This is a genomic window from Azospirillum thiophilum (genome assembly GCF_001305595.1).
Classification (GTDB): Bacteria; Pseudomonadota; Alphaproteobacteria; order Azospirillales; family Azospirillaceae; genus Azospirillum; species Azospirillum thiophilum.
Genome location: NZ_CP012402.1, coordinates 37,501 through 94,239, shown reverse-complemented (window position 1 = coordinate 94,239; position 56,739 = coordinate 37,501). Strand labels below are relative to the sequence as shown.

Below are 56,739 nucleotides of genomic sequence, written 5' to 3'. Positions count from 1 at the left end.
ACCACCCGGCTCGCTGGTGCCGGCTGGCTGCTGGAGGACGGGGCGGCGGTGATCCTCGACGAGCCCGACGCGCATGCGGCGCTGGTGCGGGCGCTGGGTCGGCTGGCTGCGGATCCGTCGCTCCGCCGCCGGATGGGGGAGGCCGGCCGCCGCATCGCCGAACGCCACGACTGGTCGGTGACGGCAGGGCTGTATGCCGATCTGGTGGAGGCGGCGGGGATGGTTGGCGGGACTGTCGCTCCGTACCCCCACCCTAACCCTCCCCCGCTGGGCGGGGGAGGGGACTGCCGCCGCCCAGCGGGGGAGGGTTAGGGTGGGGGCCGGCCCGGCTCCCCCGGCCCCTTCCTCAGCGCAACTCCAGCCGCAACTCCACCGTCACGCTGTCGCTGCCGGCGGGCGCGTCCACGGTGGCGACCCCGACCGGCGCTCCCGGACCGGGGGAGGGGTCCACCCGCATCGACGCGGCCCCGCCGGGACGCAGCACCGCGCCCATGCGGATGGCGGCGCGGGTCTTGCCGACCGGGGCGATGCCGGCGGTCGCGACCGGGACGATGCCGCCGGCCGGGGATGACGTCAGGGCGACGCCGTCGGCCGGGCGGTCGGGCTCCAGCCGGCGGACCCGGTCATAGTCGCGCTGCACCAGATTGCCGGCATCGACGCCGCCGGTGCCAACCTTGCGGAATTCCCCCGAACACTCAACCGCCTCGAAGCGGTTGGCGCGGCAGGTGCCGGCGACCGCCAGGGCGGGGGCCAGGCCGTCGCGCCCCAGGCGGATCAGCCGCTCGGCATCCTCGAACCGGTTGCCGACGGCGTTGCCGGCGACGATGGCCGCGGTCCCGATGTCGGCGGCGCGGTCGTTGGTGCCGTCGCCGAAGCTGGCGGTGCCGCCGGTGAATTGGTTGCGCTCCAGCGTCCGCACCACGATCAGCCCGGCGACCGGCCGTTTGGCCAGCCGGTAGTCCGGCAGCAGCGAGCCGCTGCAGCCGATCAGGCTGTTGCCGAACATCTCCGCCATCGGCCCCTGGATCCAGCCGTTGCCGCAGGCCTCGAAGGCGCAGTCGAGGAACTTGTTGTTGGACAGGAAGGTGCGCTGCGCCGGCCCGTCCTCCGCCAGGATGCCGTAGGGGGAGAAGCCGAAATGGCAGGAGATGAAGCTGGAATGGTCGATGCCGTTCTCCGGCGCCACCGCGATGGAGGCCAGCGTGTTGCCGGCAAGGTCGGTGTCGAGGAACAGATGGTCGCCGAAGCTCTCGGTTCCCGCCGACCAGTAGGCGCCGATGTGGTTCTTGGTCAGCTGGCAGGAGATCAGCGAGGAATGGTCGCGCCAGACGTCGACCCCGGCGCGGAAGCCGAACACCCCGACCCGTTCCAGCAGGAAGCGCGAGGTCAGCGCCACCCCGCCCATGCCCGGCGGCGCATCGCCCGGCCGGTTGCCGGGCTTCGGGCCGCGCAGGCCGAGATGGGCGATGCGGCTGCGCTGGTAGCCGTCGCGGTCGCCCGTACCCTCCCCCTTCCCCTGCCGGCTGCCGGCCCGGATGGCGAAACGGCCCGGCCCGAGATCGTCCGGCCAGGACAGCAGCGAGGCGCGCATGCCGGCGCCGACGATTTCCACCTCGTTGAAGGCATCGTCGTAGCGGTCGAGGTTGGGCAGGACGAGTTCGCCATCCAGCCGGTAATGGCCGGGCGGCACCAGCACCGTGCCGCCATGGCCGGACCGCGACAGCTCCAGGATCGCGCCCTGCGCGGCCGCCCAGTCGCATTCCTGGTCCAGCGAGCGGACGTGCGGATGGACGCGGCGCGCCGCCTCCAGGCTCTTGTAGCGTTCCGACAGCGGATGGCTGCGCCCGTCGCCGATCGCGCCGCGGTCGCGGATCGACAGGGTTGGGCCGGATGGGGCCGGGCCGGGTTTGGGCGGCGGTACGGGGGCGGGGGAGTCCGGCGGGCCGCGGCGCTGCGCTGCGCCGGTCGCCGCCGGCAGCGCCAGGGCGGCGGCCAGCAGGAGAAGCCGGCGGCTGAGGGGGCGGCTGATGGGAGGGCTCATGGAGCGCAGGCCCGCGCCGGGCCGTCGAGATGGGCGAGTGCGCGCAGGCCGCCGCAGAGCGCCGCGCGGTAGATCTCCTCCAGCCGGTCGAGGTGGCGGTCCAGCGTGAAGGGATGGCGCCAATAGCCGTCATGGGCCTGGCGGCCGAGCCGTGCCGCCTCCTCGCCATGGGCGAGCAGGCGCAGGCAGCGCGCGAGGTCGGCGGCGTCGCCGCTGCGGAACAGGAAGCCGTTCCCGCCCGGCCGCACCGCTTCGGCCGCAGCGCAATTGTCGCTGACGACCACGGGGACGCCGTTGGCCAGCGCCTCGTAGGCGGCGAGGCCGAAGGTCTCGTACCACAGCGACGGCACCGCCAGCGCCCGCGCCCGCCAAATTTCCTCCTGCACCGCGTCGGGCGGCAGCCAGCCGGCCAGCTCGGCGTCCGGGTTGAGGCGGCGGACCGTCTCGGCCTCCTCGCCGTCGCCGACGAAGCGGACCGGGCAGCCGGCCAGCGCCGCCGCCTCCGCCAGCAGGGCGGCCCCCTTCTCGCGCGACAGCCGGCCGACGAACAGGATGCGACTGTTGGCGGCGACGGGGGCGGGGCCGCGATCCTCCACCTCCACCGGATTGGGAACCGGCAGGGTGACGGTGCCGGGGGCGAGATGGGGGGCGATGACCGCGCGCTGGCGGTCGCTGAGCGTCAGCAGCGCCATGCCGCCGGTGAAGCCGCCCGACAGTGCACCCGCGGCGTGGCGGGCCGCCCGCCACCATTTGTGATGCCGGGCGCGGGCGTCGCAGTCGGTGGCGAGGCAGCCGGCCGACAGCGCCCGGTGCGGGCAGTTGGTGCCGTCGGGAAAGATGAAGAAGGCGCCGTTCGGGCAGAGCGGGAAATAGTCGTGCAGGGTCAGCAGCACCGGCAGGCCGGACCGCCGGCACAGCGGGAAGACGCTGGGCGACAGCGCCTTGGCCCAGCCATGGATGTGGATCACCGTGTCGTTGGCCGGGCAGGCGGCCAGCAGCGTCTCCAGCGCGCGGGCCGCCTCGCGGTTCCACAGGCCGCGCAGCGCCGCCTGGACGCGGTCGGCATTGCCCTTCAGGTCGGGCTGCCCCAGGCAATGGACGGTAATGCCCTCGGTCAGCAGGGCCGGGTCGATCGGCGGCACCGCGGTGAAGAACCGCACCCGGTGGCCGCGCCGCGCCAGCCCGACCGCCCCGGCGATGGCGACCTTGGCCAGCCCGCCGCCGGGGTGGGCGTGGTCGCAGAGGATGACGATGGTGCTCATGGCGAAGGACTCACGACAGGGCGCCGCGGTAGACGGCGGCGGTGCGGGCGGCGATGACCGGCCAGTCGAAGCGGGTCCGCACCAGCGACCGGCAGGCGTCGGCGCAAGGCAGGCGGCGGATGCCGGTCAGCGCTTCCGCCACGCCGAGGCCGATGGCGCGGGCGTCGGTCCCGGCAAGCACGAGGTCGCCGTCCAGCCCCTCCACCACCTCGGGCAGGCCGCCGATGGGCGTGACCAGGACCGGGGTGCCGGCCGCCAGCGATTCCAGCGCGGTCAGGCCGAAGCCCTCCAGCGCCTGCGACGGCATCACGCACAGGTCGGCGGCGCGGTAGGCCAGCGGCAGATGCGTGTCGGGCACGAATCCCAGCAGCCGCACATGCTCCTCCAACCCCAGCGCGCCGATGCGGTCCTGGAGCGCCGCCGCCTCCGGCCCGCGGCCGGCGACGACCAGCAGCACGTCGGGCACGCGGCGGCGCAGCTCCGCCATGGAGTCCACCAGCGCGGCCAGCCCCATCCGCTTCACCAGCCGGCGAACGGTCAGCAGGATGGGCCGTCCCTGCGGCCAGCCCAGCCGGGCGCGGGCGTCGCGCCGGCTGTCGGGCAGGTCGTAGCGGTCGGCCTCGACCCCGCCCGGCACCCGGTCGATGCGCTCCGGCGGCACGCCGTACCGCTCGGCCAGGATGGCGGCGAAGGCGTGGGACAGCACGATGAAGCGGCATGCCCGGTCGTAGACCAGCCGCTCGACCAGGAATTTCAGCCGAACCGACAGGGCGCCGGCTCCCTCCGCCGCGCTTTCCAGCGCCCAGGGGCCATGGAAATGGACGACCAGCGGCCGGTTGCGCAGGGCCGGCAGCGCGGCCACCGCGGTCAGCGCGAAATGCGAGGCGACGAGGTCCGGCGACTGCCGGTGCAGCGCCCCGGCGATGGCCGTCCGCGCCGCCGCCAGACGCCGCGGCAGCGAGGCGGTCGGCGGGGCGAAGCTGTCGATGCGCGCGCCGCTGTCCAGCGTCGCCCGGATGCTGCCCAGCACCAGCCCGTCCACCGCGATGCCCTGCCGCGGCAGATGGCGGGCGAGGTTGTAGAAGACGTTCTCGGCCCCGCCATGGGTTTCGGGGAACCAGCCCAGCCCGAGCTGGAGCACGCTGGCCTCCCGCATCTCTTCCGGCAGGAATCCGGGGAGGATCAGGCTTCCGTCCATTGCTTGTCCCCTTGATGCAGATCGTTGGGACGCGGATCGTTGGGGCTGGGGTCGCCGGGGAGCGGGGCCGCCAGCCGGCTGGCGAGGCCATGGTTCTTCGCCGCCATGCCCATGCCCAGGAAGAACCAGAAGCCGACGCCCGTGACCTTGACCAGCGTGTGCTCGAACACCATGCAGGCGAGGATCGTCAGCGCCGCCGCCTCGGCGCAGCGGGCGAAGGGGTCGGGCGGAGCGCCGCCGCGGCGCAGCAGCCCGACCATCAGCGCGACGATCCCGACGACATAGCCCAGCGTGCCGGGCCAGCCCAGCTCGTAGGGCACGCGCAGGATGCCGCTGTCGAAATAGGCCATGACGCCCAGCTGGCCGTCCTCGTTGGTCAGCTTGGTCGCGGTGTCGACGGTGCCGAGACCGGCGCCGCGCACCTCGGTCAGCGCCTGGATCAGGAAACGGCCGTAGAACTCCTGCCGCTCCTGGTAGCTGCGGTCGTTCTCCATCGAGTTCAGCGTGTCGAAGCGCGAGACGATGGCCTGGTTGACCCGCGGCACGCTGAGCAGCGGCAGGGAGCACAGCACCAGCCCGATCCCGACCGCGACCAGCCGGACCCGGTGGCGTCCCGGCATGGTCAGCAGCAGCCAGACGAAGACGAACAGCCCGGCGAGCCAGGCCGCGCGCACCAGGCTGAGCATCAGCGAGCCGAGCGCCAGCGCCCCGGCGACCGGCACCAGGATGCCGCGGGCCGCCGGCAGCACCGCGAGCCCGGTCACCAGCAGGAAGGCCAGCGGACCGGAGGAGTTCAGGGTGCTGAACACGCGGACCTGCATCGGCAGCGGCAGGCCCTGGTTGGTCATGCCGACATTGATCAGCCAGCGCGCGTCCCAGGGCGGCATGACGAAATACTGGATCAGCCCGTAGCCGCCGACCAGCGTCAGCCCCAGCACGAAGGCGCGCAGCACGGCGTCGCGGATCTGCGGGTAGATCGGCCAGTGCAGGGCGACATAGAGGCCGAGCGTGACGGGGACCAGCCAGTTCAGCAGCGCGAAGGTCGCCGCCGCCATGCCGGCCTGGGAGATGCCGTTGACATAGGCGTAGAACAGCCCGGCCATCACCGGGACGAAGCCGAAATAGGCCCGGTAGCGCAGCATCGGCAGGTACTGGGCGACCACGAGCCACGTCATGGCGCCGACGGCGAAGGGCGTCACCATGACCGGGCTGATGACGCTCCAACCGGCCTGGTAGTCGACCAGCCGCCGCACCTCCGGTGTCAGGAACCACAGCCACCAGGTGAAGGCGGCGAAGCGGGCGGGATCGCGCGTCACCAGCAACGCGCCGGTGGCGAGCGCGCCCACCGGGAAGATGATCTCCAGCAGCCCCGCCTTGCCCATCAGGACCGGCATCGCCACCAGGACCCAGAACAGCGTCGGCGCCAGCTTGGCGACGGACGGCAGTCCGGCAGTGCCATGTCCGCTTGCGCCGTCATGGCCGGCGCCGCCGAACGCGGATGTCGCGGTGGCGAGGCTCATGCCGGCGCCCCCCGCCACTCGCGCATCCCGGCCAGCCGGCCGCGCAGGGTGGCGCGCAGCTTCGCCCCGGCATGGCGGTCGCCGCGCAGGGCCAGCCGCGCCCATTGCGCCGCGCCCGGGAACTCGCAGGTGCCGACCGACAGCGCCCAGGCGGCGAAGACCACGCGGTTGGCCGGGCCGAAATGGGCCATCAGCGCCAGCGTGTCGTTGAAGGTGGCGTTCTCCTGGGCCAGCGGGTGGAAATGGCCGGCGCCGCGCTGGTCGATGTCGAAGCGGACGGCCGGGAAATGGTCGACCGCCACCAGCGGGTCGTAGACCAGCCGCCAGCCCCGGCGTGACAGCCGCAGGCAGAAATCCACCTCGTTGCGGACCTGGGCGCCGCTGCCGCGCAGCCGCGTGTTGAGCCGCTGGCCGTCGATGGCGGCGCGGCGGAAGCTCCAGTTGGCGCCCTTCAGAACGTCGACGTCCTGTGCGGCGCCGACGCCCAGATGATGGTTGCCGATGACCCGGCCGAACCATTGCAGCCGGCCGACCACCGTCGCGGCCCCCGTCTCGGGTACGCCGTCGTGGTAGACATGATCGCGGCCGCCGACGCCGCCGATCCGCGGATCGCTGCGATACCACGCCTCGATCCGCTCCACCCAGTCGGGATGAGGGACGGCGTCGTCGTCGGTGATGGCGACGATGTCGCCGCGGGCATGGTCCATGCCGCGGTTGATGGCGGCGACCTGCCCGGGCACCCCGATGTCGACGACCTGCATCGGCAGCGCCCCGGCATAGCGCCGGGCGACCTCCGCCGAGGCGGGGTCGCTGTCGCGCACCGTGACGATCACCTGGACCGGCGCCAGCGTCTGCCGGACCAGGCCGTCGAGGCAGCCGGCCAGCTGGTCCGGCCTGCGGTAGGTCGGCACGATCACGGTGACGCTCAGGAGCGGGGAGTTGGCGGGGTGTGTCATGGCCGTGCGCGCGCTCATGCCGGGGCCAGCTCCCGCCCGCGGGCGTCGGTGACGGTGGCCCTGGCGGGCGCCAGCGACGGCTCCTCGCCATGCATCCAGCTGTCGATGGTCTCGCGCAGCCGCGTCTTGAACACCGTCCGGTCGAAGCGGGCGGCATGGGCCTGGATCGCCGCGGGGTCGAAGCGGTGCTCCTGCGCCTCGAAGCGTTCGACCGCCTCGATCAGCGCCTCGGGCGTCTGCTGGTCGAAGAACAGGCCGGAAAGCCCGTCCTTCACCGTCTCGGTGGCGCCGCCGCGGTTCAGCGCCAGCACCGGCCGGCCGGCGGCCATCGCCTCCACCGGAACGATGCCGAAATCCTCGTTGGCGGTGAAGACCAGGGCGCGGCAGGCGGCATACTGCCGGTCCAGCTCGTCGGCGGAGCAATGGCCGAGCAGTTCGACCGTCGGGCCGGCCATCTGCTTCAGCCGGCGGTACTCCTCGCCTTCGCCGACCACCACCAGCCTGCGGCCCATGCGGTTGAAGGCCTCGATCGCCACGTCGGCGCGCTTGTAGGCGACCAGCTGGCTGACGAACAGGTAATGGCCGTCCCCGTCCACCGTCGGGGGCGGCTCGGCGGCGGCGAAGCGCAGCGTCTCCACCGGCGGATGGATGACGGTCGCGTCGCGGCGGTAGACCCGCCAGATGCGTTGCGCCACCGTCGCCGAATTGGCGATGAAGCGGTCGACCCGCGCCGCCGTCGCCAGATCCCATTGCCGCAGCCGGTGGATGGCGTAGGGCATCAGCGGGCGCACCAGCGGCCCGGCCGAGGACAGGTAGTCGTGATAGCCGCTCCACACATAGCGCATCGGCGTGTGACAGTAGCAGACATGCAGCGCGTCGGGCCGGGTCAGCACGCCCTTGGCCGGGCCGGATTCGCTGCTGATCACGAGGTCGTAGGCGCTGAGGTCGAGCTGCTCCAGCGCCAGCGGCATCAGCGGCAGGTATTTCTGGTACATGCGGTGCGCCATCGGCAGCCGGTCGATGAAGGTCGTGGTGACCCGGTGGCGGCGGATGATCGGGGAGATGCGCTCCGGCCGGTAGACATGGGTGAAGACGTCGGCCTCCGGATACAGCTCGCACAGGGCTTCCAGAACCTTTTCTCCCCCGCGCATCCCGACGAGCCAGTAATGGACGATCGCGACTTTCATGGTGGGTCCTCCGGGAAGGGACAGCCTTCGCATGGTTCAGGGGCCGCCGTTCAGGCGATGCGGCGCAGGCGGTAGGAGCGGCCGCCGGGCGGGCGGGCGCCATATTCCAGGCTGGCATGCTCGCGGGCGCTGACCATCGACAGGATCGCCCCGCCGATCCGGCCGCCGACCTGCCGCACCTGCTTGATGCCGGCGCCGGCGAGGCTGGAGGCGGTGCGCGCCCAGCGCACGACGTAGAGGACGCGGTCGGCCAGCGGCGCCAGGATCAGGGCGTCCGACACCGACAGCACCGGCGGGGTATCGAGGATCACCACGTCGTAGCGTTCCGACAGCTCCACCAGCAGCGACAGCATCGCCTTGGAGCCGAGCAGGGTCTGCGGCCGGTCGACCGGGCTGCCGGCGGCGACCACCGCCACCCGCCGCCGGTCATCGAGGTGCAGCACCTGGTCCAGCGTGGCGTCGCCGGCCAGCAGTTCGGTCAGCCCCTTTGGCGGCCGGCCGTCGCCCAGCAGGCGGTGGACGGTCGGGCGGCGGGTGTCGCAGTCGATCACCACCACCCGCCGGCCGGCGTCGGCGAGGAAGGCGGCCAGCGCCACCACCAGCGTCGTCTTGCCCTCGCCGGCGACGGAGGAGGTCAGCATGATCACCTCGCCGCCCTTGCCGGCCGCCGGCCCGGCGCCGGTGCGGACCAGATGCAGCCGGGCGCAGAGCCGCCAGACCGCTTCGGCGAAGTCGCTGCCGGTGCCGGCATAGGGGTCGCGGGCGGGATCGCGGCCCTTGTCCGGGCCGCCCGGGTATCCGCCCGAGCGGCGGGCGCGGCCCAGCAGCGGCACGATGCCGACCGCCGGCAGGCCGAGCAGCGCTTCCACCTGATGGGAGCTGTAGACGCCGCGCTGGCTCATCGTCCGCACCAGGGCGATGCCGGTGGCGATGGCGCCGCAGACGACCGCGGCGAGCCCGGCCATCACCGTCTTGCCCGGCCCGACCGGGCCGGCCGACACCGCGGCGGCCGACACGATGCGCACGTCCGGCGTCATCTCCAGCGCCTGGAGCACCTGGGTTTCCTTCAGGCGGGTGACGGCGCGGCGGTAGTTGTCGTCCGACGCGTCGGCCTGCCGCTGCAGCTCGCGCAGCCGGACCTCGCCCTGGAGCGTGTCGAAGGATTCGGTGCGCAGCCCCTCCAGCCGCCGGGTCAGATCCTGGATCCTGGCGACCTGCTGTTCCACCTCGCCGCGCAGGCCGCGGACCACGCGGTCGATCTCGGTGGACAGCGTGGCGTTCAGCTCGCGCAGCTCCGCCGACGGGCGGGTCAGCGCCGGGTGGCGATCGCCGTACTGGGCGTTCAGCTCGGCCAGCAGGGCGCTCAGCGCCGCCTGGCGCTGGCGCAGCCCGGTGATGATCGGGTCGCCGCCGATGTCGGCGCCGGACAGCGATTCCGGGTTTCCGGGCCTCACCGTCTGCAATTGCCGCAGCCGGGCCTGGGCGTTGGCATGGGCGGAGCGCGCCTCGGCCAGCTGGCCGTTCAGCGCCGACATCTCCTCGTTCACCAGGGGGGCATCGCGGCCCTTGACCATGCCGGTTTCCGAGCGCATTGCCTCGACCGCGGCGCGGCCGGTGGCGGTCATGTCCTGGCGCAGCTCGTCGAGCCGGCTCTGCAACCAGTCGCTGGCCTGCATGGTGGCGTTGCGCTTGGCCTCCACCTGCATGGCGATGTAGGTCTGGGCGACGGTGTTGGCGGCGCGGGCGGCCAGCTGCGCATCCTTGGCCTCGACCGATATGCGGATCGCCCGCGACTGCACGCCGGGGCTGATGCGCAGGGTCTTCTGGAAGGCGTCGATCAACCGGGCGCTCTCGATTTCCTCGGCGCTGCCGCCGACCGGGGCCGGGCGGGGCGGCGGCGTCAGCAGGCCGGCCAGCGGTTCGGGCAACGCGGATCCCAGCCCGGCCAGCAGGGCGCGGCCCTCCTCCATCAGCGGGGTCAGCAGGCCGGGCTTGGCGTCGATCGCCATGTATTCCGGTTCCTGCCCCAGGTTCAGCGTCTCCACCACGCGGCGGGCGAGATCGCGGGAGCGCAGGATTTCGACCTCGGTGTTGACGGTGTCGAGATAGATGCCCATCGGCTCGGACACCGAGGGGATGTTGATGACGCGGTTGGGGTGGGGGTCGATCACCACGACCGACGAGGAGCTGTAGAGCGGCGTCATGGCGTTGATCAGCAGCACCGCCGGCAGCCACAAGAGCGCGGTGATGCCGAGGATCAGCCATTTCTGCCGCCACAGCGTCTGCGCCAGCCGCTTCACATCGACCTTGTCGGCGCCCGATCCGACCGGCGGTGCCACCAAACCGGAGGCGAAGCCGGCCGCGCCGGGGGGCAGGCGGTGTTCCGGTGCTTCCATGGGCTGAACTCCTTCATCTCGACAGGCGGTGCGCAAGGGGCGGTGCTGCAAAGGCGGTTCCGGCCGGAGCTTCAGCCGACTTCGGCCGTGTTGCGGGCGGCCGTGGGGGTGGTTGAAGAGGCGTGGCCGGCGGGCGGCTTGTCCGGCGGTGGCGGGTTGTCCGGCGCTCCGGCGCCCGTCCCGGGCTCGGACCCGGCGCTCCGCTCCGCCGTCGCGTCTGCCAGGATGCGGGCGTAGCGGGCGACGGTGTGCGGCGTGACGTTGACCAGCGTGCCGGTCCCGCCGCCGCCGGCAACCAGCTGGGCGACCTGGAACAGCGCGCGGCCCTTTTCCAGGACCTCGCCCGGCAGCATCCACAGGATCGAGTCGATGTTGGAGGCCAGCCATCCGGGCTTGCCGCTGCGCGTCAACCGGCGTTCGGCCGCCCGGACCTGGGCCGTGTTGCGCAGCGTGTAGAAGGGCGACCAGCCGTCCCAGTCGCCGGCGGTGAAGGGCAGGGCCACGAAGCCGCCGTCGACCAGCGCCGGCCCGGCGCTGCCGAAGCCGGCCTTGGTCCACATGTAGTCGAAGCCGGCCGCGCGCACGGCGGCGGCGATCTCCGGCCGGATCGGACCGGGACGGGCGCTGTCGTAGGGGCGCCATGCCTCGTAGAAGCGGTCGAGCCGGTAGCGCCGCAGCGCGTTGCCGATCAGGCGCCGGGCATCCATCGCCGGAGGAGCATCGGGCGGCGCAGTGTGGATCGGGGCAGCGGGGGCAGGGACAATGTGAGATGGCGCGTCTTCGGACGCGGTGGCGCCTGCGGCGGGCGTCTCCGCCGGGCGGGGACGGGGGGAGATGCGCAGGACCGGGTGGCCCTCCTCCCAATGCAGGCGCGGCGTCCGGCCGGGGACCAGCGGCGCATCCACCAGCGGCCACCAGCCGCGCGGCATCAGGCCGGGCGGCAGCATGGACGCCACCTCCGCCCGCGCATCCGTCAGCAGGCGCCCCAGCTCTCCTTCATCCATCTCGCCTTCGGCGCAGACGCCGCGGCCGGTGCTGCCGAGCAGGAGCTCAACCCGGCCCAGCACGCCGCCGCGCTCCTCCGGCACCGCCAGCAGGGCGAGGTCGGCGGGGCTGGACTGGGTCAGGCTGTCGACGGTGACCACCAGCCCGCAGCGCAGGCCGGTCGCCGCCACCAGATCGAGGATGCGCGGGATGCAGTGCAGCTCGCGGATCATGCCCGACCACAGAACCAGCGTGGTCAGCACCCGCCCCTCCGCCGCCCAGCGGCGCAGCGTGGCGTCGTCGGGCTCGAAGTCGGTGACGGGCCGCGGCGGTTCCGGGATGCGCAGCGGCAGCGCGGCGGTGCTGGCGAAGGGCGGGTCGGGATCGACGATCTGCAACCCGCGGCCCAGCCGGCCGAGCGCGAAGAAGTCGTGGTCGTCGAACTGCCGGCCATAGACCGGGTCGGCCCCGGTGCGGATCAGGTCGGCGGCCCGCTCGATCACGTCGGTCTGCGGCCGGCCGTAGAGCGGCAGCAGGCGCTTGGCCGCCGCCAGCGGCAGCTGCGCCGCGATCAGGTCGGGGTCGCCCAGCAGGGTGCCGCGCCCCCAGGCTGCATGACGACGGGCGAGGCCGGCGCTGAAGCTGGCATAGCTCTCCCCCGCCACCTTGCCCTCGACCGCGTCGAGGCCGCCGGGAAACCGGCGGGCGCGCACCGGGTCGACGCAGACGCCGACGAAGCGCCTGGCCCCCAGCACCTCCAGCCGCTCCCGCAGGGCCACGTCGGCGCCGGCCTCGATGCCGAGGCAGGGGGCCGCCATCAGGCGCGGGTAGAGGAAGGGGGCGGCGACGATGCCGAGCGGGGTCTGCGGCGCCATGTCCAGCACCGCCACCTCGTCCGGGATCGGCTGGCCGAGCAGGCGGAAGGCGGTCTCGTAAAGGGCCGCCGGGTCGCTGCTGCGCAGCGCGCACTCGCCGGAGGATTCCACCACCGGCCACAGCGGCGAGGCGGGGTCGCCCAGCGCGACGACGCGGTAGCAGGTGGTCAGCCACAGCGCATGGTCCAGGTGCCGGCCGCCGGCCATCAGGCTGCCGGAGCCGGTCGCCTCGGTGCGGTTGCCCTCTTCCCAGCCGCCGAAATGGCGGCCGCTGCGGCGCCCGTCGTAATAGAGGTCGAAGGCCCAGCCGGCCCGCTCCGCCGCGGCGGCCAGCACCGGGGCGACCGCGACGCGTTGCGGGTCGCCGCCATGGGCGAGATAGAGGAGGAGGGGGGGCTTCGTCACGACGTGAATCCCTCCGGAGACAGCCCTTTCGGCGCCTGTCCGTCCGGGCCGGCCCCGCCGCGCCGGCACCACCACAGATGCCATTTCGCCACCCCCGGCGGGCCGAAACGGTCGGTCTTCTGCAGGGTCAGGCCGGTGGCGGCGATCGCCTTGCGCATCTCCGGCGCCCAATGGTGGCGGACCAGCGCCTTCCATTCCGGCAGCACGCCATGGCAGCGCATGGTCGCCAGCAGCCGGTCGGGCCGCCAGCGGTAGTAGCTGGGATAGGCCACCACCCAGAGCGGGTTGGCATTGGTGGTGTCGCAGGCGATCCGGCCGCCGGGCTTGACCACCCGCCGCAGCTCGCGCACGCCTGCCTCCAGGTCGGGCAGATGGCAGAGCAGATCCATGGCGATGACGAGGTCGAAGCTGTCGTCGGGGAAGGGAAGCCTGCGCGCGTCGGCCTGCTGCACGGTGAGCGCGGGAAAGCGCTCCTTCGCCTCGCGCAGCATCTCGTGCGAGATGTCGACCAGCGTCACGTCGTGGCGGTCGGCGAAGGGACCGGTGATGCGGCCATAGCCGCCGCCGACGTCGAGGATGCGCAGCCGCGGCGACCGGTCCAGCTCCGCCGCCACCGCGCGCCGCTTCTCGTCATAGATGCGGTAGAAGGGCGTGGTCGGGTGGTCGGGGCGGAAATGGCGGCGGTAGCCGTTGTTGTAGATGCCGGAACTGGCGGCCTGGTTGCGCTCGGCCCCGGCCTGCTCCAGCAGGGATGCCACCCGGGCGGCGACGCCGTCGACGTCGAAGTCCCGGGCACGCTCCAGCCCGGCGGCGGATGCCGCCTCCAGCCCGGGGCGGTCGGCCAGCCGGGCGATCAGCATGTCGCGCAGCGGCGCCGCCTCCCCCGGCGGGACCAGCCAGCCGCTGCGGCCCTGCTCGACGATCTCGGGGAAGCCGCCGCAGTCGCTGGCGACCACCGGGACGCCCAGCGCCATCGCCTCGACCACGACGAAGCCGAAGCTTTCCCACAGCGACGGGATGACGGCCAGCTCGGCGCGGGCCACCACGGCCAGCGCGTGGTTGCGCGGCAGGGCGCCCAGGACATGCACACGGTCGGCCACCGGCGCCACGTCGCGGCGGAACTGGCCGATGACGGAGGCGCTCGCCGGATCCTCGCCGCCGACCATCACCAGATGCAGGCCGGGGTTTGCCGCCAGCACGTCGGGGATGGCGCGGCCGAGCGCGGCGATGCCCTTGCGCCCCTCCAGCCGGCCGAAGAAGACGATGAAGCGGTCCGGCAGGGAGACCGGCGGCGTGCCGGCACCGGCGGCCCTGACCGCGGCGAGGTCGATGCTGTTGGGGATCACCTGGATCAGTTCCGGCGCGATGCGCCAGTAATCGGCGACCCGCTGGGCGATGGCGCGGGTTGAGGCGTAGATCGCGGCGCTGCGCCGGGTCTGGTCGCGTTCCAGCGCGTTCAGCAGATGGGTGTGCGGCCCCCAGGACTGCGCGTTGGTGTCCGCCACCATGCCGGTCGGGGTGGCCAGCCGCGTCACCACCGGAATGGTGCTGAAGCGGGTCAGCCACCAGGCGTCGGCATCGAATTCGGCCGCGTGGACCACGTCGGGGCGGAAGGAGCGGACGGCATCGGCCAGCCGGCGGTTGGTGCGGAAGCGGTCGAGCACCGCCTGCAGGTTTGGGCCGGGATCGACGCGCTGCACCGTCACGCCGTCTTCGACGGAGATGCCGGCGGCGGCCCCGCCGCCCTTCCAGGGGGTCACCACCTGGACCGCATGGCCCAGCCGCGTCAGCGCGCGTGCCATGGTGTGGGTGTGGGTGGCGATACCGCCGAGCTTTTCGCCGGGTGGGTATTCGGGCGTCAAGAGCGACAGTCGCATCGTGGGTTTCCTCTGGGCCGGTGGGTTCGGGTCGTTCGCCGGGCTATTCGCCCGTTGGTTTAAGCGGGCTATCTGCCCGACTGTCAGAGACGGGCTATTCGCCCGATGGCCCGGCCGGGGTGGCGGCGGCCGGGGGCGGCTTGTTGAGCAGGCGCCGCGGCATTGCCGCGAGGACTGCCGGATCGGGCAGGAAGACCCGCCAGGGCAGGCCGGTCGCACGGCGGTAGAGCGCCGCCGCGGTGACGAAGACCAGCGTATAGGCGACGCTGGACACCAGGGCCGCGGCGACCAGCCCGCCGTCGCGCAGGAACAGCAGCAGGCCGGCCAGCGTGACCGCCATGCCCAGCAGATGGGCGAGGGTGGCGGTGAAGGGCCGGTTCTCGGCATAGAGCCCGTTCAGCAGGATCGATGCCGCGGCATAGAGCACCGCACCCGGCAGCAGCAGCCGCAGCGGCAGCACGCTGTCGGCGAAGGCCGGGCCGTAGACCAGCCGGATGGCGATGTCGGCGAAGACGAACAGCCCGCCGGCTAGCAGCCCGCCGACGGCGAAGGTCGCCTGCAGGCTGTTCAGCACCAGGACGCGTCCCGACCGGCCGCGGCGGGCGGCGGCGGGCATGACGACGGTGGCGAGCGCCCCCGACAGGCTGACGATCAGCCAGGACAGGCTGGTGGCCAGCGCGTACAGCCCGACCTGCGCCGCCGGCAGGTAGGCCGGGATGATCAGCAGGTCGAGCCGCTGGGTGACGACGCCGCCCACCACGTCGCCATGGGTGCGCAGCGCGTACCAGGCGGTGCGGCGGCCGAGCGCCAGGTCGGGCCGGCCGATGCCATGGCGGCGGATCAGCAGCACCGTCGCGGCGACCAGCACCAGCGTGCTCATCGCCGCCTGGGCGGCGACCGCGGTTTCCACCGTGAAATGGCCGGCGGCCCAAAGCGCCACGTAGGCGGCGGCGACCCCGGCCGGCTGCAAGAAGTTCAGCGCGTTGAAGGCGCGGAAATCCTGGTCGCCCAGCAGCAGCCCCAGCATCAGTTCCGACAGAAGCGCCAGCGCGATCATCGGCAGATAGAGCCGGGCCAGCTCCAGCGTCTCCGCCGGCTGGGCGGCCAGCAGCGTCGGCAGCAGCAGCAGCCCGGCCCCGATCGCCGCGGCGGCGACCGGCGTCAGCATCAGCGCCCAGCTGGTCAGCAGCCGCCCGCCCACCGACGGATCGCGTGACAGGGCATAGGTCACGGCCTTGCCGCAGCCCATGCCGAACAGCCAGCCCAGCAGCTGGGTGGTGGTGAGGATCGCTGCGAGCGCCCCCCGCCCGTCCGGCCCCAGGTTGCGGGCGACCAGGATGCCGGTGAGCAGCCCGAGCCCCATGGTGGCGGCGGTGACGAGGATGGTCGCGGCACCGTCCCGGGCGAAGCTGCGCCGGGCCGGGCCTGCCGCCGCGGGCCTGCCGGTGGAACCTTTGTGCATTGCGCTTTCACCCCCGTTGGTGTCCCGAGATGCGTCGGTCCTGCGTCATCCCGCCGGCGTGAGGCTCTTGTCCGGGATTGGGCGCCGGCCCCTCCCCCGAGGCTGCGGCGATGGGCTTGGCGACTTGCGGTTGATCTCATCCGTTGCCCGCATACCGAGTAAGGAGGTCGATCAAGTCAGAACCTCCCTGGAAACCTCCTTGCAAGATTGTGGGTGTGGCTAACAAAAATCAGAAACGGTGCAAAATCCACGTCGACGAAACAAACATCCGGGAATACCGTTATTCAGTCTTGCCGGATTTGTTCTTTCGCATTTGCACACCGAACGGTAGTGGGGAACCGCGGCTACGGTCAACGCCGCTTTCGGAACTGTTCTTCCCACACACCGCAAGGGTATTTTTTGCCGACCCCTCGATAGCGATTCACCGAAGTCCTAGCGCATCTTTCGAGTTTGGATTGCGCCGGACACCAATTTCACAGCGAATGGAGTACCCCACCGCCCGGCGGGCGGCGCACGGCGGGAGAAGCAAGCGCGCCGCCGCATTCCGCCCCCAGGGTTGTGGTGGCGGGCAGGGTGCCCCTTCGATGCCCATTGGAAAATCCACCCGGCGAAATGCCGCCGGGCGCGGTTGCGTCAGTGCGTGCCGGCCATGCGGGCCCCGGCCGTCCGGATGGCGGTGGAGCCGCGTACGATGCAGGTGCCGCCCAGCACCAGGCGGCGGCTGGGGCGGTCCGGCGCCTCCAGCCGTTCGAACAGCAATGCCATGGCGGAATGGCCGATGTCCTGCACCGGCTGCTCGATCACGGTCAGGCCGGGGCCGACCAGCTCGGTCCAGGGCTCGTTGTCGAATCCGGCGACCGCCAGCCCGTCGGGGATCGGCAGGCCCAGCCGGTGCGCCGCCTTCACCACCCCCATCAGGAACAGGCTGTTGGAGACGACGAAGGCCTCCGGCCGGTCGGGTTCGGCCATCCAGCCCACCACCGCCTCCTCCGCCGCATCGGCGTGGGGGGCGAGGAAGCGCGCGGCGGGCGCCAGCCCCCGGGCCGACATGGCGGCGCGATAGCCCTCGTGCCGCTCCAGGCCGGTGGTGCTGGTGTTGCCGAAAAGGCCGGCGATGCGGCGGTAGCCCTGGGCGTGCAGATGCTCCACCAGCATCGCGGCGGCCTGCGCGTTGTCGAGCACCACGGCGTCGTGGCGGCCGGTCGGTGCGTTGCGGTCGATCAGCACCACGGGGAAATCCAGGTCCAGCCCGTCCAGCCGCTCCAGCGTTGCGCGGGTCGGGGCGAAGATCAGGCCGGTGATCCGCTCCTCCTGCATCAGGCGCAGATACAGCTCCTCGCGCTCCGGATTCTCGTCGCTGTTGCACAGGATGACGCGCATGCCGGCGCGGTAGGCCGCATCCTCCACCGCGCGGCTGACGGCGGTGAAGAAGGGGTTGCGGATGTCCGACACCACCAGCCCGATGGTCTGCGAATGCTGCGAGCGCAGCCGCCGGGCCGACAGGTTGGGGCGATAGCCGGTGGCCCGCACCGCATCCTCGACCCGCTTGCGCAGCGTCTCGCTGACCGGGCCGCTGCTCAGCACGCGCGACACGGTGGCGACCGACACGCCGGCAGCCTGGGCCACGTCCTTGATGCTGGCGGCCTTTCCGGAAACGCTCATGTGCAGACCGTTCGTTTGGGTGGGGGCGTTTGGGTGGGGTAGCCCGATGGAGGGAGGCGATCTTACCGATGCCCGCCCCGGTCCGGCCAGGGGTGGCGAAATATGAAAACGTTTCCATTGTCTTGTCCGAAACATCCCCCATTTTGCGGCCATAGACAAGCCGTTCTTCCCTGAAAACGCCTTATGTTGCAACGCAACAAGCGTTGACAGGCTGACTGTAATCGTTTTCACTGATCCACAACAGGTCACACAAAAACACGCGGAGGAGACGGTCGCCATGGCACCCGACACGCACCCCCTTAGCCTGCCCCCGGATCTGATCCGCCTGGGCGCCCGCCCGGCCGGCAAGGAGGCGGCGATCCGTGAGGCGGCGCAGCTGCTGATCGCCGCCGGCTGCATCGACCCGGCCTATGCCGACAGCATGATCAGGCGGGAGTCGGTGGCGAACACCTTCCTCGGCCATGGCGTCGCCATCCCGCACGGCATGGTCGACGACCGCGATCTGGTCCGCCGCAACGGCATCGCCATCCTGCAGGTGCCGGACGGCGTGCTGTGGAACGAGGGGCAGACCGCCCGGCTGGTCGTCGCCATCGCGGCCCAGTCCGATGCGCACATCGCCATCCTGCGCCGCCTGACCCGCCTGATGCAGGACGAGGCGCGGCTGAGCGCCCTGTTCAGCACCGCCGATCCCGCCGAGCTGGTCGCCGCCCTGTCGGACGATGCCCCGGCCGCCGCCGGCCCCGCGTCGGACGTCGGCGACCTCGCCGAGAGCTTCGAGTGGGTGGTCGATTACCCGACCGGCCTGCATGCCCGCCCCGCCGCCGCCTGGGTCGAGACCGCGCGGACCGCCGCCGGCCGCGTGCGCATCCGCCATGGCGGCGAGGCTGCCGACGGCAAGACGCTGGTGGCGCTGCTGCAGCTCGGCCTCCGCCCCGGCGACCGCGTCACCGTGTCCACCGACGGTCCCGACGCGCTGGCGGCGCTGAACCGGCTGCGCGCCACCATCACCGGCCTCAGTGCGCGGGAGAAGGCGGACGCCGCCGCGGCGGCGCGCAAGGCCAAGGCGGTGGTGCAGGGCTGGACCCCGCCCGCCGCAGCGGATGGTCGCGCTATGCCCGTGGTCGCCGGCCTCGGCGCCAGCCCCGGCCTCGCCATCGGCCCGGTGCATGTCCTGCCCAAGGCCGACCTGACGGTTCCCGACCGCCCCGTCCCGCTGCTGGAGGGCGGCAACCGCCTGCACGAGGCGCTGACCCTGACCCGCCAGCAGCTGAGGGCGCTGGCCGACGACACCGCCCGCCGCCTCGGCCCGGCGGAGGCCGGCATCTTCACCGCCCAGGCCGAACTGCTGAACGACACCGATCTGGTCACGCTGACCTGCCAGCTGATGGTCGAGGGGCACGGCCCCGGCTGGTCGTGGAACGAGGCGGTGGAACGCAGCGCTGCGAAGCTGGCCGCCAACCCGAACCCGGTGCTGGCCGGCCGCGCCGCCGACCTGCGCGACGTCGGCCGCCGGGTGCTGACCCGCATCGACCCCGACCTGCGCGGCGGCTCGATCCGCGACCTGCCGGACAGCCCCTGCATCCTGGCCGCCGACGATCTGTCACCGTCCGACACCGCCGCGCTCGACATGGGCCGGGTGATCGGGCTGGCGACGGCGCAGGGCGGCCCGACCTCCCACACCGCGATCCTGGCGCGCACGCTGGGGCTGCCGGCGATGGTTGCCGGCGGCGCGGCGCTGACCGGGCTGGCGAACGGCACGCTTGCCATCCTCGACGGCCAGTCGGGCCGCCTCTATCTCGAGCCGGCCGAAGGCGACCTCGCCGCCGCCCATGGCTGGATCGAGGAGCAGCGCGTCAAGAAGGCCCAGCAGGAGGAGCGGCGCGGCCTGCCCGCCCGCACCCGCGACGGCCATACGGTCGAGATCGGCGCCAACGTCAACCGGCCGGACCAGGTGCCGGTCGCCCTGTCGCAGGGGGCGGAGGGCGTCGGGCTGATGCGCACCGAGTTCCTGTTCCTGGAGCGCGGCGACGCTCCCGGCGAGGATGAACAGTACGAGACCTACCGCGCCATGCTGGAGGCGCTGGACGGCCGCCCGCTGATCGTCCGCGCGCTCGACATCGGCGGCGACAAGCAGGTGCCGCACCTGCATCTGCCGCACGAGGAGAACCCCTTCCTCGGCGTGCGCGGCGCCCGGCTGCTGCTGCGCCGGCCCGAACTGCTGGAGCCGCAGCTGCGCGCCCTCTACCGCGCCGCCAGCCATGCCCGCGAGGGGGCGCTGTCGATCATGTTCCCGATGATCACCACGCTGCGCGAGATCGAGGCGCTGCGCGCCGCCTGCGACCGCATCCGGACGGACTTGAACGCCCCGGCGGTGCCGCTCGGCATCATGGTCGAGGTGCCGGCCGCCGCCATCCAGGCCGACGTCCTGGCCCGCCATGTCGATTTCTTCTCGATCGGCACCAACGACCTGACGCAATACGCGCTGGCGGTCGACCGCCAGCATCCCGAGCTGGCGGCGGAGGCCGACAGCCTGCACCCGTCGGTGCTGCGCCTGATCCGCATGACGGTGGACGGGGCCGCCAAGCATGGCCGTTGGGTCGGCGTCTGCGGCGGCATCGCCGGCGACCCGTTCGGCGCGGCGTTGCTGGCCGGCCTCGGCGTGCGCGAGCTGTCGATGACCCCGCGCGACATCCCCGGCGTCAAGGACCGCCTGCGCGACAGCGACCTTTCCGGCCTGCGGGCGTTGGCGCTCCGCGCCGTCGACTGCGAATCCTCCGACGAGGTGCGGGCGCTGGACGGGGGGGCGTCATGACCGGCGAACCAGTCGGGACCAGACCCGTCGTCACCGTCACGCTGAACCCGGCGATCGACCAGACCATCACGGTCGACGCGCTGAAGCCGGGCAGCGTCCACCGCGCGAAGGCGGTGCGCCACAATGCCGGCGGCAAGGGGGTGAACGTCGCCAGCTGCCTCGCCGACTGGGGTACGCCGGTCGTCGCCACCGGCCTGCTCGGCACCGGCAACGCCGCCCCCTTCGAGGCGCTGTTCGCCGCCAAGGGCATCGCCGACGCCTTCCTGCGGCTGCCGGGCGAGACGCGCGTCAACATCAAGATCGCCGACCTCGCCGCCAACGACACCACCGACATCAACCTGCCCGGCCTGAGCGCCGACGCCGATGCGGTGCGCCGCGTGCGCGAGACGGTGCTCGGGCTGGTGGAGCCGGGGGTGCCGGTCCTGCTGGCCGGCAGCCTGCCCGACGGGGTGCCGGCCGACGCCTACGCCACGCTGACCGCCGAGCTGACGGCGGCCGGCTGCCGCGTCGTGCTGGACAGCAGCGGGGCACCGCTGGCGGCAGCGCTGGCCTCCACCGGCGCGCTGCCCTACTGCATCAAGCCGAACCGCCACGAGTTGGAGGATTGGGCCGGCCGGCCGCTGCCGACCGACGCCGACCTTCTCGACGCGGCGCGCGAACTGCACCGGCGCGGCGTGGCGGTGGTGGTGGTCTCGCTGGGGGCGGACGGCGCGCTGTTCGTCGGCGCCGGGGGCGCACTGCACGGCAGGCTGCCGCCGGTCGCGGCGCTGAGCACGGTCGGGGCGGGCGACGCGATGGTCGCCGGCCTTATCGCCGGTTTTCAGCAGGGCGGCGGCCAACAAGGCGATGGGCTGGAGACGGTGGCGCGGCTGTCGGTCGCCTTCGCCGCCGCCAAGCTCGGCCGGTTCGGCCCGAACCTGCCCGATGCGGCGACGGTGCGGGCGCTGGCCGCCCAGGTGGCGCTCAGCACGCTTGCCTGACCAGGGCATCGGAAGACAAGCAACACAGTGACAGGGGCGGGCGCAGACCCGCCAGGAGGAAACCATGGCGAACCTGTTGGCAGTGATCGCGGCGGGCGATCTCACCACCCAGGCCGTGCTGGCGGCCGAAGCCTTGCGCAAGGCGGCCGCGTCGCTCGGCCACCGCATCCAGGTGGAGATCCGCTCCAGCCTCGGCATCCAATCCCCGCTCGACGCCGCGGCGGTGCCGGCGGCCGACGGGGTGATCCTCGTCGGGAGCGGCGACTTCGACGACGGCCGCTTCGGCGCGCTGAAGCGCACCGCCGCCCCGCTCGACGCCGTGCTGGGCGATGCGCGCGCCGTGCTGGAGGGTGCGCTGGGCGGTGCCACCGCGCCGGCAGCGGCCGGCCCGCGCCGGATCGTCGCCATCACCTCCTGCCCGACCGGCATCGCCCACACCTTCATGGCGGCCGAGGGCATCCAGCAGGCGGCGACCGCGCTGGGCCACAAGGTCAGGGTGGAGACCCAGGGATCCGTCGGTGCGCGCGACACGCTGACCGACGACGAGATCCGCGAGGCCGACATCGTCCTGATCGCCGCCGACACCCAGGTCGACCTGTCGCGCTTCGCCGGCAAGCGGGTGTTCATGAGCGGCACCAAGCCCGCCATCAACGACGGCAAGGCGCTGGTGACGCGCGCGCTGGCCGATGCGACGGTCCAGGACGCTTCCGGCGGGCAGCCCGGCGGCGGCGCGGTGCCGCTGGCCGCTGCGGTCGCCGCCGGCAAGGCGGAGCGCTCGGCCCAGCGCACCGGTCCCTACAAGCACCTGATGACCGGCGTGTCCTTCATGCTGCCCTTCGTGGTGACGGGCGGCCTGCTGATCGCGCTGGCCTTCGCGCTGGGCGGCATCTACGTCTATGAGGAAGCCAACGCCGGGACGCTGGGCTACGCCCTGTTCCAGATCGGTGCCAAGGCCGCCTTCGCCCTGATGGTGCCGGCGCTGGGCGGCTACATCGCCTATTCCATCGCCGACCGGCCCGGCATCGCGCCCGGCATGGTTGGCGGCATGCTGGCCGGCAGCATCGGCGCCGGCTTCCTGGGCGGCATCGTCGCCGGCTTCATCGCCGGCTACGGCACCGCCTTCCTCAACCGGCACATCAGGCTGCACCGCAACCTCGAAGGGCTGAAGCCGGTGCTGATCCTGCCGCTGCTGGGATCGCTGCTGACCGGCCTGATGATGATCTACGTCGTCGGCACGCCGGTCGCCGAGGCGCTCGCCTGGATGAGCGCCTGGCTGAAGGGCATGCAGGGCAGCAGCGCCATCCTGCTCGGCCTGCTGATCGGCGCGATGATGGCCTTCGACATGGGCGGCCCGGTCAACAAGGCGGCCTACGCCTTCTCCACCGGCCTGATCGCCAGCCAGGTCTACACCCCGATGGCCGCCGCCATGGCCGCCGGCATGGTGCCGCCGCTGGGGCTGGCGCTGGCCACCAAGCTGTTCGCCGACCGCTTCACCAACGAGGAGCGCGAGGCCGGCAACGCAGCCGCCGTGCTGGGCATCGCCTTCATCACCGAGGGCGCCATCCCCTTCGCCGCCCGCGATCCGCTGCGCGTCATCCCGGCGCTGATGATCGGCGGCGCGCTGACCGGCGCCATCTCCATGGCGATCGGGGCCGAGCTGAAGGTTCCGCACGGCGGCATCTTCGTCCTGCCCATCCCCAACGCGGTGACGCATCTGCTGGGCTACGTCGTGGCGATCGTCGTGGGAACCGTCGTGACGGCGCTGGCGTTGCGCCTGTTGAAGAAGCCGGCCGCCGCGGCCGCGGTGGCCAAGCCCGCTCCCCAGGGGGCCGGCGCGCACGCCTGATCCGCCCTGCGGCAGCCGATATCCGTCTCCTCCCGGACTTCCCCCTCTTCGCAATTGCGGAGAGGGGGAATTTTTTGAAAATTCCGCGCCAGCTTTTGCCGGCCCGTCCGTGTGAGTGGTCACGACATCGCCAGGAGTGACCGACCCATGCTCGACGAGAAGCCCGATGTGATGCTGGGCAACATGCTGTTGCATGTGAACCTGCTGGCGCTTGGCACGCTGATGACCAAGATGATGGCGGAGATGTTCCGCAAGGCCGACGACCCGGCCGGCAAGGCGGACGAGTGGTTGCGACTGTTCGAGGCGACCGCCGCGCAGATGACCTTCGCCGCCGAGACGCCGGAATGGAGCGACCTGACCGCGCAGGAGTTCCGCGACGTCCTGATGCAGCACATCCACCGCGCCCGCGCCATGGCGCTGGGGCAGGAGTGCGACCCGGCGGCCTACCTGCGCCATCATGGCTGAAAGGGCAGGATTGGGAAGGCTGGGCCGGTCGAAGCCGTGCATTGAACTGACCGAAGTTCCGCAAGAAAAGTAGCAGAACCGCGCAGGAGTCGCCCGGCAGCACCGTACCAACGAACAGACGCGGTGCAGATACCGCGAACACGTTCACAGACGGGGCGGCGACGACCATGGACGGGAACGCGACCAGGCGTACCGACAGCTTGCTGCGTCTTGCGGTCCAGCACCACAATGCCGGACAGACCGAGCGGGCGGAGCGGTTCTACCGCGAAATCCTGCGGATCGACCCGGCGCACGGCGACGCCGCCCATCTGCTCGGCCACATCGTCTTCCAGGATGGGCGGCGGACCGACGCCACCCGGCTGTTCGACACCGCGGCTCGTGCCAACGCGCTGGTCGGCTCCTACCATCTGGCGCTGGGACAGGCGTTGATGGAGGAGGGGCGGGTTCCCGCCGCCCTGGCCGCCGCCCGCCGTGCCCTGACCCTGAACCCCGACGATGCCGACGCGCTGTGCCTGCTGGGGGCCATTGCCGGCAGGCAGGGACGGCCGGCCGTCGCCCTGCGCTGCTACCGTGCCGCGGCACGGCTGGTGCCGGGCGTCGCCGAACCGCGGCTCGGCATGGGCCGTGCGCTGGAGGATCTGCGCCACGCCGACGCCGCGCTGGGCTGCTACCGGCTGGCCGCGCGGATGCGGCCGGACGATGCCGCGGTCCGTATCACGCTGGCCAACGCCCTGCGCCGCTGGGGCCGCCCGGCCGAAGCGGCCGCCGCCTATCGCGAGGCGGTGCGGCTGGGCGCCGGCAATGGTTCGGTCTGGGCCAATCTCGGCGCCACGTTGCAGAGCCTGGGCAAGGCGGCCGAGGCGGAGGCGGCTTACGTCGAGGCGTTGCGCCGCCAGCCCGACCATGCCGAGACCCGCAACAATCTGGGCCTGCTGCTGCATGCGCTGGGCCGCCACGGCGAAGCGCGGGAGCGGTTCCGCGCGGCCTTGGCGCTCGATCCCGGCCATGTCCCGGCCCTGGTCAATCTGGGGCTGGCGGAAGCGGCGCTCGGCCGCTTCGACCGGGCGGAAGCGTGCCAGCGCCGGGCCATCGCCCGCGACCGCCGGCAGGCGGAGGCCTGGAACAATCTGGGCAACGCCTGCAAGGCGCAGGGCCGCCGCGACGAGGCGGAAGCCTGCTGGCATCGCGCATTGGCGCTCAATCCCGGCTTTGCCGACGCGCTCGGCAACCTCGCCGCCGAGCTGTCCGACCGCGAGGCGTTCGCCGACGCGACGGTGCGGCTGAACCGCGCCATTCGGCTGATGCCCGGCCATGCGCCGCTGCATGCCGTGCTGGCCTATGCGCTGAACGGGGCCCAGCAGTCGGCGGAGGCCACGGCGGCCTGCCGCCGGGCGCTGACGCTGGCGCCGTCGCTGGCCGACCCGCTTTGCACCCTGGGGCTGGCCGAACAGCGCCAGGGCCGTGCCGATGCCGGACGCTGGTTCGACCGTGCCGTGGCATCCGCCCCCAACCATGCGTTGGCCCGCTTCAACCGCGGCCTGCTGTCACTGGAGCGCGGCGCGCTGAGCGATGGCTGGGCCGACTATGCCTTCCGCTTCAAGGCCGGGCGCGTCCGGCCGGAGCGCCGCTTCACCATTCCCGAATGGACGGGCGAGCCGCTGGACGGCAAGCGCCTGTTCGTCTGGCGCGAGCAGGGGGTGGGGGACGAGTTCCTGTTCGCCTCCTGCTATCCCGACCTGATCAGGATGGCGGGGACGGTGGTGGTCGAATGCGACCGCCGGCTTGTGCCGCTGTTCGCCCGCTCCTTTCCCAAGGCCATGGTGCGCGCCGAGCAACCGCCCTGCGGCCTGACCGAGCTGGAGACGATCGGCTGCGACTATCACATTGCGGCGGGATCGGTGCCGCGCCTGCTGCGCGAGCGGCTGTCGGCCTTCCCGGCCCGCTCCAGCTGGCTGTTCGCCGACGGCAACCGCGTCGCCGACTGGCGCGAGCGGCTGGACGGTGCTGGCGACGACCTGCGCGTCGGCATCAGCTGGCGCAGCCAGCTGATGACCGCCGAGCGCCGCGGCGCCTATCTGCCGCTGGAGGATTGGGGCCCGGTCTTCGCCGTTCCCGGCGTCGCCTTCGTGAATTTGCAGTATGACGACTGCCGCGCCGAGATCCTGGCGGCGGAGCGCCGCTTCGGCCAGCCGATCTATGGCTGGAACGGGCTGGATCTGCGCGACGATTTCGCGGAGACGGCGGCGCTGGTCTCCGCGCTCGACCTCGTCATCGCGCCCGCGAATTCGGTGGCGGAACTGGCCGGCGCGCTGGGCGTGCCGGTCTGGCGCTTCGGCAGCCGCGACTGGACCCAGCTCGGCACCGGCGGACGTCCCTGGTATCCGTCGATGCGGATATTCCAGCCGCTGGCCGGTCAGGAGCTGAGCCATGCGCTGGAGCGCATCGCGGCAGAGCTGCGGCGGGTGGCGGGGGCTGTTTGAGGAGCGGCTGCGAATGCCCCCTCCCTAGCTCTCCCCCGCGTTCCGCGGGAGAGGGAACCTACATCAGCCGGGGCGGCTGATCACCATCCTCGTCGAAGCCCTGCCCGGACGGCGGCAGGCGGAAGGCCGCTGCGAAGATGCGGTCGGCGAGGCCGGGCGGCGGGCGGTCCGTTGCGCGGCCGGGCGCCAGTTCCCCCAGCGCCAGTTCCATCGTCACCATCTCGTCCAGCATCGCCTGGGCCTTGAGCGAACGCACGAGCAGGCGCCGCGCGTCCCGGGCAGCCGGGGCTGGCCAGAGGGCGAGGTCGCCTCCGTAGCGATCGAGCTGGTCGCGAAACTCCTCATCCGTCATCGAATGAATCCCTGGCGGCCTGCGCACTGGCGCGCAGCAGCAATCTGAGCTGTTGGCGAGCACGCTTCAATAGGGACTCTACCGCACCGATGCTGATTTGCATAACGGCCGCGATGTCTGCATTGCTTAAATTTTCGTAATAAAACAGCGTCACCGCGGCGCGCTGCTGCGGCGTCAGCCGGTTCTGGGCATCGGCCAGCCGGGCCGCGACCTGCCGGCGGTGGATGGTGCTGACCGCGTCGGGCGCGCCGTCCGACGGCTCCGCCACGGTATCCAGATCCTGGCCGACCGGCCGGCGCTTGTGGTCGATGCAGCGGTTCAGCACCACCCGGTAGAGCCAGGTGGTGAAACGGGCGCCGCCGTCGTCGCTCCATTGGGCGCGGCGCTGCCACACCTGGAGGAAGGCATCCTGGACGACATCCTCCGCCTCCGCCTCGTTGCCGGTCAGGCGGCGGGCGAGCGCATAGGTGCGCTTCAGGTGGCGATGCACCAGCCGGCGGTAGGCCGCCTGGCTGCCGGACCGGATTTGCGCCATCAGCGCCTCGTCCGGTTCCTCGTCCATGGGGATGAAGACACCGGCGGCCGGATCGCGGGTCAGGTCGCCGGACATGCCGTGTCCGTGGGCGGCCTGTGCAAGGCCCGCCTTCCCGCAATCCTCCGGCCGCCCCCGCTTCTCAAGCCGAGAGTCCGCCATGAGCATGATCCATCGTTCTCCCGACGACGGATGCATGCGGCCCTTTGGCCGGAACACCGACGGCAGTGGACGGCCCGCCGCGTTCTGCGGCGATGGCCTGCCAGGCCTTCAGCATGAAGGACGTCTGGCGGATAAGGGACTCGCAGGCAGCCACCGGATCCTTCCGGCTGGCGGCGGCGCCGGCCTCGGCGATCAGGCGGCGGTAGAACTGCCTGAGCGTCTGGGCGACATCCTCATATTTGTCGAAAATCAGAATGGAATCAAGGCCGGCGAACACCATGACGGCACGCTGGATGGCCGCATGGTGTTCTTCGAACCGGCGGGCCGCGGCGGCGTCGCGGGCGACGTGCAGATGGGTCATCGCCCGCTCGTACAGCCGCACCACGGCGACCAGCGGCGGCACCGCGCTGTTGGCGACGGCATAGGCGTTGAGGGCTTTCGAATAGGCTGAGTTGCGCATGGCGCCATGTCCTCGTGATGGGATGAGCCCTGCTTGGGTGGGCCTGATCGGGGCTTCGGGTGGGATTGCCGGCGGCCGATCCGAACCGGTCAGTCGTCGTCGTCCTCGCTGTAGGTCAGCTGTTGCAGCAGCAGGGCTGCCGTCTCGGCGGCGGCCTCCAGCCGGGCGTAATAGGCGGTGAGCGTGGAGCGGTAGGTTTCCGCCTTGGTGCGGATGTCGTCGGACCGGCTTTGCAGCGTGGTGTCCTGGGCTTCCAGGTCGTCGATCGCGGTCGCGAGGTCGCTGTCGTAATCGTCGGCGGCCGAATCGATTGCGCTGAACAGCTTGTCGGCCAGCCCTTGCGAGAAATCGACGTCGACGCTGCCGCTGCTGCCGGTATAGACCAGGACGATGCCGGCATAGGCGGTGCCCTCGGCGCCGATGATACGGTTGCCGCTGACCGTGAACAGGCTGCTGTCGCCGCCGACCGATGCGGAACTGAGCGTCCCGTCCTCGCCCCTCTCGATGTCGAGCGTGAAGGACAGCGACGACTGGCTGCTTTCGTAGCGCAGCAGCGACATCTGGCTCGACGACGACGTCATGTTGAGGCCGAGCAGCTGCTTCACCGCGTCGATGTCGGTGCTGAGGATGCTGTTCAGCGTGTCCTCGTCCAGCTCCAGATTGTTGGAGCTGTCGAAGGTGATGCCGAGCGAGGCCATCGACAGCACGGTGCCGTCGTCGGCGGTGATCGAGGTGTTCAGCGCGCTTGATACCGACTGGGTGATCTGGCGCAGCAGGGTGTCGGCGAACAGGGTGGCGTCGTCGCTCGCCGTTCCGCTCGAGGTGGTGGACTGCTGCGAGACCACGAAGTCGCGATAGGCGTTGTAGGCGTCGACGAAATCGGTGATCGCCGTCTTGATCGACGACAGGTCGGTCGAAACCTCCATGGAGATCGCGGTGTCGGGGCTGGCGCTGTACAGGTTCAGCGTCACGCCGTCGAGCGCATCGGTGATGGTGTTGGAGCTGCGGGTGATGGTGACGCCGTCGATCTCGACGATGGCGTCCTGCGCCGCGACCAGCTCGTTCTTGACCGCGCCGTCGCCGTCGGTGAGGCCGAGCGAGGACAGCACCCCGTCGCCGCCGTCGGTCAGCAAGATTTCCTCGCCCGTGTTGTTGGCGGTCAGGATCAGCTGATAGCTGCTGTCGCTGACCTGCACGATGCTGGCGGTGACGCCGCTGGTCGATTTCTGCGCGTTGATGGCGTCGCGCAGGTCGGTCAGGCTGTCGTCGCTGTCCATGTCGATCGACACCGCGGTGCCGTCGGCCGCCTGGAGCGTGAAGCTGCCGGAATAGCCCAGCGCGTCGGTCTTGCTGCCGGTGCCGTCGCCCGAGATCTTGTGCTTGGTGGCCACCTGCTGGACCACCACCGAGTAGGTGCCCAGTTCCGTATCGTCGTCCACCGTGGCGCTGAACACGTCGTCGTCGCCGATATAGGCGGTGCGCTGGCCGAACAGGTTGTTCGACGCGCCGGTCGAGGTGGTGCGGTTGCGCAGGCCGTCCAGCGAGTCGTTCACCGTCTGCAGCAGATCCTGCAGATCGGTGTAGGCGGTGATCTTGGCCTCGTTCGTGGTGATCTTGGCGTCGATCCGGTCCGCCTTGGTCAGGCGCGCGTTGACCTTCGCCTCGATCAGCGTCGAGTAATCGATGCCGGTGCCGGAACCGCTGGAGGTCAGCGCCGTATAGCCGGAGCTCGCTGCCGTCGTGGTCGTGGTGGTCGATGTGGTGGAACTGACGGTGGTCATGGCGGCTGTGATCCCCCCAAAGCTCCCCCGTTGCCGGCCGCCGGTGCGGCGGCAGGCTGCGGAAGAGATGCGCGGCCGGAGAAACGGCCGGCGGCCGGTGGCGCCCCGCGCATGTGTGACGCTGTGCGGAGCGCTCCGGACCGGCGGCGGGCGAACCGTCAGCGGAGAAGGGAGAGCAGATTCTCGGGCATCGAGTTCGCCTGGGAGAGGACGGCGATCGCCGCCTGCGTCAGCACCTTTTCCGACGCGAGCTGCGACTGCTGTGCCGCGACGTCGACGTCCATGATGGCGGACTGCGCCGCCTCGGTGTTCTCGATGGTGGTGCTGATCATGTCGCTGCGGAACTCGAAGCGCGAGATCAGCGCGCCGACGTCGGCGCGGGCGTCGGACAGGGTGGTGACCGCGGCGTCGAGCGCGGTCAGCGCGGCGGCGGCGGTGGCCGAGGTGCCGACGTCGAGCGTGTTGATGCCGAGCCCGGTGGTGGTCACGTCGTCGATGGTGACGGTGATGCTGTCGGTCGCCGTCGTGCCGACGCGGAAGCCGACGCCGGACGCCCATTGCTCGGTGCCGTCGAGCAGCGATTCGTCGTTGAAGCGGGTGCCGGAGGCGATGCCGTCGATTTCGTCCTGCAGCTGCTGGAACTCGGCGTCCAGATAATCGCGCTCGGTGTCGGTGACCGAGCCGGACAGCGACTGGGTCGCCAGCGAGCGCATGCGCTGCACGATGTCGGAGATGCTGGACATGCCGCCGTCCGCGGTCTGCAGGATCGACGACCCGTGCGAGGCGTTGGTCGCCGCCTGGTTCAGCACGGTGATGTCCGATTGCAGCGAGGTGCCGACGGCAAGACCCGCCGCGTCGTCCGAAGCCTTGGTGATGCGCGAGCCGCTGGCGATCTTGGACACCGAATCCGACTGGTTCTCGGAATTGATGTTGAGATAGCGAAGGGCCGAATTGGATGCCGTGTTGGTCGTGATGGCGGGCATGATCTGGTCTCCTGATCGAACCGGGGCCGTTTCGGCGACCCTCACTGGGACTCACGGGGGACGCGGCGAAAACTGGCGGGCTTTTTCGGTTGGCTTGGCGCTTTTTCGCGCATGGCCGGCACCCCTGCCGGCGGAAGAGAAAACCCGAGCCCTTACAGGTACTTGTTCACAGGTACTTGGACAGGTTGTTCTCTTCGAGGATCTTCATCAGGCTCATGGTCGCCTCGAGCGACGCCTGGAGCTGCGACAGCTTGGTCGTCGATTCCGCCAGATCGACGCTGCGGATGTCGTCCACCTGGGTCTGCAGCACCAGCTGTTCGTCGACATGGCGGTCGATGGTGTTCTCCAGCGAGGAGCTGGCGGCGCCCAGCTTGGCCTGGGTGATGGTCAGGCCGTCGGTCGCGTCCGACGCCAGTCCGGTCGCTTCGGCGAGCAGGTCGTCGTCGACCGGGTCGGTCGACATGTTGGCGATCAGGCTGAAGGCGCGCAGGGCCTTCTCGAAGGCCGGGTCGTCGGCGGTGACGCCGTAGGACAGCACGAAATCATCGGCCGCCTGGAAATGCGCGACCGTGGAGTCGCCCTGGTAATAGCCGGTGTCGGCGCTCGACGGGTAGGTTGCGGCGGTGTAGCTGTCGAGATCGACCGCCGTCTGGTCGGTGCGCCCGCCGCCGAACAGGTAGCGGCCGTCCTGCTGGGTGTTCATCAGCCCGGCAAGCTCCTCCATCAGCTGGCCGGCCTCCGCCACCACCCCTTCCACCCCGGCGGCGTTGTCGCCCTGAAGCCCGGTGATCAGCGAACTGAGGCGGGAGGTCAGGTCGGCCATGCTGCCGACCGCATCGTACATCGACTGGATGCGGCCGTTCACGACCTCGCCCTCGTCGATGTACTGCTCCAGCCGGCGGTAGTGGCTTTCCAGATTGACCAGCCGGCTGCTGTCGGTGGCGATGCCCTTGTAATCGGTGGAGTTCAGGCCGGACGCCGACCGGACCTGTTCGGCCGCCACCTGGGCTTCGGCCTTCATCATGTACTGGACGAGCGTGTTCTGATGGTTGTAGGTCGCGACCCGTTCCATCGCGGTCTCCTTTACTGAACCATGTCGAGCGCCGTGTCGAACATCTCCTGCAACGCCTTCATGACCGCGGCTGCGGCCTCGTAGGCGGATTGCAGGGTGGAGATCGCAGCGGTCTCCTCGTCGACGTTGACGCCGCTCTGGGACGAGAAGGTCGTTTCCAGGCTGCTGGTGTAGGTTTCCTGGCTTTCCAGCGTGCTGGCCGCCGTGTCGGAGAGCGTGGCGGCCCCCTGGATCACGGCGCCGGCATAGCCGGCGAAGGTGGTGCTGCGCGCGCTGAGGCCGCCTGCGGCATCGAAGCTGCGGCTGGTCGAGAAGGCCGTGGACAGCGCGCTGGCGATCGAGCCTTCGCCGCTGGTCAGCGCGGTGTCGCCGGCGGTCAGCCCGCTGGCCGAGGACAGGGCGCCGGTGGCGAGCAGGCTGCTGTCCGCCGAGATGCGGGACGCGACGTCGATGTCGGATGCGCCGGTGCCGGTCAGCAGGTCGTTCAGGCCATAGGCGTCGGAGAAGCTGCCGGTCGTCCCGTCATTGGCGTCGCCGCCCAGCGCGATTCCGTTGCCCGTGCTGTCGGCAGAGATCACCAGCTTGCCGTCGGCGGAGATCGAGGCGGACGCACTGCTCATCGTGTTGATGGCGTCGACCACGTCCTGCAGCGTCGACATGGTCGACAGGTCGATGTCCAGCACCTCGGCCGCGGTGCCGCTGCTGTCGGTGACGGCGACGCGCAGCGTGCCGCTCGTCACCTTCAGCGCGTCGCTGGCGGAGACCGTCTCGGTTCCGGTCAGGGTCTGCGGCGCCGGATAGGAGGTGCCCTGGTTCTGGATGGTGTTCAGCGTGTCGATCAGCGAGGTCGCCAGCTCGTCCAGCCCCGCCTGCTGGGCCGGCAGGTCGGTGTCGCGCAGCTGCACCAGGGCGCCCAGCGAACCGCCCAGCGAGGAGCCGGTGACGTCGACCCCGTTCAGCATGATGCCGTTGAAGCCGCTGGTGCCGGTGGAGCTGTAGACCGTGTCGGCGCTGACCGAGGCCGCCGGCGTGTATGAGAGTTCATGCACCGAGCTGTCGAGCAGCGACTTGCCCGACGCGGTGGAGATGCGCATCAGCCCGCTGTCGTCGACCTGATAGGTGACGTCGATGTTTTCGGCGAGGCTCTTCAGCGCGGTGTTGCGCTGGTCCTCCAGGTCGGTGACGTTCTGGCCCAGCGCCTTGCCCTTGACGATCCGGTCGTTCAGGTCGTCGATGCCGTTCAGCGTCTCGTTGATGGTGTCGACGGTGGTGGCGATCTCGTCGTCGGCCTGGTTGCGCAGCGACTGGATGGTCGAGGAGGTGGTGCGCAGCGTCTCGGCCAGGTCGGACAGATCCTGGACGGTGGCGGCCTTGGCGCTGCCGCTTTCCGGCGAAGTGGCGAGCGTGCCCAGCGTGTCGGCCAGAGCGTCGATCATCGATCCGATGTCGGTGCCGGTGCTGTCGTCGCCGCTGACGCTGCCGAAGGCCGACTGCATCTGGTCGAGGTAGGTGCTCCGCGTCTCGGCATAGCCGAGATCCGACTGCGCCCCGACCAGCGTCTTCAGCAGATAGCGGTCGACGTTGCTGGACACCGAGGTGACGTCGACGCTGGAGACGGTGGTTCCGGTGTCGCGGGTGACGTTGGAGGCGGTCTTGCGGGTGTAGCCGTCGGTGCCGGCATTGGCGACGTTGGAGGAGGCGACGGCGATCCCGACCTCGGACGTGCGCAGCGCCGACGTGGCGATGGAACTTGCAACGCGAAGCGACATGGCGCGTCCCCTTCCTCCTGCGGTTCGTTCAGACCGTCAGGCCGACGGCATGGCCGGTGGTGCGCGTCGCCACACGTGCGCCATAGCGCGCACCCGGGCCGCAGGCGACGCCATAGACGCCGGCCGGCGCGGTGGAGGCGGCGCGCAGCGCGGCGCCGATGGCGTTCTGCCGGGCGCGGTGGACCTTGATCTGCGCCTCGATCACCCGCATGCGGGCAGCCAGCGTCGGCAGCACCTGTTCGGCGGCGGCCTTGGCGGCGCTGCGCACGCCGGGGGCGACGCGCTTGCTGCGGACCTGGGACAGGGCGTCGGCAAGCCGGTCCTTCCAGGCCATCAGCAGCGTCTGCATGTCGCCCGCCGCCAGCAGCGCATCGCGCGGCCGGCCTTCGCGCACCGCCGTTTCCGCCCGTGCCGCGGCGCGGTCGAGGTCGGCGACGAAGCCTTCCAGCACCTCGACCGCATCGACGCGCAGGAAGATCGATTGGGGGGCCGGATCGGCGGTCGCCACGGCCGCCACCAGCGTTCCCGCCTTTTTCGGGGCCGGCTTTGGGGGGGCCGGCTTGCGCAGGGTCTGCTTGAGCGCCATGGCGTTGCTCCGGGGGTTGCCGGGAATTGCCCGGGATTTGGATGTCAGGTTCCACGGCGGGTGGAGGGAAAGCTGGCGCGGATTTTTGCGGCGCGGCGGCTTTCGGGCCTACCGCTTGGTCGCCATGGCGCGGCCATAGGCGTTGATCGCCGCATTGGCGGCCCGGCCGCGGTTGATGCGCAGGGCGAACGCGCGTTTTTCCGCGCCGAGCCGGTCGATCAGCGCGATCAGGTCGTCGGCCAGCGCCAGCCTTTCGTTTCGCGTGCTGGGCCGGGCCAGCAGCGACCGGGCCTGTGCGACCAGCCGCCGGTGGTCCAGCAACAGGGCGTCGGCGGTGGCGAGGGACTGGCTCTCCGCCGGCGATGGGGCGGATGGCGGGGTGGCCGGCGGGGATGGTGGGGATGCATGCCGCCGCATGGCGTCACCGCTTCATCGAGATCAGCGTGTCCAGCATGTCCTGTGCCGTCGTCATCACCTTGGACGCGGCGGAATAGGCCTGCTGGGCGACGATCATCCGGCTGAACTCGTCGGTCAGCTCGACGGTGGAGCTTTCCAGCGACCCCGCCTCGATGTCGCCGGCCTTGCCGTCGCCGGCGGTGCGCAGCTGGTAATTGCCGGATTCGTAGGTCTGGGTGAAGGTGGTGCCGCTCTCGCTGTCCAGCCCGTCGGCGTTGGCGAAGGTGGCGATCGGGATCTGGTAGATCGCCCGCGTCTCGCCATTGTCGAAGGTGGCGCGCACCACGCCGCTGCCGTCGATGGTGGTTCCGGTCAGGGTGCCCGGCTCGTAGCCGTTCTGGGTCGCGGTCCAGTCGCCGATGTCGGGATCGCTCTCGCCGGATGCGTATTGCGTCAGCCCGTCGGTGCCGTCGGCGGTGCCGAGGTCGAGCGAGACGGTGCTGTCGCTGGCGCCGGTGGTCCAGCCGCCGACCGAGTAGGAGATCGCCGAGGGATCGACCGCCGTGCCGTTCTGGCTGGCGCTGGCCAGCGAGCCGTCGCTGTTGAAGGTGATGTCGATCGGGAAGCCGGAGATCGTGCCGGTGGTGGCGGTGCTGTCCGACGAGCTGACCGGGTCGGATGCGTCGAGCGACCAGCTGTTGTCGCCGGTCTTGGTCCAGGTCAGCGTCACCGAATGGCTGTTGCCCAGCGCGTCGAACATCTCGATGTCGGTGGTGAAGTCGTCGCCGGTCTCGGCATCGGACGGCAGGTTGGCTTCGAGGCTCTCCGTCGTGGTGGCCTTGGGCGTGCCCTTGATGTTGGAGAGGTTGATCGCCTCCAGGCTGTCGACCGAGGTCTTGTTGCTGGCCCCGACCGTGCCGTCGTCGGCGAGCTTCCAGCCATAGAGGTAGTAATCCTCCGAATTCACCAGATACCCGTCGGAATCGGCGCTGAAGGAGCCGTTGCGGGTGAAGTAGGTTCCGCCGTCCGCCGTCTCGTTCGACACCACGAAGAAACCCTCGCCGTTCACCGCCAGGTTGGTGGTGACGCTGGAGGTCTGGATCTCGCCCTGGCTGTTGATGTTGCGGGTGTTCGACGCGATGACGCCGCCGACCTGCTCGTCGACCGTGGTCGTCTTGTTGATGTAGGAGGTGAATTCGGTGACCGTGCCCTTGAAGCCGGTGGTGCTGGTGTTGGCGATGTTGCTGGAGATGCTGGCGAGCGCCTTGCTCTGGGCGGTCAGCCCGGAGGTGGCGCTGTACATGGCGCTGGTGATGCTCATCGCTGCACCTGTCGTCTGGAATTCCGGGGATAAGGCGGGGGAGGGAAGGGTCAGGACACCGACAGGACGTCGTCGGCCGACACGCTGACGCCGCCGACGCTGAGGACCGCGGTGCCGGACGAGCTGTCGACCGAGGTCACCGTGCCCTTGAAGCGCGTGGTGGTGTCGATGGCCTTGCCGCTGGCATCGAGCGCGGTCACGCTCAGCGTGTAGGTGCCGCTGCTGTAGCTCTGCCCGTCGGTGCCGACGCCGTCCCAGGTCACTTCATGGGTGCCGGCGGCGGTGGAGGAGCTGGTGTCGCTGTAGACGGTGTTGCCGCTGGAATCGGTGATGGTCAGCTTCACCGAGGAGGCGGCCGTATCCATGTCGTATTCCCAGGTCGCCTCGCCGTCCTGCAGCGGGGTGGTGGCGCCTTCGGCCTCGACGGTCTTGCCGTAATAGCTGATGGCGCTGCTGCCGGAGCCGAGCGTGGAGCTGGAGAGCTCCGACACCGTGCTGTTCAGCTCGTCCAGCTTGTCGTTGGTCGACATCTGCTGTTCCAGCGAAGAGAGCTGGACGATCTGGGTGGTGAAGGTGGTGGTGTCCACCGGATTGGTGGGATCCTGGACTTCCAGCTGCTTCAGCAGCAATGTCAGGAATGTTTCGTAACTGTCGCTCACACTCGACGACGAACTGCTCGATGACGAGGAGGACGTCGTGGTCGTCGAGGACGTGGAACTGACCGAATCCACCAGCATCGCCTTCTCCACCCAATCGCGGCCCGTTCGCGGAATCCGGACGGGATCCCGCGGCGGTTCAGGCCGGTGTCGTTCTGGGATGGGCGGCAGGCAGGCGCCGCCCCAATCGTTCTGTGGCTATCCACGGAACGGCGGGCGAAAGCTGGCGCAGATTTTTCGGAAAAGAAGCGCGGACATAAAAAGCCCCGGCCGGAGGGGGATCCGGCCGGGGCGACGAGGCAGTGGAGACGACGATGACGGCGGAGGAAAGCGGTTACGAAGCGCGGCGCAACCCGGCCTGAACGGGGGAGGAGACCGGGACGGCGACGCTTTGGCCGGTGGGAGCGGGGAAGGAGATAACCGCGGGGCGGTCGCCGGTCCGCAGGGCATCCGCCGGCTCGCGCCGGTTCAGCAGCCACTGGTAGGCGGCGGCGATGGCGACGCGGTCGCGGCCTTCCGATGGCAGGATGCGCAGTCCCGCCGTTTCCCCGGCCGCGCCGCCGTTGCGGCGGACCGCATCGCACAGCGCGTGGCCGAGTTGCAGGTCCGACACCAGCACCGCGCTGGACCCGGCCAGGGCCAGGACCGACGCCAGCGCCCCGAGATGGGAGGCGGGCAGGGGGGAGCCGCCGACCTCCCGCAGATCGAGGAACAGGCTGCGGCCAGTGCCGGCACCGGACAGCGCGTTGCGTAGAGTGCCGAGCCATGCGGAGGGGGCGGCGTGGCGAAGGCCGGTGCAGGCAACGGCGTGGAGACCCCAGTCGGTGGCTGCGACGGTGATGTCCTTCATGGTCTTCCCCTTGTCCTTGACCCGGCTCCGTCCCCTGTCGCCCCCGTCCGGCTTCGGGGCCGGTCAGGGCCGGCGGGGCGGCTCTGTCGGAAGAATATAGGCTAGATTCCTAACAATCCGTATAGGAAACGAGTTTCGGGGCTGTAATCCGCATTCCGGTTTCAGCATCCGATCGGCCGTCCGGCCGCGGCACATTTCAGCAGCAAAGCCGACGGACACCATTGCGGGCCGCCGATGTCGCGCTGGTAACGCTGGACCGCTGTGGCGATCCGGCCCAGACCCTCGCGCTCGGCCCAGAACAGCAGCCCGCCGCGCCAGGACGGGAAGCCGTAGCCGTGCAGCCAGATGGCGTCGATGTCGACCGGGCGGGCGGCGATGCCCTCTTCCAGGATCTTCGCCGCTTCGTTCACCATAACATAGAGGCAGCGGTCCCGCACCTCGTCGTCGCCGACAAGGCGCGGCGCGATGCCGCGGCGGCTGCGATCCGCGGCGATCAGCGCCGCCAGCTCCGGGTCGGGGAGCGGCTTGCGGCTGCCGGGCTCGTAGCGATAGACGCCGGCCCCGGTCTTCTGGCCGTAGCGGCCGCGTTCGGCCAGCACATCCAGCCAGTCGGGCGCCTCGGCCTCCGGGTCACCGGCCGTGCGCCGCTCCTCGCGGATGCGCCAGCCGACATCGATGCCGGCGAGGTCGGTCATCGCGAAATGGCCGAGCGGGAAACCGAACCCGGTCAGCACGCGGTCGACCTGTTCGGGGCTGGCGCCGGCCTCGACCAGCGCCATTGCCTCGCGCCCGCGCTGGCGCAGGATGCGGTTGCCGACGAAGCCGTCGCAGACGCCGACCGCCACCCCGACCTTGCCGATCCGGCGGGCCAGCGCCATCGCCGTGGCCAGCACGATGTCGGAGGTTTGGGCGCCGCGGACCACCTCGAGCAGGCGCATGATCGTGGCCGGGCTGAAGAAATGCAGGCCCAGCACGTCCTGCGGCCGGCCGGTCGCCGCCGCGATGGCGTCCACGTCCAGCGTCGAGCTGTTGGTGGCGAGGATCGCGCCCGGCTTGCAGACGCCATCCAGCTTGCGGAAGACGGCCTGCTTGACCGCCATGCTCTCGAACGCCGCCTCGACCACCAGATCGGCACCGGCGAGGTCGCCATGGGACAGGGTCGGCCGGATGAGCGCCATCCGCTCCCCGACCTGCGCGAGGGTCAGCCGGCCCTTGCCGGCGCTGGCCTCGTAGCTGCGCCGGATGGTGGCGATGCCGCGGTCCAGCGCCTCCTGCGACAGGTCCAGCAGCGTCACCGGGATGCCGGCATTGGCAAAGCACATGGCGATGCCGCCGCCCATGGTGCCGGCCCCGACCACACCGGCCTCGCGGATGTCGCGGGTCGGCGTGCCGGCGGGCAGGCCGGGCACCTTGGCCACCTCGCGCTCGGCGAAGAAGGCGTGGATCAGGCCGGCGCGCTGGGGCGAGTCCATGCAGTCCCGGAACAGCGCCCGTTCGCGCGCCATGCCGTCGGCGAAGGGCAGGGTGACGGCGGCCTCCACCGCATCGACGATCCGATGGGGCGAGACCAGATGCGGCAGCCGCCTTGCCAGCTCCGCCCGGCGTTCGATGAACAGGGCGGGATCGGTCTCGGCGATGCGGTCGTTTCGGGCGCTGACCGGCAGCGGGGTCCGCTTCTCCGCCGCCAGTCGCCCGGCGGCGCACAGGCCGGCTTCCAGCGGCGAGCCGCGCTCTTCCACCGCATCGACGAGGCCGAGCGCCAGCGCCTCCTCCGCGCCGACCGGCTCGCCCGACAGGATCAGGTCGAGCGCCTTGGCGGCACCGACCAGCCGCGGCAACCGCTGCGTCCCGCCGGCCCCGGGCAGCAGGCCCAGCTTGACCTCCGGCAGGCCGAGCCTCGCTCCCGTCAGCGCGACGCGGACATGGCAGGCCAGCGCCAACTCCAGCCCGCCGCCGAGCGCGCTACCGTGGAGGACGGCGATCACCGGCTTGGTTGCGGCATCGAAGCGGGCGACCAGTTCCGGCAGGGTCGGCGGGGCCGACGGCTTGCCGAACTCCCGGATGTCGGCCCCGGCCATGAAGGTCCGCCCGGTGCAGACCAGCAGCAGCATGTCGGACTCCGCATCGTCGAGCCCGGCCGCCAGCGCCGCCGCCAGCCCGCTGCGCACGCCATGGCCAAGCGCATTCACCGGCGGGTTGTCGACGGTGATGACACCGACGCGACCCCGGCGCGCATAGTGGACGGGTGTGGCGGGAACCGCCTCGCTCTGGGCCGGCGACGGCATCGATGGTCTCCGAAAGGCCTGCAATCCGGGCCGGTCGGCCCGCGGGCAGCCACTCTAGCAGACCAACCGCCGGGAAGCTGGTTCCGCTGTGCGGAGATCCGTTCGCCCGGCCGCTTCAACTGGCCGCGTCACCCGGCCGCTTCACTGCGGTGCAGAGATCCGCATGACGAGGCCGGTCGGCTTGTCGGTGGCGCCGAAGGGGCCGGGGACCTTGTTGGCGACCGGGGGCAGCGTCTTCAGATAGCTGGCGATGGCGTGGGCGTCCTCGTCGCTCAGCGCGGCGAAGGACATCCAGGGCATGGACGGCGCCAGCATCCGCCCGTCCGGCCGCTTGCCGGTGCGGATGGCGGTGACGATCTGCTCCTCGGTCCAGCCGCCGATCCCGGTTTCCATGTCCGGCGTCAGGTTGGAGCCGTGGAAGACGCCGAGGCCGGGGATCTCGAAGCCGACGTCGGACCCGCCCAGCATGCGCGCCATGTCGGGCTTGCCCAGCAGATGGCCGGGGGTGTGGCAGTCGCCGCAGCTGATGACGGTGACGAGATATTTGCCGCGGGCGACCGCGTCCTTGGCGGTGCCGTCCGCACTGGCGGGCATGGCGGCCGGGATGGAGACGGCGGCAGAGAGAAGCAGGGCGGCGATGGTCTGGCGGATCATGGAAGAGTGCTCCGAACGAATGGCTGTTTGTCGGGGTCAGGCGTTGCCCATCAGCGACCGTGCCGCCGTGGCGACCGCGTCGGCCTGCGGCACGAAGGCGCTTTCCAGCGGGAAGCTCGCCGGGGCCGGCGCATCCGGGCCGGTCAGCCGCAGGACCGGCGCCCGCAGGGACCGGAAGGCCTTCTCGGCGACCAGCGCCGCGACCTCCGCGCCGACGCCGCACAGGCGGCTTGCCTCATGGACAACGACCAGCCGGCCGGTCTTGGCGACGGAGCGCAGGATGGCGTCCTCGTCGAGCGGTTTCAGGCTGCGCAGGTCGATCACCTCGGCATCGATTCCGGTTGCGGCCAGATCGTCGGCGGCGGCCATGCAGGTGCCCACCGTCTTGGCGTAGGACACCAGCGTCACGTCGCGGCCCTCGCGCCGCACCGCTGCCTTGCCCAGCGGGATGGCGTCCACCTCCTCCGTCACCTCGCCGGTGCTGTAGCCGAGCGCGATGTCGGCGAAGACCAGAACCGGGTTGTCGTCGCGGATCGCCATCTTCATCAGCCCCTTGAAGTCGGCGGGGGTGGAGGGCATGACGATCTTCAGGCCGGGGCTGTGGACGAACCAGCTCTCGATATTGTGGTTGTGCTGGGCGCCGACGCCCCAGCCGGCGCCGGTCATCGCCAGCACCACCATGGGGAAGCTGAACTGCCCGCCGGAGATGTAGCGCAGCTTGCCGGCGCTGTTGACGATCTCGTCCATCGCATAGCAGAGGAAGGGCGCGAACAGCAGGTCCACCACCGGGCGCAGGCCGGTCGCGGCGGCCCCGGCCGCGGTGCCGGCGATGATCCCTTCGGCCAGCGGGGTGTTGCGGACGCGCGCAGCCCCGAACTCCTCCAGCAGGTCGCGGCGCTTGGTCGCCACGCCTTCGCCGAAGATCATCACGGTCGGATCGCGGCGCATCTCCTCGGCCAGCGCGGCGGAGATCGCGTCGTTGACGGTCATGGTGCTCATGATGGCTTTCTCCGGTCAGGCGTAGACGTCGCTGGTCAGGGCGTCGGTGCCCGGATAGGGGCTGGCGTCGGCGAAGGCCGCCGCGGCCTCCATGGCGGCGCGGACACGGCCCTCGATGGCCGCGGTCCCTTCGGCGGTCAGGCCGCCGTCGCGCTCCAGCCGGCTGCGCAGGCGGAGGATCGGGTCGCGCTCGCGCCAGTGCGCCAGTTCCGCGCCGTCGACATAGGACTGGTCGTCCGGCTCGAAATGGCCGCGCAGGCGGTAGGTCATCGCCTCCAGCAGAAAGGGCTTGCCCGTCCGGCGGATGGCGTCGACGGCCGAACGGGCGGCGTCGAACACCGCCAGCGGGTCGTTGCCGTCGACCGCCGCGCTCTCCACCCCCAGCGCCGCCGCCTGCCCGGCGATGCCGTCGGCCATCATCGTCTCCTTGCGGTGGACGAAGGCCTGCCACTGGTTGTTCTCGCAGACATAGAGGATCGGCAGCGTCCACACCGCGGCGAGGTTAAGCGATTCCTGGAAGCGCCCCTGGCAGGCCGCGCCGTCGCCGAAGAAGCAGGCGACGATGCCCGGCTTGCCCAGCATGCTGCGTGACAGCCCGACGCCGGTCGCCAGCGCCAGCTCGCCGCCGACGATGGTGGAGGTCAGCACCACGCCCAGATCCCTGGCCGAGATGTGCAGCGACCCGCTCTTGCCGCCGCAATAGCCGTCGCGCTTGCCCATCACCTCGGCCAGCATGCGGCCGGGATCGGCGCCGCGGGCCAGCAGATGGCCGGCGCTGCGGTGGTTGGTCAGGATCAGGTCGTCGGCGGTCAGGGCGGACACCACGCCGACGGCCGGCGCCTCCTGCCCGACGGCGGTGCAGGTGCCGGCGGCGCGCCCGCGTCCGTGCAGGTCGATCAGCGTCTCTTCATAGGCGCGGATCAGCATCATGCGTTCCAGGGCCTGGACGGGATCCAGGGGTGGCGGCAGGTTGGTCATGGCGATGGTCTCCCTGAGAATGGGGACCGCTCGGATGCTGGGTTAAGTCTTTGTGGCATCCTGCTGCCCCCTCTCCCTCCGAAGGTTGGGGAGGGCTGGGGAGGGGCATGCATCGATGCTCGTTTCCGAACGGCCTCGTGTTCGGAAGCGACCATAAGCATAATAATCATGGTTCCGGTACTGACTATTTCGTACCGGAATGAAAAAAGAATACTAACCGTCTCTTGCCGGATAATTATCTGATAGTTCGTGTCTTTTCATCACTGCGACCAGCGCGCCAGCCACCGCGCCAGACGGTCGAAGCCGGCATCGATCACCACCGCGAGCGCGGCGACGATCAGCGCGCCCTGGATGACATAGGCCTGGTTCGAGCCGTTCAGCCCGACGATGATCGGCAGGCCGAGCGTCTTGGCCCCGACGGTGGAGGCGATGGCGGCGGTGCCGACATTGATGATGACGGCGGTGCGCACCCCCGCCAGGATCACCGGTGCCGCCAGCGGCAGTTCGACCCGGAACAGCACCTCCGCCGGTCCCATGCCCAGCCCGCGGGCGGAGTCCAGCACGGCGGGGGAGACGCCGTCCAGCCCGGCCACCGTGTTCTCCACCACCGGCAACAGAGCGTAGAGCGTCAGCGCGATCAGCGCCGGTTCCGGGCCGAACCCCATCACCGGCACCGCCAGCGCCAGCACCGCCACCGGCGGGAAGGTCTGGCCCATGGTGGCGACCGTCTCCAGCAGGCCGCGGAACTCCTGTCCCCAGGGCCGCGTCACGGCGATGCCGGCCCCGCCGCCCAGCAGCACGGCGGCAAGGCTGGACAGCCCGACCAGCGCCATATGGTCCAGCGTCAGCCGGACGAAGCTCTCGGCCTCGTAGAGCGGGCGGTCGAGGCCGGGATAGAGCGTCGCGAACAGCGGCTTCAGCGACGGCATGCCCAGCACCAGCGCCACCAGCAGCGCCAGCCCGAGCATCAGCCGGTCGGTCAGAAGCTGGCGCGGGGCCATGGTCCCGGGGATGGACGCGCTCATGGATACCCGCCGGGGTCGGACTCGGGACGGACGAGGTCGGACAGGTGCAGCACCCCGGCCGGCCGGCCGTCGCCGTCCACCACCGGCAGCCGTTCGGTGCCGCGGGCCACCATCTCCGACAGGGCGCGGTGCAGCGGGGTGCCGCTCGCCAGCGGTTCGCCGCTCAGGGTTTCCTGCGGGCGGGCGCGGTCGCCGGCCGTCTCCACCGCCAGCCGCTTCAACCCCCATTCCTCGCGCCCGACGAGATCGCGCACCAGCTGGCTGGCCGGGCGGGTCAGGATGTCCAGCGGGGGCGCGCACTGGACCAGCCGGCCATGGTCCATCACCGCGATGCTGTCGCCCAGCCGCAAGGCCTCGTCCATGTCGTGGGTGACGAACACGACGGTGGTGCCGGTGCGGCGGTGGATCGCCGACAGCTCGGTCTGCAGGCTGGCGCGGGTGATGGGGTCGAGCGCGCTGAACGGCTCGTCCATCAGCAGGATGCGCGGCTCCGCCGCCAGCGCGCGGGCGACGCCGACGCGCTGCTGCTGACCGCCGGACAGCTGGTGCGGGTAGGCCCCGCGGTAGCGGCGCGGGTCGAGGTTCAGCAGCTCCAGCAGGTCGGTCACCCGGTCGCGGATGCGCGCCTTCGGCCAGCCCAGCAGGGCGGGCACGGTGGCGATGTTGCGCTCCACCGTCCAGTGCGGGAACAGTCCGACCGACTGGATGACATAGCCCATGCGGCGGCGCAGCTCCTCCGGCTGCAACGCGGCGATGTCCTCGCCGTCGATGCGGATGGCGCCCTCGTCGGCCGGGATCAGCCGGTTGATCATGCGCAGCACCGTCGACTTGCCGGAGCCGGAGGGGCCGATCAGCACCCGGAACTCCCCCTCCTCCACGGTGAAGGAGACGGACTCGACGGCGGTCCAGGAGCCGAAGCGCTTGGTCACGCGCTCGAATTCGATCATGACGCAGTCCTTCCCGGCAGCAGGCCGATGTGGCTGGTGGCGGCGGCGATGCCGATGGACAGCAGGGCGTCGGCGGCCACCGCCAGCAGGATGACGGGAACGGCCCCCAGCAGCACGAGGTCCAGCGCGTTGGCGAACAGCCCCTGGAACATGATCGCTCCCAGCCCGCCGGCGCCGATCAGCGCCGCGACCGCAGCCAGCCCGACCGCCTGGACCACGGTGATGCGCAGGCCGGACAGGAAGACCGGCAGGGCCAGCGGCAGGTCGACGCGCAGGAAGATCTGGCGCGGGGTCAGCCCCATGCCGCGCGCCGCCTCGCGCACCGGGGCCGGCACGCCGTCCAGCCCGACCGCGGTGTTGCGGACGATCGGCAGCAGCGAATAGAGCGTCAGCGCGATCACTGCCGGCAGCGGCCCGACCCCGCCGATCCCCCAGCCCGGCAGCAGGGCGCCGAGTGCTGCCAGCGGCGCCATCAGCAGCCCGAACAATGCGATGGACGGCACCGTCTGCACCACGTTCAGCACCGGGAACACCGCGCGTCCGACGGCGGGGACACGGTGGGCGGCCACCCCCAGCGGCACGCCGACCAGCAGGGTCGGCACCAGCGCCGCCGCCACCAGCATGGCATGGCGCAGCACGGCGTCGGCGAACACGTCGCGCCGGTTGGCGTATTCCTTCAGGATCGACAGCGCGTCGAGATGGCCGGACGCCAGTTGCAGCGCTACCAGCCCTGCGACCGCTCCGCCCACCGCCAGCCGGCCGACCGCGCCCATCCCCATACGGCGGGCGGCGTCCATCGCGACCAGCAGCCCGGCGGCCGCCATCACCCAGAAGCCCGAGCCGAAGGAGGTGCGGGCCGCCGCCGACGCGCCGTCCGCCAGCCGCACCGCATGCTCCCCCGCCAGCCAGGGCAGGGAAACGGCGAGCAGGGCGCCCGCCGTGACGGTCAGGCCGAGCCCGGCGCGGGTCGGGCGCAGGACTGGCGTCGCCAGCAGGATCAGCCCGGACAGCAGGACCGCCGCTCCGCCGATCCCCTGCACGGCCGCCCACAGCGGAACCGGCCGTCCGGACAGCAGCCGGTTGGGCGCGAAGCCAAGGAAGGGCAACGCCGCGGCAGCCACCACCGCGACGAGCACCATCAGCAGGGCGACGCGGTTGTGCAGGAGGAAACGGTGGGGGGCGCTCACGTCTTCCGCTTACTTCAGGAAGCCCTTGGACTTCAGATAGTCGGTGGCGACCTGCTTCTGGTCCTGCCCTTCCACCGAGATTTTGGCGTTGAGCGTCCGCAGGGTGCCGGCGTCGAGGCTGGCGAAGACCGGGCCGAGCAGATCGGCGATCTTCGGATTCGCCGTCAGCACCGCGGCGCGGGCGGTCGGCGCCGGCTCATAGACCATCTGGGCGCCCTTGGTGTCGGCCAGCACGACGAGGTCGAGCGCCGCGATGGCGCCGTCGGTGCCGTAGACCATGGCGGTGTTGACGCCCGAGGTGGCTTCGGCCGCCGCACGGATGGTCGCGGCGGTGTCGCCGCCGGCCAGCACCAGCATCTGTTCCGGCCGCAGGGCGAAGCCGTAGGTCTGCTGGAAGGAGGGCAGGGCCGCCGGGCTTTCCACGAATTCGGCGGAGGCCGCGACCTTGGCCTTGCCGCCGCCGGAGACCCACTTGGCGAAATCCTCCATGGTCTTCAGTTTGTTGGCGTCGGCCACGTCGCGGCGCACCGCCAGCGCCCAGGTGTTGTTGGCCGGTGCCGGCTTCAGCCAGACGATGCCGTTCTTCTCCTGGTCGAGCTGCCGGACCTTCTCATAGCCGGCGCCGGCATTCTTCCACACCGGATCGCTGTCGATGTTGAAGAAGAAGGCGCCGTTTCCGGTGTATTCGGGATAGATGTCGATCTCGCCCGACAGCAGCGCGCCGCGCACGATCTTGGTCGGGCCGAGCTGGATCTTGTTTTCCGTCGGGATGCCGTTGGCCTGCAGCATCTGCAGGATCATGGTGCCGAGCAGCCCGCTTTCCGCATCCAGCTTGGAGCCGACGCGGACCGCATCCGCGGCCTGCGCCGCCCCGGCCATCGGGCCGGCCATCGGTCCTGCCATCAGCGCCAGCGCCAGCGCCGCCGCGCCCAGCATGCTGCGGCCCTTGCTGCGGCCCTTGTCGAACAGTGTGAACACCCCGGAATCCCCCCCGATGCACGGTTTGGCCGCGACGATGCGGGCCAGCTTGGGGAAAGGATGGGTCACCGCCCGGCCCGCGGCAAGCCGCGCTTTACGTCTCTCCGGTCCCGGATAGGACTTTCCGGCTATTTCCCTGGCGGTTCGGCAGGGAACATCGCGCCGGCCGCCGCCGTTTCAAGGGGGAGAGCAACATGGGAGGCCACGATGTCCCAGGGCGACAAGTCCAAATACACCGACAAGCAGAAGCGCAAGGCCGAGCATATCGAGGAGAGCTACGAAAAGCGCGGCCTCTCCGCGGACGAGGCCGAAAGCCGGGCCTGGGCCACCGTCAACAAGCAGGACGGCGGCGGCAACAAGGGCGGCTCCGGCCACGGCTGACCGGTCGGCGGGGCGCCGTCACAGCCGGGCGATGATCCCGTCGGTGGTCGCGGCCTCGCAGAACTCGAAGCCCAGCGTCGCCACATGGGCGGCATGGATCTGTTCGGCCGGGATCGTGCCGCCCTGTCCGTCCGGCAGGTCGAAGCAGTCGCAGGCGTCGGCGGCCAGCGTGATTTTCCAGCCCATGTTGGCGCCGGTCCGGATGGTGGTCGAGACGCACATGTCGGTCGAGATGCCGAACACCACCAGCTCCTCGATGCCGAGCCGGCGCAGGCGGATGTCGAGGTCGGTGCCGATGAAGGCGGAATTGACGATCTTGCCCACCGTCCCTTCGCCGTCCTGCGGCTCGAAGCCCTCGCGGAAGCGGTGGCCCGGCTGGCCGGGGCGCAGGGTGGAGGCGGGCTCGGCCGAATCATGATGCACATGGAAGATGGGCCGCGCCGTCCGCCGCCAGGCATCCAACAGCCTCAGCCCGTTGTGGTCGACGTTGCGGTTCCAGCGGCGCGGCCAGCGCGGCTCGTCGAAGGCGCGCTGCATGTCGACGGCAAGCAGAAGCGTTGCCTGGGGAAAAAGGCGCATTGGAAGCTCCGTTCAAATCGTCCATGGTCCTCTTCCCCCGAATGGCAGCCGGTTGCAGCCCGGCATGATGCCGGAGCGGCCGGCATTCCGCCGGCGGGGCGCAGACTGGCGAATGGACGGCGTGGATGGACGACAAGGACCGGCTGCTTCTGGATGCCCTGCGCAAGGATGCGCGCCGGACGCTGGTGGCGCTGGCCCGCGATGTCGGCCTGTCGCGCAGCGCGACCCAGGAACGGCTCGACCGGCTGGTGAGGACGGGGGTCGTCCGCGGCTTCACCATCGTCGAGGGAGAAGACCGGCCGGCTGGTGCCTGCGCCCATTTCCTGCTGCGCCACCAGCCGGGCCGGACCTGCGTCCAGCTGGTTCCCAAGCTGCGGCGGATTCCCGGGATCGTCTCGCTCCATTCGGTGGCCGGCGCCATCGACATGGTGATCCGGGCGGAGGGCGCCGACGTTTGCGCCATCGAGGCGGTCCGCGCCGCCATCGTCGCGCTGCCGGAGGTGGCGGAGGTCACGACGCTGATGGTGCTGGACCGTCATCTTGACTGACTGGGCATCTCGACTGAGCGCGTGGAACGGCGTCACATCCCGCGATAGGTCCAACCGGTGCCGAGTGCGGCGGCGTCGCGGTCGCGCACGCTCGCGACCTCGGCATGGGCGGGTGACAGCTCGCACACCGGGTCGGTGGCGTCGGCGCTGCCGGCCAGCGCCAGCGCCTGGCAGCGGCAGCCACCCCAATCCTCCTCCTTGTGGTCGCAGGAGCGGCAGGGGTCCGGCATCCAGGCGGTGCCGCGGTAGCGGGCGAAGGCCGGGCCGTCGCGCCAGATCTCCGACAGGCTGCGGTCGTGGACGGTCTCGAACTCCATGCCCGGGATCGTCTCCGCCGCATGGCAGGGCAGGACGCGGCCGCGCGGCGTGACGTTCATGAAGCGCCGCGCCCAGCCGCCCATGCAGCTCTTCGGCCGGCGGGCGTAATAGTCGGGCACGACGTAATCGACCACGATCCGTCCGGCCAGCTCCGGCAGGCGGGCGCGCACCGCGGCGTCCATCGCCAGCAGCTGCTCGCGCGAAGGCATCAGCGCCGCGCGGTTGGCCAGCGCCCAGCCGTAATACTGGACGTTGGCGATCTCGATCCGCCCGGCGCCGAGATCCATCGCCAGATCGATGACATCGTTCACCCGGTCGATGTTGTGGCGGTGCAGCACGGCATTGATGGTCAGCGCCAGACCGTGGCGCACCACCGCCCGCGCGACCTCCAGCTTCTTCGCATGGCCGCCCTTGAAGCCGCCGACCCGGTCGGCGCCCGCCGCCTCGGCATCCTGCAGGCTGATCTGCACATGCTGGAGCCCGGCGCGCTGCAACCGCTCCAGCCGTGCCGCGTCGAGCAGCACGGCCGAGGTGATCAGGTTGCTGTAGAGCCCGGCCTCGGTCGCATGGGCGACCAGCTCCTCCAGATCCTTGCGAACGCAGGGCTCGCCGCCTGAGAAATGGACCTGGAGCGCGCCGGCGTCGGCCGCCTCCTCCAGCACGCGTTTCCAGGTCGCGGTGTCCAGCTCGGCGCTGGCGGGGTCGAGCGCCACCGGGTTGGAGCAATAGGGACAGCGCAGCGGGCAGCGGTGCGTCAGCTCCATCAGCACGGCGAAGGGCGGCGCCGGTTCGGCATCGGTCGCGGCAGCGAAGGCAGGCAGGGCGCAGCTCATGGGACGCACCTCATGTGACGACATAGCCCTTGTTGCGCAGGTCGGTCAGCAGCTCCAGCACGTCGGCGGCGACCTCGGCGCGCGGCGCGTCATACTCCGCCGTCAGCCGGTCGATGCCGGCGGCGAGATCCGCGACGTCCTGCCCCACACAGGCCCGCACCACCGCAAGCGCCATCTCGTCCAGCACCAGCAGCCGTTCCGGCGCCATCAGCATCCACTGGCCGCGGCGGCGGTCGTTGCGCAGCATGACTCCCGGAGCCAGCCGCAGCCGGTCGCTTTCGCCGATGCGGGGCGGGATCGCGTTCACCGGCTGTACCGCGTCGGGTCCATGTCCTCCGGCACGAAGGCGCCGGGCGGGATCAGGTTGGGAGTGACATAGGCATGGTGCAGCGCGTCGAGCTGGGCCCACAGCAGCTCCGTCTTGAAGCGCAGGGCGCGCAGGCACTGCTGCTGCTGCTCGGCGGTGCGGGCGTTGGTCAGCACATAGTCCAGCCCGAATTCCACGTCGCGCGGCGCCTCGTCCAGCCGCTTGCGGAAATAGGAGAGCGTGCTGTCGTTGGCAAAGGCGTAATTGCGCTCGAAGCCGGCGATGCGCTCGCGGTGGATCGACGGGGCGAACAGCTCGGTCAGCGACGAGGCCACCGCCTCCAGCAGCGAATGGTCGTGGACGAAATGGACATAGGCGTCCACCGCGAAACGGGTGGCGGGCAGGATGCCCTCCAGCGACTTCACATAGTCGCGGTCGAGCCCGAGCCCATCGGTCAGCCGCAGCCAGCGCTCGATGCCGCCGACCTTGGTCTCGTCCAGCTCGCCGGCCTGGGTCAGCCCGTCATGGTCGAGCACCCGCTGCAGCCAGGCGCGGCGGAGCGCCGGGTCGTCCATGCGGGACATGATGGTCAGATCCTTGCGCGGGATCGACACCTGATAATAGAAGCGGTTGAGCGCCCAGGCCTGGATTTGCCCCTTCTTCAGCTTGCCGCCGTGCAGCAGCTGGTGGAAGGGGTGGAGGTCGTGATACTGCCGCTCGCCGATGGCATAGAGCGCGGCGCGGAAGTCGTCGCGGGACATCTCGCGGGATTGGGGCGCGGCGGTCGGGGACATGGTCATACTGTCAGCTCCAGCCCGTCATGGGCGATGCGCCAGCCGGCCGCCTCGGCCTCCGCCCGCTCGGGCGAATCCTCCAGCAGGGCGGGGTTTGTGTTGTTGATGTGGATGTAGATCTTGCGGGCGACCTGCAGCGGTGCGAAGGCGGCGATGCTGCCCGCCGGCCCCGACATCGGCATATGGCCCATGCGCGCCGCCGTCTTGGTGCCGGTGCCGCTGCGGATCATCTCGTCGTCGGTCCAGGTGGTGCCGTCGAACAGCACCAGCGGGGCGCCGTGCAGCCTGTCGGACAGCCAGCCGGGCATGCCGGCGCAGCCGGGGACATAGAAGAACCCCTCACTGGAGCCATCCGTCGGCCGGATGCGCAGCGCCACCGTGTCCTCGGCGACGGAGCCGAAGCCGGGGCCGGCCGACGCGTCCTCCAGGTAGAGCGCCACCTTGCCGGGCACGGCGAAGGCCTCCACCTCCAGCCCCAGCGGGCGGCCGTCGGCCCCGGCGGGCTGGAACGGCTTGCCGAGCGCCATCGGCCGGCGGGCGACCAGCTCGGGGTTCAGCACGTTGAAGACGCTGTTGGCGGCCAGCACGCCATGGACGCGCGGGGTGGCATAGATGGCGAAGGGGTGGGATTCGCGCAAGCTCAGCAGGCCGGCGACATGATCGATGTCGGCATTGGTCAGCAGCGCCGCGGCGATCGGGTTCCCGCGCAATCCCCCCCGGGGATGCAGCGGCGGGCTGGCGAGCAGTTGGGCGCCGAGATCGGGAGAGGCGTTCAGCAGCAGCCAGCGTTCGCCGTCCGCCGTCACCGCCAGCGACGACTGGGTGCGCGGCCGGGCCGCGGGATCGCCGGAGCGGGCGCGGCGGCAGCCCTCGCAGGCGCAGTTCCATTGCGGGAATCCCCCGCCGGCCGCCGAACCGAGAACGAGAATCTTCATGGTCACCGTTTCGCTCGGGCGTATTGTTCGGGCGTCATCTCCGGAAATCGTCCAGCCGCGGTCCGGAAAGCTGCGCTATCGGTGCGGGGTCGCCGGGGACGGGGGCTTGCGCCGTCCCGCCCCGGCTTCCCGATCCGGCCGTCGCCGGCCGGTGTCCGGTTCAGAGGCCGGCGCAGGCGTAGGCGTTGATCTCGGTGCCGACGGCGATCTCGGTGGTCTTCGGTTTGCGCCAGGTCTTCATCGCATGATACTCCTGCTTGCTGACTGTTGCTGACCATGATGGTTGGCGGGGTGAAGAATACAGGTCCGGAGCGGACTTCCGCCATGCTACGATGGTGCAATCCGGCCCTCTTTTTCTCGGCTACCTCTTTTTAGCGGCTGCCCGCCCGGAACCGGACGGCCCCGCCGGAGGGCAGGCTCAGGGCGCAGGCGAAACCGCGGGCGGCGGCGACGGCGGGTGCGCCTCCTCGGTCGGCAGGCCGGCTTCCATCCAGCCGTCGATGCCGGTCGGGTACCAATGGACCCGGGCATACCCAAACAACACCGCACGCTTCGCGGCGTTCCACGACAACCAGCAATCCGACAGACAATAGAACAGAAGATCGCGGTTCCGGTCGCCGCCGGTCAGGCGTTCCAGCTGCGATTCGAACCAGGCCAGGGTCGCCGGGTCGGGCGCGCCCATCCCGACATTGGGCAGCCAGACGCTGCCGGGGATTTGCCTGTACGCCTTGGATTGCAGCCAGGGGCCGCCGGGTAGCGTGCTGCGCTCCAGCCGCTGGACGAAGACCGGAACGGTGCGGCCCTGCGCCAGCAACGCCTGCACGGCCGGGGTGTCGGCCGTCTCGCCCCCTGCGACGCCGTCCGGCGTGGGGGAGCGGTAGTCGGACATGCGGTAGCCGTCCGGCTGCGGCACGCCGGCGGCATGGGCGGGGGCGGCCAGGGCAGCGGCGGTGAGGAGGAGGCCGAGGAGAACCGCGCCTGCCATCCGGCTCCGGACGCTCACCGCCGGTCGGCCAGCACGCGGTTGGCGATCACCACCGCCTGGGTGCGGCTGTAGACCTTCAGCTTTTGCAGGATGGCCGACACATGGGCCTTGACCGTCGTCTCGGTGATGCTGAGGTCGAAGGCGATCTCCTTGTTCAGCTTGCCGGTGCCCAGCAACTCCAGCACCCGCAGCTGCTGGGCCGTCAGGGTGGCGATGCGGCGCGCGATCTCCGCGGTCTCGGCATCCTCCACGGTTCCGGCACCGTCGTCGCCGGTCTGGGGCGGGACATACAGCTCGCCGTTCAGAACCTGGCGCAGCGCCGCGGCGATGGCGTCGCGCGGGGTCGATTTCGGAATGAAGCCGGCGGCGCCGCTCTCCATCGCCTCACGGACCCATCGCCGTTCCTCATGGGCGGAGACGACGACGACGGGGGTCGCGGGAAAGCGCTGGCGCAGGGCGCGCAGGCCGCCCAACCCGTTCATGCCGGGCATGTTGACGTCCAGCAGCACGAGGTCGAGGTCGCCACGCTCCTCCAGCGCCTGCATGACGGTGTCGAGCCGGTCCGCCTCCATCACGTCGGTGGCCTGGCAGGAATAAAGCACCGCGCTGCGCAAGGCGTCGCGCACCATCGGATGGTCATCGGCGATCAGGATCCGGGTCATGGCCTGCGATTCCCTGTGGAGCGCCCAGTGGAGCGGACGGGTGGGGGTGCGGGAAAGCGTCCCGCGACATTGTGTCAGACGGACTTGGCGGGGGGCAACAACGCCAATCGACAAATTGTTTTGTGCGCGAACATGTCGCACCACCATCGGGATAGCCCGGCCCTGCCTCGCCGGCGGGTTCCTGCCGGACGTCTTGGCGTGAAGCGGCGCTGCGGGGCGGGGAGGGCGGCATGGCGGGGGCTGCGCGTCAAAAGTTCCAGGGCCGGATTGCGGCCGAGAATAGCAATCGTTCGTGCGCTTAATTATTCGACGATGGTACAAGAACCGCCCGCCCCGGCGGCTTCGTCCCGCGCCATTCCGGCCGATGGTCGGATGACGCTTGCGGCAACCGGGGCCCTGGCAGCCGCTCAGGTCAGCGGCGGCAGCCGCCCGGCGTTGATCGCCGCCTTCACCTTCGCCAACTGCCGCACCGCCGGGTCGCCCAGCCGCAGCGCCACGCCGGTCGACAGCACGTCGATCAACGTCAGGTGCACCAGCCGCGAGGCCATCGGCGTATACATCTCGGTATCCTCCACCGGCTGGCTGGCGACGACCACGCTCGCCATTGCGGCCAGCGGTGAATGCGGCGCGGTGATCGCCACCACGGCGATGCCCTGCGCCCGTGCCGCCGCGGCAAGCTCGTTGATCGTGCCGCTGCGTCCGGTGTTGGACAAGGCCAGCAGCACGGCGCCGGCCCCCAGATTGGCCAGCAGCATGCGCGCCAGCACCGGGTCGGCGCAGGGCTGGGCATCGGCGCCGAAGCGCAGCAGCTTGTGCGCGGCGTCCTGCGCCAGCGCGCTTGATCCCCCGGTGCCGACGCACAGCACCCGCGGCGCGGTCGCCAGCAGCGCGATCGCCCGATCCAGCGCCGTATCGTCAAGCCCGGCGGCGGCGGCGGTCAGCGCGGCCGCACTTGATGAAAAAATTTTTCGTGCCAGCGTGCCGACATCATCGTCCGGCGCGACGTCCTGGCTGACATAGGGGGTGCCGCCGCGCACCTCGTCGCGCACCGCATCGCGGGCCCGGGATTCCGCCAACCGCAGCTTGAAGTCGGGAAAGCCGGCGCAGCCGATGCTGCGGCAGAACCGCACCACCGTCGCCTCGCTCACCTCCGCCGCCTGGGCCAGCGACGTGACGTTCAACTCCAGCACCCGGCGCGGATCGGCCAGCACCAGATCGGCGATCTGCCCCTCCGACCGTTTCAACTCGCCGCGCAGGCGGCGGATCCCGTCCACTATGTCCATTGGGGGAGGCGGGGGCGCGGCAGCGTTGATGGCGGTGTCGACAGGGGCGGCCATGACGTAAGGTTACTTCCCTGGAAAGAGTCGGTCCGCTGGAGCGGCCGGGAAGGATGGGGCTTCGGACGATGCCCCGCCATCATGAAGAAAATTGCCGAAAAAGGCGAGACATCCAGTGGATAATGCCGCATATAAGAAGAAATTTTTCTTCACAGCCCGCTGCCCCTGGCGTATGGTCCGTTCCGGAAATCATCGCCTCCCACAAACGGTCGAGATGCGATCATGAGCAAGCCAGCCACGTCGAATTCCGCTCCCCTGAATTCCGTTGTCGCCCGCGTGACCGAACGAATCGCGGAGCGCAGCCGCGACCGCCGCGCCGCCTATCTCGCCCGGCTGGAGAGCGCAGGGGGCAGGCCGAGCCGCCATCGCCTCGGCTGCGCCAACCTCGCCCATGCCTTCGCCGCCTGCGGGGCGAACGACAAGGCGGCCCTGCGCGGCGAGAAGGAGCCGTCGATCGGCATCGTCACCGCCTACAACGACATGCTGTCGGCCCATCAGCCCTACGAGCGCTATCCCGCGCTGATCCGCGAGTCCGTGCGCGCCGCCGGCGGCGTCGCCCAGGTCGCGGGCGGTGTGCCGGCGATGTGCGACGGCGTCACCCAGGGCTATGAGGGGATGGAACTGTCGCTGTTCAGCCGCGACGTCATCGCGCTGGCCACCGGCGTTGCGCTGTCCCACGCCACCTTCGACGGCGTGCTGTGCCTGGGCATCTGCGACAAGATCGTGCCCGGCCTGATGATCGGCGCGCTCGCCTTCGGCCATCTGCCGACGGTCTTCGTTCCCGCCGGGCCGATGCCGTCCGGCCTGTCCAACGCCGACAAGGCAAAGGCGCGCCAGCTCTATGCCCAGGGCAAGGTCGGGCGGGAGGAGCTGCTGGATGCCGAGTCCCAGTCCTACCACGCGCCCGGCACCTGCACCTTCTACGGTACCGCCAACACCAACCAGATGCTGATGGAGATCATGGGCCTGCATCTGCCGGGCGCCAGCTTCGTCAACCCCAACACGCCGCTGCGCGACGCGCTGACCGACGCCGCGGCCAGGCGGGTGGTGGCGATGACCGGTCCCGGCGCCGGGACGCCGATCGGCCGCATCGTCGACGAGCGCGCCCTGGTGAACGGCATCGTCGGGCTGCTGGCCACCGGCGGCTCGACCAACCACACCCTGCACATCCCGGCCATCGCCGCCGCCGCCGGCATCGAGCTGAACTGGGAGGATTTCTCGGAACTGTCGGCGGTGGTGCCGCTGCTGGCCCGGGTCTATCCCAACGGCAGCGCCGACGTGAACCGCTTCCATCAGGCCGGCGGGATGCCCTTCGTCATCGGCCAGCTGATCGATGCCGGGCTGCTGCACACCGACGTCGCCACGGTGCTGGGCGAGGGCGGGCTGGAGCCCTACCGCGGGATGCCCGCCCTGGACGAGGCTGGGGCGCTGGCCTGGACCCGCTCGGCGACCGACCGGAGCGGCGACCCGACGGTCGTCGCCACCACCGCGGCCCCCTTCGCGGCCGAGGGCGGCTTGCGGGTGCTGACCGGCAATCTCGGCCGCGGCGTCATCAAGATCTCGGCGGTGAAGCCGGAACACCGGCTCATCCAGGCCCCGGCCCGCGTCTTCGACAGTCAGGAAGCGGTACAGACTGCTTTCCGCGCCGGTGAGCTCGACCGTGACGTGATCGTCGTCGTCCGCTACCAGGGCCCCGGTGCCAACGGCATGCCGGAGCTGCACAAGCTGACCCCGCCGCTGGGCGTGCTGCAGGACAAGGGCTTCAAGGTCGCGCTGGTGACCGACGGCCGCATGTCCGGCGCCTCCGGCAAGGTGCCCGCCGCCATCCACGTCACGCCGGAGGTGAAGACCGGCGGCCCGCTCGGCCGGGTGCGCGACGGCGACATCCTGCGGCTGGATGCCGAGACCGGCACCCTCGAGGCCCTGGTCGAGGCCGCCGAGTGGGACGGCCGCGGTGCCCCGCCGCCGCCCAGCGAGGACGCCTCGCACGGCTGCGGCCGCGAGTTGTTCGCCCTGTTCCGCGGGGCCGCCGGCCCGGCGGAGACCGGCGCCTCGGTGCTTGGGCTGCTGGCACCGGGCAACTGATCCAGGCCTGAACGGCAGGCCGTTCAGCCGGGCCGGCCTGCATTGTGGCCGGCCCACCCCTATGGCACCATCATGTGCGGGCGGCTCCCGCTCCCGTGCCACCGACGTTGAGAGGACTGATGTCGAACTCCCGCTCCGCCGTCGCACCCGCCCTGCCTCCCTTCGACTACACGGTGTTCGGCGGCACCGGAGACCTCGCCCTGCGCAAGCTGCTGCCGGCGCTCTATCTGCGCGACAAGGCGGGGCAGGTCGCCGACGGCAGCCGCATCATCGGCGTCTCGCGCAGCCCGCTGTCGCCGGGCGACTACCGCGCCAAGGCCGAGCAGGCGATCGCCGAGCATGTGCCCGCCGACGAACGGGATCCGGCGCTGGTCGCCCGTTTCCTCGAGCGGCTCGACTATGTCCCGGTCAACGCCACCAGCGACGAGGGCTGGGACGAGCTGGCCGGGCGTCTCGACCATCCTCCGGCCGGCCGCGAGCCGGCGGTGCGGATCTTCTACCTCGCCACCTCGCCCAGCCTGTTCGGGCCGACCTGCGACCAGTTGCGCGCCTTCGGCCTTGCCACGCCGGACTCGCGCGTGGTGCTGGAAAAGC

Annotated in this window: 50 protein-coding genes (2 of these 50 cut by a window edge); 10 read left to right on the top strand and 40 right to left on the bottom strand. The window is 70.9% G+C overall.

What is annotated here, in order from left to right; translation table 11 throughout:
• Nucleotides 1–312, top strand: the final stretch of a protein-coding gene (locus AL072_RS14415; RefSeq protein ID WP_082109416.1) for a glycosyltransferase family 4 protein. It extends 900 nt beyond the left edge of the window; 312 of the gene's 1,212 nt are visible here — the last part of the coding sequence; the start codon falls outside the window, past its left edge; it ends in the stop codon at nt 310–312.
• Between the two features lie 34 nt (nt 313–346).
• Here AL072_RS14415 and AL072_RS14410 read toward each other — a convergent pair whose 3' ends face one another.
• The 11 genes from AL072_RS14410 to AL072_RS14360 all read right to left on the bottom strand — a co-directional run bounded on the left by AL072_RS14410 (nt 347) and on the right by AL072_RS14360 (nt 17,825).
• Complete coding sequence (locus AL072_RS14410) at nt 347–2,041, bottom strand: DUF2190 family protein (RefSeq protein WP_045586063.1); 1,695 nt, start codon at nt 2,039–2,041, stop codon at nt 347–349.
• Complete coding sequence (locus AL072_RS14405; protein WP_045586062.1) at nt 2,038–3,303, bottom strand: glycosyltransferase family 4 protein; 1,266 nt, start codon at nt 3,301–3,303, stop codon at nt 2,038–2,040. The genes AL072_RS14410 and AL072_RS14405 overlap by 4 nt, the downstream gene beginning before the upstream one ends.
• A gap of 10 nt (nt 3,304–3,313) precedes the next feature.
• Nucleotides 3,314–4,501 (bottom strand): glycosyltransferase family 4 protein, encoded by a 1,188-nt coding sequence (locus tag AL072_RS14400; protein WP_245636865.1) that lies wholly within the window; start codon nt 4,499–4,501, stop codon nt 3,314–3,316.
• Nucleotides 4,486–6,021 (bottom strand): O-antigen ligase family protein, encoded by a 1,536-nt coding sequence (locus AL072_RS14395; RefSeq protein WP_045586253.1) that lies wholly within the window; start codon nt 6,019–6,021, stop codon nt 4,486–4,488. Before AL072_RS14395 ends, AL072_RS14400 begins: the two co-directional genes overlap by 16 nt.
• Nucleotides 6,018–6,995: a glycosyltransferase family 2 protein gene (locus AL072_RS14390; RefSeq protein ID WP_045586061.1), complete on the bottom strand. Its 978-nt coding sequence runs from the start codon at nt 6,993–6,995 to the stop codon at nt 6,018–6,020. The genes AL072_RS14395 and AL072_RS14390 overlap by 4 nt, the downstream gene beginning before the upstream one ends.
• Nucleotides 6,992–8,164 (bottom strand): glycosyltransferase, encoded by a 1,173-nt coding sequence (locus AL072_RS14385; RefSeq protein WP_045586060.1) that lies wholly within the window; start codon nt 8,162–8,164, stop codon nt 6,992–6,994. Before AL072_RS14385 ends, AL072_RS14390 begins: the two co-directional genes overlap by 4 nt.
• 50 nt (nt 8,165–8,214) lie before the next feature.
• Nucleotides 8,215–10,560 carry a GumC family protein gene (locus AL072_RS14380; protein WP_045586059.1) on the bottom strand — a complete coding sequence of 782 codons (2,346 nt, stop codon included), beginning with the start codon at nt 10,558–10,560 and terminating at the stop codon, nt 8,215–8,217.
• A gap of 71 nt (nt 10,561–10,631) precedes the next feature.
• Nucleotides 10,632–12,824 (bottom strand): hypothetical protein, encoded by a 2,193-nt coding sequence (locus AL072_RS14375; RefSeq protein WP_045586058.1) that lies wholly within the window; start codon nt 12,822–12,824, stop codon nt 10,632–10,634.
• Nucleotides 12,821–14,701: a glycosyltransferase gene (locus tag AL072_RS14370; protein WP_045586057.1), complete on the bottom strand. Its 1,881-nt coding sequence runs from the start codon at nt 14,699–14,701 to the stop codon at nt 12,821–12,823. The genes AL072_RS14375 and AL072_RS14370 overlap by 4 nt, the downstream gene beginning before the upstream one ends.
• A gap of 94 nt (nt 14,702–14,795) precedes the next feature.
• A complete protein-coding gene (locus tag AL072_RS14365; protein WP_045586056.1) occupies nt 14,796–16,163 on the bottom strand; it encodes an oligosaccharide flippase family protein in 1,368 nt (455 codons plus the stop codon).
• Between the two features lie 633 nt (nt 16,164–16,796).
• Complete coding sequence (locus AL072_RS14360; protein WP_045586055.1) at nt 16,797–17,825, bottom strand: LacI family DNA-binding transcriptional regulator; 1,029 nt, start codon at nt 17,823–17,825, stop codon at nt 16,797–16,799.
• A gap of 277 nt (nt 17,826–18,102) precedes the next feature.
• Here AL072_RS14360 and ptsP point away from each other — a divergent pair, with 277 nt between their 5' ends.
• From ptsP to AL072_RS14335, 5 genes are all read left to right on the top strand, one after another.
• The gene (gene ptsP / locus AL072_RS14355) at nt 18,103–20,637 is read left to right on the top strand and encodes a phosphoenolpyruvate--protein phosphotransferase (RefSeq protein WP_045586054.1); all 2,535 of its coding nucleotides are present in this window, start codon (nt 18,103–18,105) and stop codon (nt 20,635–20,637) included.
• Nucleotides 20,634–21,617 (top strand): 1-phosphofructokinase, encoded by a 984-nt coding sequence (gene pfkB, locus AL072_RS14350; protein ID WP_045586053.1) that lies wholly within the window; start codon nt 20,634–20,636, stop codon nt 21,615–21,617. The genes ptsP and pfkB overlap by 4 nt, the downstream gene beginning before the upstream one ends.
• A 64-nt stretch (nt 21,618–21,681) precedes the next feature.
• On the top strand, nt 21,682–23,463 hold the full coding sequence (locus AL072_RS14345; protein ID WP_045586052.1) for a fructose-specific PTS transporter subunit EIIC: 1,782 nt from the start codon (nt 21,682–21,684) through the stop codon (nt 23,461–23,463).
• A gap of 147 nt (nt 23,464–23,610) precedes the next feature.
• On the top strand, nt 23,611–23,928 hold the full coding sequence (locus AL072_RS14340; protein ID WP_045586051.1) for a hypothetical protein: 318 nt from the start codon (nt 23,611–23,613) through the stop codon (nt 23,926–23,928).
• 167 nt (nt 23,929–24,095) lie between these two features.
• Entirely contained in the window at nt 24,096–26,408 is a 2,313-nt protein-coding gene (locus AL072_RS14335) for a tetratricopeptide repeat protein (RefSeq protein ID WP_052710476.1), read from the top strand.
• A 58-nt stretch (nt 26,409–26,466) separates the two neighbouring features.
• On the opposite strand, the gene AL072_RS14330 is transcribed toward AL072_RS14335, so the two are convergent.
• The 20 genes from AL072_RS14330 to osmF all read right to left on the bottom strand — a co-directional run bounded on the left by AL072_RS14330 (nt 26,467) and on the right by osmF (nt 46,381).
• Entirely contained in the window at nt 26,467–26,664 is a 198-nt protein-coding gene (locus AL072_RS14330; RefSeq protein WP_245636864.1) for a hypothetical protein, read from the bottom strand.
• Between the two features lie 85 nt (nt 26,665–26,749).
• Nucleotides 26,750–27,370, bottom strand: coding sequence for an RNA polymerase sigma factor (locus tag AL072_RS14325; RefSeq protein ID WP_245636863.1), 621 nt, complete (start codon nt 27,368–27,370; stop codon nt 26,750–26,752).
• Between the two features lie 64 nt (nt 27,371–27,434).
• The gene (locus tag AL072_RS14320; RefSeq protein WP_045586049.1) at nt 27,435–27,914 is read right to left on the bottom strand and encodes a flagellar export chaperone FliS; all 480 of its coding nucleotides are present in this window, start codon (nt 27,912–27,914) and stop codon (nt 27,435–27,437) included.
• A gap of 89 nt (nt 27,915–28,003) precedes the next feature.
• Nucleotides 28,004–29,695, bottom strand: a complete 1,692-nt coding sequence (gene fliD, locus AL072_RS14315; RefSeq protein WP_045586048.1) for a flagellar filament capping protein FliD — start codon at nt 29,693–29,695, stop codon at nt 28,004–28,006.
• Between the two features lie 158 nt (nt 29,696–29,853).
• Complete coding sequence (locus AL072_RS14310) at nt 29,854–30,678, bottom strand: flagellin (RefSeq protein WP_045586047.1); 825 nt, start codon at nt 30,676–30,678, stop codon at nt 29,854–29,856.
• A 166-nt stretch (nt 30,679–30,844) separates the two neighbouring features.
• Nucleotides 30,845–31,750, bottom strand: a complete 906-nt coding sequence (locus AL072_RS14305) for a flagellin (RefSeq protein WP_045586046.1) — start codon at nt 31,748–31,750, stop codon at nt 30,845–30,847.
• An 11-nt stretch (nt 31,751–31,761) separates the two neighbouring features.
• Nucleotides 31,762–33,519: a flagellar hook-associated protein FlgK gene (flgK, locus tag AL072_RS14300; protein WP_045586045.1), complete on the bottom strand. Its 1,758-nt coding sequence runs from the start codon at nt 33,517–33,519 to the stop codon at nt 31,762–31,764.
• Nucleotides 33,520–33,547: 28 nt separating this feature from the next.
• Complete coding sequence (locus AL072_RS14295; protein WP_045586044.1) at nt 33,548–34,105, bottom strand: hypothetical protein; 558 nt, start codon at nt 34,103–34,105, stop codon at nt 33,548–33,550.
• Nucleotides 34,106–34,213: 108 nt separating this feature from the next.
• Nucleotides 34,214–34,522: a hypothetical protein gene (locus AL072_RS14290; protein ID WP_245636862.1), complete on the bottom strand. Its 309-nt coding sequence runs from the start codon at nt 34,520–34,522 to the stop codon at nt 34,214–34,216.
• A 4-nt stretch (nt 34,523–34,526) separates the two neighbouring features.
• Entirely contained in the window at nt 34,527–35,822 is a 1,296-nt protein-coding gene (gene flgE / locus AL072_RS14285; protein ID WP_045586042.1) for a flagellar hook protein FlgE, read from the bottom strand.
• A gap of 50 nt (nt 35,823–35,872) precedes the next feature.
• Entirely contained in the window at nt 35,873–36,559 is a 687-nt protein-coding gene (locus AL072_RS14280) for a flagellar hook assembly protein FlgD (RefSeq protein WP_045586041.1), read from the bottom strand.
• Between the two features lie 253 nt (nt 36,560–36,812).
• Nucleotides 36,813–37,328: a hypothetical protein gene (locus AL072_RS14275; RefSeq protein WP_045586040.1), complete on the bottom strand. Its 516-nt coding sequence runs from the start codon at nt 37,326–37,328 to the stop codon at nt 36,813–36,815.
• A 161-nt stretch (nt 37,329–37,489) separates the two neighbouring features.
• On the bottom strand, nt 37,490–39,613 hold the full coding sequence (locus tag AL072_RS14270) for a 3-hydroxyacyl-CoA dehydrogenase NAD-binding domain-containing protein (protein WP_045586039.1): 2,124 nt from the start codon (nt 39,611–39,613) through the stop codon (nt 37,490–37,492).
• A gap of 141 nt (nt 39,614–39,754) precedes the next feature.
• Nucleotides 39,755–40,267 carry a c-type cytochrome gene (locus AL072_RS14265; protein WP_045586038.1) on the bottom strand — a complete coding sequence of 171 codons (513 nt, stop codon included), beginning with the start codon at nt 40,265–40,267 and terminating at the stop codon, nt 39,755–39,757.
• Nucleotides 40,268–40,303: 36 nt separating this feature from the next.
• Nucleotides 40,304–41,266 carry an alpha-ketoacid dehydrogenase subunit beta gene (locus AL072_RS14260; protein ID WP_045586037.1) on the bottom strand — a complete coding sequence of 321 codons (963 nt, stop codon included), beginning with the start codon at nt 41,264–41,266 and terminating at the stop codon, nt 40,304–40,306.
• Nucleotides 41,267–41,281: 15 nt separating this feature from the next.
• A complete protein-coding gene (locus AL072_RS14255; protein ID WP_045586036.1) occupies nt 41,282–42,244 on the bottom strand; it encodes a thiamine pyrophosphate-dependent dehydrogenase E1 component subunit alpha in 963 nt (320 codons plus the stop codon).
• A gap of 260 nt (nt 42,245–42,504) precedes the next feature.
• Complete coding sequence (locus AL072_RS14250) at nt 42,505–43,269, bottom strand: ABC transporter permease (protein WP_281178673.1); 765 nt, start codon at nt 43,267–43,269, stop codon at nt 42,505–42,507.
• Nucleotides 43,266–44,216, bottom strand: coding sequence for an ABC transporter ATP-binding protein (locus AL072_RS14245; protein ID WP_045586035.1), 951 nt, complete (start codon nt 44,214–44,216; stop codon nt 43,266–43,268). Before AL072_RS14245 ends, AL072_RS14250 begins: the two co-directional genes overlap by 4 nt.
• Nucleotides 44,213–45,403 carry an ABC transporter permease gene (locus AL072_RS14240; protein ID WP_245636861.1) on the bottom strand — a complete coding sequence of 397 codons (1,191 nt, stop codon included), beginning with the start codon at nt 45,401–45,403 and terminating at the stop codon, nt 44,213–44,215. Before AL072_RS14240 ends, AL072_RS14245 begins: the two co-directional genes overlap by 4 nt.
• A 9-nt stretch (nt 45,404–45,412) precedes the next feature.
• On the bottom strand, nt 45,413–46,381 hold the full coding sequence (gene osmF, locus AL072_RS14235; RefSeq protein WP_200909858.1) for a glycine betaine ABC transporter substrate-binding protein OsmF: 969 nt from the start codon (nt 46,379–46,381) through the stop codon (nt 45,413–45,415).
• Nucleotides 46,382–46,588: 207 nt separating this feature from the next.
• Between osmF and AL072_RS35190 the strand changes: the two genes are divergently transcribed.
• Complete coding sequence (locus tag AL072_RS35190) at nt 46,589–46,762, top strand: hypothetical protein (RefSeq protein WP_045586034.1); 174 nt, start codon at nt 46,589–46,591, stop codon at nt 46,760–46,762.
• 18 nt (nt 46,763–46,780) lie between these two features.
• Here AL072_RS35190 and AL072_RS14225 read toward each other — a convergent pair whose 3' ends face one another.
• Nucleotides 46,781–47,341: a cysteine hydrolase family protein gene (locus tag AL072_RS14225; protein ID WP_045586033.1), complete on the bottom strand. Its 561-nt coding sequence runs from the start codon at nt 47,339–47,341 to the stop codon at nt 46,781–46,783.
• A gap of 125 nt (nt 47,342–47,466) precedes the next feature.
• On the opposite strand from AL072_RS14225, the gene AL072_RS14220 reads away from it, so the two are divergent.
• Nucleotides 47,467–47,889, top strand: a complete 423-nt coding sequence (locus AL072_RS14220) for an Lrp/AsnC family transcriptional regulator (RefSeq protein WP_045586032.1) — start codon at nt 47,467–47,469, stop codon at nt 47,887–47,889.
• A 32-nt stretch (nt 47,890–47,921) separates the two neighbouring features.
• Here AL072_RS14220 and pqqE read toward each other — a convergent pair whose 3' ends face one another.
• The 8 genes from pqqE to AL072_RS14180 form a co-directional block, all read right to left on the bottom strand.
• On the bottom strand, nt 47,922–49,040 hold the full coding sequence (pqqE, locus tag AL072_RS14215; RefSeq protein WP_045586031.1) for a pyrroloquinoline quinone biosynthesis protein PqqE: 1,119 nt from the start codon (nt 49,038–49,040) through the stop codon (nt 47,922–47,924).
• A 10-nt stretch (nt 49,041–49,050) separates the two neighbouring features.
• Entirely contained in the window at nt 49,051–49,347 is a 297-nt protein-coding gene (gene pqqD, locus AL072_RS14210) for a pyrroloquinoline quinone biosynthesis peptide chaperone PqqD (protein ID WP_082109413.1), read from the bottom strand.
• Nucleotides 49,344–50,147 (bottom strand): pyrroloquinoline-quinone synthase PqqC, encoded by an 804-nt coding sequence (gene pqqC, locus AL072_RS14205; protein ID WP_082109412.1) that lies wholly within the window; start codon nt 50,145–50,147, stop codon nt 49,344–49,346. Before pqqC ends, pqqD begins: the two co-directional genes overlap by 4 nt.
• Nucleotides 50,144–51,076 carry a pyrroloquinoline quinone biosynthesis protein PqqB gene (gene pqqB, locus AL072_RS14200; RefSeq protein ID WP_045586030.1) on the bottom strand — a complete coding sequence of 311 codons (933 nt, stop codon included), beginning with the start codon at nt 51,074–51,076 and terminating at the stop codon, nt 50,144–50,146. The genes pqqC and pqqB overlap by 4 nt, the downstream gene beginning before the upstream one ends.
• A gap of 160 nt (nt 51,077–51,236) precedes the next feature.
• Complete coding sequence (gene pqqA, locus AL072_RS14195; protein ID WP_014249839.1) at nt 51,237–51,317, bottom strand: pyrroloquinoline quinone precursor peptide PqqA; 81 nt, start codon at nt 51,315–51,317, stop codon at nt 51,237–51,239.
• Between the two features lie 177 nt (nt 51,318–51,494).
• Complete coding sequence (locus AL072_RS14190) at nt 51,495–52,061, bottom strand: rhodanese-like domain-containing protein (RefSeq protein ID WP_045586029.1); 567 nt, start codon at nt 52,059–52,061, stop codon at nt 51,495–51,497.
• Nucleotides 52,062–52,075: 14 nt separating this feature from the next.
• A complete protein-coding gene (locus AL072_RS14185; RefSeq protein WP_045586028.1) occupies nt 52,076–52,723 on the bottom strand; it encodes a response regulator in 648 nt (215 codons plus the stop codon).
• 407 nt (nt 52,724–53,130) lie between these two features.
• Nucleotides 53,131–54,060 (bottom strand): SIS domain-containing protein, encoded by a 930-nt coding sequence (locus AL072_RS14180; RefSeq protein WP_045586027.1) that lies wholly within the window; start codon nt 54,058–54,060, stop codon nt 53,131–53,133.
• A 222-nt stretch (nt 54,061–54,282) separates the two neighbouring features.
• On the opposite strand from AL072_RS14180, the gene edd reads away from it, so the two are divergent.
• Together edd and zwf are read left to right on the top strand one after the other, a co-directional pair.
• On the top strand, nt 54,283–56,145 hold the full coding sequence (edd, locus tag AL072_RS14175; RefSeq protein ID WP_045586026.1) for a phosphogluconate dehydratase: 1,863 nt from the start codon (nt 54,283–54,285) through the stop codon (nt 56,143–56,145).
• A 119-nt stretch (nt 56,146–56,264) separates the two neighbouring features.
• Nucleotides 56,265–56,739, top strand: partial view of a glucose-6-phosphate dehydrogenase gene (gene zwf / locus AL072_RS14170; RefSeq protein ID WP_045586025.1) — the start only. Its footprint extends 1,046 nt past the window's final position; the window shows 475 of its 1,521 coding nt (coding positions 1–475); the start codon lies at nt 56,265–56,267; its stop codon lies beyond the right edge, outside the window.

Bases quoted from the DNA above. Each gene is read 5' to 3' on its own strand.
- AL072_RS14345 (WP_045586052.1), top strand. From the start codon at position 21,682: ATGGCGAACCTGTTGGCAGTGATCGCGGCGGGCGATCTCACCACCCAG.
- AL072_RS14305 (WP_045586046.1), bottom strand. From the start codon at position 31,750: ATGGAACGGGTCGCGACCTACAACCATCAGAACACGCTCGTCCAGTAC.
- AL072_RS14395 (WP_045586253.1), bottom strand. From the start codon at position 6,021: ATGAGCCTCGCCACCGCGACATCCGCGTTCGGCGGCGCCGGCCATGAC.
- AL072_RS14400 (WP_245636865.1), bottom strand. From the start codon at position 4,501: ATGGACGGAAGCCTGATCCTCCCCGGATTCCTGCCGGAAGAGATGCGG.
- AL072_RS14365 (WP_045586056.1), bottom strand. From the start codon at position 16,163: ATGCACAAAGGTTCCACCGGCAGGCCCGCGGCGGCAGGCCCGGCCCGG.
- AL072_RS14370 (WP_045586057.1), bottom strand. From the start codon at position 14,701: ATGCGACTGTCGCTCTTGACGCCCGAATACCCACCCGGCGAAAAGCTC.
- pfkB (WP_045586053.1), top strand. From the start codon at position 20,634: ATGACCGGCGAACCAGTCGGGACCAGACCCGTCGTCACCGTCACGCTG.
- AL072_RS14335 (WP_052710476.1), top strand. From the start codon at position 24,096: ATGGACGGGAACGCGACCAGGCGTACCGACAGCTTGCTGCGTCTTGCG.
- AL072_RS14275 (WP_045586040.1), bottom strand. From the start codon at position 37,328: ATGAAGGACATCACCGTCGCAGCCACCGACTGGGGTCTCCACGCCGTT.
- ptsP (WP_045586054.1), top strand. From the start codon at position 18,103: ATGGCACCCGACACGCACCCCCTTAGCCTGCCCCCGGATCTGATCCGC.
- AL072_RS14290 (WP_245636862.1), bottom strand. From the start codon at position 34,522: ATGCGGCGGCATGCATCCCCACCATCCCCGCCGGCCACCCCGCCATCC.
- fliD (WP_045586048.1), bottom strand. From the start codon at position 29,695: ATGACCACCGTCAGTTCCACCACATCGACCACCACGACCACGACGGCA.
- AL072_RS14340 (WP_045586051.1), top strand. From the start codon at position 23,611: ATGCTCGACGAGAAGCCCGATGTGATGCTGGGCAACATGCTGTTGCAT.
- flgE (WP_045586042.1), bottom strand. From the start codon at position 35,822: ATGAGCATCACCAGCGCCATGTACAGCGCCACCTCCGGGCTGACCGCC.
- AL072_RS14180 (WP_045586027.1), bottom strand. From the start codon at position 54,060: ATGGCCGCCCCTGTCGACACCGCCATCAACGCTGCCGCGCCCCCGCCT.
- AL072_RS14385 (WP_045586060.1), bottom strand. From the start codon at position 8,164: ATGAAAGTCGCGATCGTCCATTACTGGCTCGTCGGGATGCGCGGGGGA.
- pqqC (WP_082109412.1), bottom strand. From the start codon at position 50,147: ATGACCATGTCCCCGACCGCCGCGCCCCAATCCCGCGAGATGTCCCGC.
- AL072_RS14310 (WP_045586047.1), bottom strand. From the start codon at position 30,678: ATGCCCGCCATCACGACCAACACGGCATCCAATTCGGCCCTTCGCTAT.
- AL072_RS35190 (WP_045586034.1), top strand. From the start codon at position 46,589: ATGTCCCAGGGCGACAAGTCCAAATACACCGACAAGCAGAAGCGCAAG.
- AL072_RS14185 (WP_045586028.1), bottom strand. From the start codon at position 52,723: ATGACCCGGATCCTGATCGCCGATGACCATCCGATGGTGCGCGACGCC.
- AL072_RS14360 (WP_045586055.1), bottom strand. From the start codon at position 17,825: ATGAGCGTTTCCGGAAAGGCCGCCAGCATCAAGGACGTGGCCCAGGCT.
- AL072_RS14245 (WP_045586035.1), bottom strand. From the start codon at position 44,216: ATGATCGAATTCGAGCGCGTGACCAAGCGCTTCGGCTCCTGGACCGCC.
- AL072_RS14225 (WP_045586033.1), bottom strand. From the start codon at position 47,341: ATGCGCCTTTTTCCCCAGGCAACGCTTCTGCTTGCCGTCGACATGCAG.
- AL072_RS14390 (WP_045586061.1), bottom strand. From the start codon at position 6,995: ATGAGCGCGCGCACGGCCATGACACACCCCGCCAACTCCCCGCTCCTG.
- AL072_RS14220 (WP_045586032.1), top strand. From the start codon at position 47,467: ATGGACGACAAGGACCGGCTGCTTCTGGATGCCCTGCGCAAGGATGCG.
- pqqA (WP_014249839.1), bottom strand. From the start codon at position 51,317: ATGAAGACCTGGCGCAAACCGAAGACCACCGAGATCGCCGTCGGCACC.
- AL072_RS14405 (WP_045586062.1), bottom strand. From the start codon at position 3,303: ATGAGCACCATCGTCATCCTCTGCGACCACGCCCACCCCGGCGGCGGG.
- AL072_RS14380 (WP_045586059.1), bottom strand. From the start codon at position 10,560: ATGGAAGCACCGGAACACCGCCTGCCCCCCGGCGCGGCCGGCTTCGCC.
- AL072_RS14325 (WP_245636863.1), bottom strand. From the start codon at position 27,370: ATGTCCGGCGACCTGACCCGCGATCCGGCCGCCGGTGTCTTCATCCCC.
- AL072_RS14255 (WP_045586036.1), bottom strand. From the start codon at position 42,244: ATGACCAACCTGCCGCCACCCCTGGATCCCGTCCAGGCCCTGGAACGC.
- AL072_RS14190 (WP_045586029.1), bottom strand. From the start codon at position 52,061: ATGGCAGGCGCGGTTCTCCTCGGCCTCCTCCTCACCGCCGCTGCCCTG.
- AL072_RS14270 (WP_045586039.1), bottom strand. From the start codon at position 39,613: ATGCCGTCGCCGGCCCAGAGCGAGGCGGTTCCCGCCACACCCGTCCAC.
- edd (WP_045586026.1), top strand. From the start codon at position 54,283: ATGAGCAAGCCAGCCACGTCGAATTCCGCTCCCCTGAATTCCGTTGTC.
- AL072_RS14260 (WP_045586037.1), bottom strand. From the start codon at position 41,266: ATGAGCACCATGACCGTCAACGACGCGATCTCCGCCGCGCTGGCCGAG.
- AL072_RS14250 (WP_281178673.1), bottom strand. From the start codon at position 43,269: ATGAGCGCGTCCATCCCCGGGACCATGGCCCCGCGCCAGCTTCTGACC.
- pqqB (WP_045586030.1), bottom strand. From the start codon at position 51,076: ATGAAGATTCTCGTTCTCGGTTCGGCGGCCGGCGGGGGATTCCCGCAA.
- flgK (WP_045586045.1), bottom strand. From the start codon at position 33,519: ATGTCGCTTCGCGTTGCAAGTTCCATCGCCACGTCGGCGCTGCGCACG.
- pqqE (WP_045586031.1), bottom strand. From the start codon at position 49,040: ATGAGCTGCGCCCTGCCTGCCTTCGCTGCCGCGACCGATGCCGAACCG.
- AL072_RS14265 (WP_045586038.1), bottom strand. From the start codon at position 40,267: ATGATCCGCCAGACCATCGCCGCCCTGCTTCTCTCTGCCGCCGTCTCC.
- AL072_RS14410 (WP_045586063.1), bottom strand. From the start codon at position 2,041: ATGAGCCCTCCCATCAGCCGCCCCCTCAGCCGCCGGCTTCTCCTGCTG.
- AL072_RS14280 (WP_045586041.1), bottom strand. From the start codon at position 36,559: ATGCTGGTGGATTCGGTCAGTTCCACGTCCTCGACGACCACGACGTCC.
- AL072_RS14295 (WP_045586044.1), bottom strand. From the start codon at position 34,105: ATGGCGCTCAAGCAGACCCTGCGCAAGCCGGCCCCCCCAAAGCCGGCC.
- AL072_RS14320 (WP_045586049.1), bottom strand. From the start codon at position 27,914: ATGCGCAACTCAGCCTATTCGAAAGCCCTCAACGCCTATGCCGTCGCC.